This window comes from Actinoallomurus oryzae (assembly GCF_039541955.1).
GTDB classification, from domain to species: domain Bacteria; phylum Actinomycetota; class Actinomycetes; order Streptosporangiales; family Streptosporangiaceae; genus Actinoallomurus; species Actinoallomurus oryzae.
Genome location: NZ_BAABHF010000022.1, coordinates 1 through 55,608, shown reverse-complemented (window position 1 = coordinate 55,608; position 55,608 = coordinate 1). Strand labels below are relative to the sequence as shown.

Annotated in this window: 55 protein-coding genes and 1 pseudogene (1 of these 56 only partly in view); 18 read left to right on the top strand and 38 right to left on the bottom strand. The window is 71.8% G+C overall.

Translation table 11 applies throughout. The features are described from left to right. Positions 1-304: the 5' portion of a DUF2243 domain-containing protein gene (locus ABEA10_RS19100; protein ID WP_345465493.1), read on the bottom strand. The gene continues 278 nt to the left of window position 1, outside the view; the window shows 304 of its 582 coding nt (coding positions 1-304); its start codon is at positions 302-304; its stop codon lies off the left edge, out of view. Between the two features lie 268 nt (positions 305-572). Between ABEA10_RS19100 and ABEA10_RS19095 the strand changes: the two genes are divergently transcribed. Further along, positions 573-1,115, top strand: coding sequence for a DUF4142 domain-containing protein (locus ABEA10_RS19095; protein WP_345465491.1), 543 nt, complete (start codon positions 573-575; stop codon positions 1,113-1,115). A gap of 141 nt (positions 1,116-1,256) precedes the next feature. Here ABEA10_RS19095 and ABEA10_RS19090 read toward each other — a convergent pair whose 3' ends face one another. The 3 genes from ABEA10_RS19090 to ABEA10_RS19080 all read right to left on the bottom strand — a co-directional run bounded on the left by ABEA10_RS19090 (position 1,257) and on the right by ABEA10_RS19080 (position 3,340). Beyond that, positions 1,257-1,673 (bottom strand): CBS domain-containing protein, encoded by a 417-nt coding sequence (locus tag ABEA10_RS19090; protein WP_345465489.1) that lies wholly within the window; start codon positions 1,671-1,673, stop codon positions 1,257-1,259. A gap of 11 nt (positions 1,674-1,684) precedes the next feature. Further along, positions 1,685-1,894, bottom strand: a complete 210-nt coding sequence (locus ABEA10_RS19085) for a hypothetical protein (RefSeq protein ID WP_345465487.1) — start codon at positions 1,892-1,894, stop codon at positions 1,685-1,687. Between the two features lie 195 nt (positions 1,895-2,089). Then, positions 2,090-3,340, bottom strand: coding sequence for a glycosyltransferase 87 family protein (locus ABEA10_RS19080; RefSeq protein WP_345465485.1), 1,251 nt, complete (start codon positions 3,338-3,340; stop codon positions 2,090-2,092). Positions 3,341-3,554: 214 nt separating this feature from the next. Between ABEA10_RS19080 and ABEA10_RS19075 the strand changes: the two genes are divergently transcribed. Next, positions 3,555-4,529: a TAXI family TRAP transporter solute-binding subunit gene (locus ABEA10_RS19075; protein ID WP_345465483.1), complete on the top strand. Its 975-nt coding sequence runs from the start codon at positions 3,555-3,557 to the stop codon at positions 4,527-4,529. On the opposite strand, the gene ABEA10_RS19070 is transcribed toward ABEA10_RS19075, so the two are convergent. From ABEA10_RS19070 to ABEA10_RS19060, 3 genes are all read right to left on the bottom strand, one after another. Further along, entirely contained in the window at positions 4,519-5,907 is a 1,389-nt protein-coding gene (locus ABEA10_RS19070; protein WP_345465481.1) for a sensor histidine kinase, read from the bottom strand. The two genes, ABEA10_RS19075 and ABEA10_RS19070, sit on opposite strands and share 11 nt — an antisense overlap. A 7-nt stretch (positions 5,908-5,914) precedes the next feature. Then, positions 5,915-6,643, bottom strand: coding sequence for a response regulator transcription factor (locus ABEA10_RS19065; RefSeq protein WP_345465479.1), 729 nt, complete (start codon positions 6,641-6,643; stop codon positions 5,915-5,917). Between the two features lie 123 nt (positions 6,644-6,766). Then, positions 6,767-8,410 carry an APC family permease gene (locus ABEA10_RS19060; protein ID WP_345465477.1) on the bottom strand — a complete coding sequence of 548 codons (1,644 nt, stop codon included), beginning with the start codon at positions 8,408-8,410 and terminating at the stop codon, positions 6,767-6,769. A gap of 340 nt (positions 8,411-8,750) precedes the next feature. On the opposite strand from ABEA10_RS19060, the gene ABEA10_RS19055 reads away from it, so the two are divergent. Then, complete coding sequence (locus ABEA10_RS19055; RefSeq protein WP_345465475.1) at positions 8,751-9,908, top strand: RNA-guided endonuclease InsQ/TnpB family protein; 1,158 nt, start codon at positions 8,751-8,753, stop codon at positions 9,906-9,908. Between the two features lie 119 nt (positions 9,909-10,027). On the opposite strand, the gene ABEA10_RS19050 is transcribed toward ABEA10_RS19055, so the two are convergent. Both ABEA10_RS19050 and ABEA10_RS19045 read right to left on the bottom strand, forming a co-directional pair. Next, a complete protein-coding gene (locus ABEA10_RS19050) occupies positions 10,028-11,119 on the bottom strand; it encodes a permease (protein ID WP_345465473.1) in 1,092 nt (363 codons plus the stop codon). After that, positions 11,116-12,057 (bottom strand): EamA family transporter, encoded by a 942-nt coding sequence (locus ABEA10_RS19045; RefSeq protein WP_345465471.1) that lies wholly within the window; start codon positions 12,055-12,057, stop codon positions 11,116-11,118. Before ABEA10_RS19045 ends, ABEA10_RS19050 begins: the two co-directional genes overlap by 4 nt. 73 nt (positions 12,058-12,130) lie before the next feature. On the opposite strand from ABEA10_RS19045, the gene ABEA10_RS19040 reads away from it, so the two are divergent. From ABEA10_RS19040 to ABEA10_RS19025, 4 genes are all read left to right on the top strand, one after another. Further along, positions 12,131-13,039, top strand: a complete 909-nt coding sequence (locus ABEA10_RS19040; protein ID WP_345465469.1) for a LysR family transcriptional regulator — start codon at positions 12,131-12,133, stop codon at positions 13,037-13,039. A gap of 182 nt (positions 13,040-13,221) precedes the next feature. Continuing rightward, positions 13,222-14,238, top strand: a complete 1,017-nt coding sequence (locus ABEA10_RS19035; RefSeq protein WP_345465467.1) for an alpha/beta hydrolase — start codon at positions 13,222-13,224, stop codon at positions 14,236-14,238. A gap of 8 nt (positions 14,239-14,246) precedes the next feature. Next, positions 14,247-15,098, top strand: coding sequence for an SDR family NAD(P)-dependent oxidoreductase (locus ABEA10_RS19030; protein WP_345465465.1), 852 nt, complete (start codon positions 14,247-14,249; stop codon positions 15,096-15,098). After that, positions 15,095-15,763: a carboxymuconolactone decarboxylase family protein gene (locus ABEA10_RS19025; RefSeq protein WP_345465463.1), complete on the top strand. Its 669-nt coding sequence runs from the start codon at positions 15,095-15,097 to the stop codon at positions 15,761-15,763. The genes ABEA10_RS19030 and ABEA10_RS19025 overlap by 4 nt, the downstream gene beginning before the upstream one ends. A 316-nt stretch (positions 15,764-16,079) precedes the next feature. Here the strand turns inward: ABEA10_RS19025 and ABEA10_RS19020 are convergent. Then, positions 16,080-16,190: pseudogene (locus ABEA10_RS19020) on the bottom strand (TetR/AcrR family transcriptional regulator); the annotation flags it as partial. A 327-nt stretch (positions 16,191-16,517) separates the two neighbouring features. Between ABEA10_RS19020 and ABEA10_RS19015 the strand changes: the two are divergent. Beyond that, positions 16,518-17,177 carry a YczE/YyaS/YitT family protein gene (locus tag ABEA10_RS19015; protein WP_345465461.1) on the top strand — a complete coding sequence of 220 codons (660 nt, stop codon included), beginning with the start codon at positions 16,518-16,520 and terminating at the stop codon, positions 17,175-17,177. Here the strand turns inward: ABEA10_RS19015 and ABEA10_RS19010 are convergent. The 10 genes from ABEA10_RS19010 to ABEA10_RS18965 form a co-directional block, all read right to left on the bottom strand. Further along, on the bottom strand, positions 17,174-18,394 hold the full coding sequence (locus ABEA10_RS19010; RefSeq protein ID WP_345465459.1) for an amidohydrolase family protein: 1,221 nt from the start codon (positions 18,392-18,394) through the stop codon (positions 17,174-17,176). The two genes, ABEA10_RS19015 and ABEA10_RS19010, sit on opposite strands and share 4 nt — an antisense overlap. Beyond that, the gene (locus tag ABEA10_RS19005; protein WP_329246788.1) at positions 18,391-19,218 is read right to left on the bottom strand and encodes a carbohydrate ABC transporter permease; all 828 of its coding nucleotides are present in this window, start codon (positions 19,216-19,218) and stop codon (positions 18,391-18,393) included. The genes ABEA10_RS19010 and ABEA10_RS19005 overlap by 4 nt, the downstream gene beginning before the upstream one ends. Next, positions 19,215-20,162 (bottom strand): carbohydrate ABC transporter permease, encoded by a 948-nt coding sequence (locus tag ABEA10_RS19000; protein WP_345465454.1) that lies wholly within the window; start codon positions 20,160-20,162, stop codon positions 19,215-19,217. Before ABEA10_RS19000 ends, ABEA10_RS19005 begins: the two co-directional genes overlap by 4 nt. A 9-nt stretch (positions 20,163-20,171) precedes the next feature. Further along, complete coding sequence (locus ABEA10_RS18995) at positions 20,172-21,482, bottom strand: ABC transporter substrate-binding protein (protein WP_345465452.1); 1,311 nt, start codon at positions 21,480-21,482, stop codon at positions 20,172-20,174. A gap of 76 nt (positions 21,483-21,558) precedes the next feature. Further along, positions 21,559-22,893, bottom strand: a complete 1,335-nt coding sequence (locus ABEA10_RS18990) for an amidohydrolase family protein (protein WP_345465450.1) — start codon at positions 22,891-22,893, stop codon at positions 21,559-21,561. Beyond that, the gene (locus ABEA10_RS18985; RefSeq protein WP_345465448.1) at positions 22,887-23,999 is read right to left on the bottom strand and encodes an NAD/NADP octopine/nopaline dehydrogenase family protein; all 1,113 of its coding nucleotides are present in this window, start codon (positions 23,997-23,999) and stop codon (positions 22,887-22,889) included. The genes ABEA10_RS18990 and ABEA10_RS18985 overlap by 7 nt, the downstream gene beginning before the upstream one ends. After that, on the bottom strand, positions 23,996-24,964 hold the full coding sequence (locus tag ABEA10_RS18980) for an LLM class flavin-dependent oxidoreductase (protein ID WP_345465446.1): 969 nt from the start codon (positions 24,962-24,964) through the stop codon (positions 23,996-23,998). The genes ABEA10_RS18985 and ABEA10_RS18980 overlap by 4 nt, the downstream gene beginning before the upstream one ends. Continuing rightward, on the bottom strand, positions 24,961-25,863 hold the full coding sequence (locus ABEA10_RS18975; RefSeq protein ID WP_345465444.1) for an FAD binding domain-containing protein: 903 nt from the start codon (positions 25,861-25,863) through the stop codon (positions 24,961-24,963). The genes ABEA10_RS18980 and ABEA10_RS18975 overlap by 4 nt, the downstream gene beginning before the upstream one ends. Further along, the gene (locus ABEA10_RS18970) at positions 25,860-26,297 is read right to left on the bottom strand and encodes a (2Fe-2S)-binding protein (RefSeq protein WP_345465442.1); all 438 of its coding nucleotides are present in this window, start codon (positions 26,295-26,297) and stop codon (positions 25,860-25,862) included. Before ABEA10_RS18970 ends, ABEA10_RS18975 begins: the two co-directional genes overlap by 4 nt. Beyond that, positions 26,294-28,534 carry a xanthine dehydrogenase family protein molybdopterin-binding subunit gene (locus tag ABEA10_RS18965; protein WP_345465440.1) on the bottom strand — a complete coding sequence of 747 codons (2,241 nt, stop codon included), beginning with the start codon at positions 28,532-28,534 and terminating at the stop codon, positions 26,294-26,296. The genes ABEA10_RS18970 and ABEA10_RS18965 overlap by 4 nt, the downstream gene beginning before the upstream one ends. Positions 28,535-28,653: 119 nt before the next feature. Between ABEA10_RS18965 and ABEA10_RS18960 the strand changes: the two genes are divergently transcribed. Both ABEA10_RS18960 and ABEA10_RS18955 read left to right on the top strand, forming a co-directional pair. Continuing rightward, positions 28,654-29,844 (top strand): enolase C-terminal domain-like protein, encoded by a 1,191-nt coding sequence (locus ABEA10_RS18960; RefSeq protein ID WP_345465438.1) that lies wholly within the window; start codon positions 28,654-28,656, stop codon positions 29,842-29,844. A 30-nt stretch (positions 29,845-29,874) separates the two neighbouring features. After that, complete coding sequence (locus ABEA10_RS18955) at positions 29,875-30,819, top strand: NAD(P)-dependent oxidoreductase (RefSeq protein ID WP_345465436.1); 945 nt, start codon at positions 29,875-29,877, stop codon at positions 30,817-30,819. Positions 30,820-30,878: 59 nt separating this feature from the next. Here ABEA10_RS18955 and ggh read toward each other — a convergent pair whose 3' ends face one another. Further along, positions 30,879-32,207, bottom strand: coding sequence for a glucosylglycerate hydrolase (ggh, locus tag ABEA10_RS18950; RefSeq protein ID WP_345465434.1), 1,329 nt, complete (start codon positions 32,205-32,207; stop codon positions 30,879-30,881). A gap of 122 nt (positions 32,208-32,329) precedes the next feature. On the opposite strand from ggh, the gene ABEA10_RS18945 reads away from it, so the two are divergent. Together ABEA10_RS18945 and ABEA10_RS18940 are read left to right on the top strand one after the other, a co-directional pair. Next, positions 32,330-33,724, top strand: coding sequence for an ROK family transcriptional regulator (locus ABEA10_RS18945; RefSeq protein WP_345465432.1), 1,395 nt, complete (start codon positions 32,330-32,332; stop codon positions 33,722-33,724). A 208-nt stretch (positions 33,725-33,932) separates the two neighbouring features. Next, positions 33,933-35,000, top strand: a complete 1,068-nt coding sequence (locus ABEA10_RS18940) for a hypothetical protein (RefSeq protein WP_345465430.1) — start codon at positions 33,933-33,935, stop codon at positions 34,998-35,000. Positions 35,001-35,040: 40 nt separating this feature from the next. Here the strand turns inward: ABEA10_RS18940 and ABEA10_RS18935 are convergent, their stop codons facing one another. The 6 genes from ABEA10_RS18935 to ABEA10_RS18910 form a co-directional block, all read right to left on the bottom strand. Further along, a complete protein-coding gene (locus ABEA10_RS18935) occupies positions 35,041-35,676 on the bottom strand; it encodes a DUF6082 family protein (protein WP_345465428.1) in 636 nt (211 codons plus the stop codon). 19 nt (positions 35,677-35,695) lie between these two features. Next, positions 35,696-36,301 carry a DUF6879 family protein gene (locus ABEA10_RS18930; protein ID WP_345465426.1) on the bottom strand — a complete coding sequence of 202 codons (606 nt, stop codon included), beginning with the start codon at positions 36,299-36,301 and terminating at the stop codon, positions 35,696-35,698. Further along, positions 36,294-36,563, bottom strand: coding sequence for a hypothetical protein (locus ABEA10_RS18925; protein ID WP_345465424.1), 270 nt, complete (start codon positions 36,561-36,563; stop codon positions 36,294-36,296). The genes ABEA10_RS18930 and ABEA10_RS18925 overlap by 8 nt, the downstream gene beginning before the upstream one ends. Before the next feature lie 261 nt (positions 36,564-36,824). Next, on the bottom strand, positions 36,825-37,079 hold the full coding sequence (locus ABEA10_RS18920; RefSeq protein WP_345465422.1) for a hypothetical protein: 255 nt from the start codon (positions 37,077-37,079) through the stop codon (positions 36,825-36,827). A gap of 81 nt (positions 37,080-37,160) precedes the next feature. Further along, positions 37,161-37,541, bottom strand: coding sequence for an STAS domain-containing protein (locus ABEA10_RS18915; RefSeq protein WP_345465420.1), 381 nt, complete (start codon positions 37,539-37,541; stop codon positions 37,161-37,163). Positions 37,542-37,922: 381 nt separating this feature from the next. After that, positions 37,923-39,008 (bottom strand): fatty acid desaturase family protein, encoded by a 1,086-nt coding sequence (locus ABEA10_RS18910; RefSeq protein WP_345465418.1) that lies wholly within the window; start codon positions 39,006-39,008, stop codon positions 37,923-37,925. Positions 39,009-39,447: 439 nt separating this feature from the next. Here ABEA10_RS18910 and ABEA10_RS18905 point away from each other — a divergent pair, with 439 nt between their 5' ends. Together ABEA10_RS18905 and ABEA10_RS18900 are read left to right on the top strand one after the other, a co-directional pair. Then, positions 39,448-39,651 (top strand): cold-shock protein, encoded by a 204-nt coding sequence (locus tag ABEA10_RS18905; RefSeq protein WP_329246732.1) that lies wholly within the window; start codon positions 39,448-39,450, stop codon positions 39,649-39,651. Between the two features lie 129 nt (positions 39,652-39,780). After that, entirely contained in the window at positions 39,781-40,692 is a 912-nt protein-coding gene (locus tag ABEA10_RS18900) for an SAM-dependent methyltransferase (RefSeq protein WP_345465412.1), read from the top strand. Here ABEA10_RS18900 and ABEA10_RS18895 read toward each other — a convergent pair. From ABEA10_RS18895 to ABEA10_RS18885, 3 genes are all read right to left on the bottom strand, one after another. Beyond that, positions 40,673-41,896, bottom strand: coding sequence for an NAD(P)/FAD-dependent oxidoreductase (locus tag ABEA10_RS18895; RefSeq protein WP_345465410.1), 1,224 nt, complete (start codon positions 41,894-41,896; stop codon positions 40,673-40,675). The genes ABEA10_RS18900 and ABEA10_RS18895 overlap by 20 nt on opposite strands. 2 nt (positions 41,897-41,898) lie before the next feature. Continuing rightward, positions 41,899-42,825 (bottom strand): RNA polymerase sigma factor SigJ, encoded by a 927-nt coding sequence (sigJ, locus tag ABEA10_RS18890; RefSeq protein WP_345465408.1) that lies wholly within the window; start codon positions 42,823-42,825, stop codon positions 41,899-41,901. A 100-nt stretch (positions 42,826-42,925) separates the two neighbouring features. Beyond that, positions 42,926-43,300: a nuclear transport factor 2 family protein gene (locus ABEA10_RS18885; RefSeq protein WP_345465406.1), complete on the bottom strand. Its 375-nt coding sequence runs from the start codon at positions 43,298-43,300 to the stop codon at positions 42,926-42,928. A 72-nt stretch (positions 43,301-43,372) separates the two neighbouring features. Here ABEA10_RS18885 and ABEA10_RS18880 point away from each other — a divergent pair, with 72 nt between their 5' ends. Beyond that, positions 43,373-43,969: a TetR/AcrR family transcriptional regulator gene (locus ABEA10_RS18880; protein WP_345465404.1), complete on the top strand. Its 597-nt coding sequence runs from the start codon at positions 43,373-43,375 to the stop codon at positions 43,967-43,969. A 75-nt stretch (positions 43,970-44,044) separates the two neighbouring features. Here ABEA10_RS18880 and ABEA10_RS18875 read toward each other — a convergent pair whose 3' ends face one another. From ABEA10_RS18875 to ABEA10_RS18845, 7 genes are all read right to left on the bottom strand, one after another. Further along, positions 44,045-45,007: an NAD(P)H-dependent flavin oxidoreductase gene (locus tag ABEA10_RS18875; RefSeq protein ID WP_345465402.1), complete on the bottom strand. Its 963-nt coding sequence runs from the start codon at positions 45,005-45,007 to the stop codon at positions 44,045-44,047. A gap of 64 nt (positions 45,008-45,071) precedes the next feature. Continuing rightward, the gene (locus ABEA10_RS18870) at positions 45,072-46,691 is read right to left on the bottom strand and encodes an AMP-binding protein (RefSeq protein ID WP_345465400.1); all 1,620 of its coding nucleotides are present in this window, start codon (positions 46,689-46,691) and stop codon (positions 45,072-45,074) included. Next, positions 46,691-47,482, bottom strand: a complete 792-nt coding sequence (locus ABEA10_RS18865; RefSeq protein ID WP_345465398.1) for an enoyl-CoA hydratase/isomerase family protein — start codon at positions 47,480-47,482, stop codon at positions 46,691-46,693. The genes ABEA10_RS18870 and ABEA10_RS18865 overlap by 1 nt, the downstream gene beginning before the upstream one ends. A 2-nt stretch (positions 47,483-47,484) precedes the next feature. Beyond that, the gene (locus ABEA10_RS18860) at positions 47,485-48,681 is read right to left on the bottom strand and encodes a CaiB/BaiF CoA transferase family protein (RefSeq protein WP_345465396.1); all 1,197 of its coding nucleotides are present in this window, start codon (positions 48,679-48,681) and stop codon (positions 47,485-47,487) included. 55 nt (positions 48,682-48,736) lie between these two features. After that, the gene (locus tag ABEA10_RS18855) at positions 48,737-49,507 is read right to left on the bottom strand and encodes an enoyl-CoA hydratase/isomerase family protein (RefSeq protein ID WP_345465394.1); all 771 of its coding nucleotides are present in this window, start codon (positions 49,505-49,507) and stop codon (positions 48,737-48,739) included. A gap of 23 nt (positions 49,508-49,530) precedes the next feature. Continuing rightward, positions 49,531-50,472 carry a hydroxymethylglutaryl-CoA lyase gene (locus tag ABEA10_RS18850; RefSeq protein WP_345465392.1) on the bottom strand — a complete coding sequence of 314 codons (942 nt, stop codon included), beginning with the start codon at positions 50,470-50,472 and terminating at the stop codon, positions 49,531-49,533. Positions 50,473-50,534: 62 nt separating this feature from the next. Further along, positions 50,535-51,020 (bottom strand): MarR family winged helix-turn-helix transcriptional regulator, encoded by a 486-nt coding sequence (locus ABEA10_RS18845; RefSeq protein WP_345465390.1) that lies wholly within the window; start codon positions 51,018-51,020, stop codon positions 50,535-50,537. A 122-nt stretch (positions 51,021-51,142) separates the two neighbouring features. Here ABEA10_RS18845 and ABEA10_RS18840 point away from each other — a divergent pair, with 122 nt between their 5' ends. Both ABEA10_RS18840 and ABEA10_RS18835 read left to right on the top strand, forming a co-directional pair. Continuing rightward, positions 51,143-52,516 carry an MFS transporter gene (locus ABEA10_RS18840; protein ID WP_345465388.1) on the top strand — a complete coding sequence of 458 codons (1,374 nt, stop codon included), beginning with the start codon at positions 51,143-51,145 and terminating at the stop codon, positions 52,514-52,516. 155 nt (positions 52,517-52,671) lie between these two features. Next, on the top strand, positions 52,672-53,652 hold the full coding sequence (locus tag ABEA10_RS18835) for a DUF5954 family protein (protein ID WP_345465386.1): 981 nt from the start codon (positions 52,672-52,674) through the stop codon (positions 53,650-53,652). A 179-nt stretch (positions 53,653-53,831) separates the two neighbouring features. Here the strand turns inward: ABEA10_RS18835 and ABEA10_RS18830 are convergent, their stop codons facing one another. After that, positions 53,832-54,230 carry a VOC family protein gene (locus ABEA10_RS18830; RefSeq protein WP_345465384.1) on the bottom strand — a complete coding sequence of 133 codons (399 nt, stop codon included), beginning with the start codon at positions 54,228-54,230 and terminating at the stop codon, positions 53,832-53,834. Between the two features lie 92 nt (positions 54,231-54,322). On the opposite strand from ABEA10_RS18830, the gene ABEA10_RS18825 reads away from it, so the two are divergent. Then, the gene (locus ABEA10_RS18825; RefSeq protein WP_345465382.1) at positions 54,323-55,333 is read left to right on the top strand and encodes a helix-turn-helix transcriptional regulator; all 1,011 of its coding nucleotides are present in this window, start codon (positions 54,323-54,325) and stop codon (positions 55,331-55,333) included. Positions 55,334-55,608: the final 275 nt, after the last annotated feature.

The window sequence follows — 55,608 nt, the reverse complement described above, 5'->3', positions numbered from 1 at the left end:
AGTAGAGGATGGCCAGTCCGATGAGAACCGACAGCCAGCAGACGACGTGGAACAGGCCGTCCCAGACCGTGTTCATCTGCAGCCCTGAGACGGTGTGGGGGTCGTAGTACTTCACGCCGATGTTGTCGGTATCGGTGCTGCTGAGCATGTGGTGCCACTGCAGCAACTGGTGCAGCAGGATGCCGTCGACGAACCCGCCCAGCCCCACGCCCAGCACGATCCCCGGGAGCTGGAGGCTCGCCGGCGTCGCACCCGCCCTGACCTGGTCGGTAGCGGCGGTCATCATGTCCCTTTCGCCCGGCATTGGGAGAGTAAAGATCAACGCTCTCCCCTGGGCCGCTACCCGGTGAACGAGCGGCCAACCGCCGGACGGGTATAACGCCGAAGAGCCGACGGCGGGGGCCGCGATGGCGTACGGACCGGCCGGTCAGGGGCATGTCGGCCCCGGCCCGCATGGGGCGGAGGGTCACGGGTAGGGCGGGGCGGTGGCAGAGCCCGAACGGCCACGCGGCAGCGCGACGACCCGCCGGAACGGCGACGAGGTCGGCGCCTGCGGGTGAGGAGGCAGACAGATGAAGCGACATTCGGGCCGGCTCACGATCGCGCTTCTGGCGCTGGCGGGCGCCGCGGCGTGCTCGACGGGAGGTGGCGCGGTCCATGCCGCCGACACCGGCACGCCGTCCGCGACCGGCGGCGACCGGACCTGGCTGGCAGCACTCCACCAGGCGAACCTCGCCGAGATCCAGGCCGGCGAACTGGCGAAGAAGAAGGGCACCACCCCGGCGATACGGTCCGTCGGCGCGATGATCGTCACCGACCACGTCGCCTCGGACGACCAGGTGGCGCGGGTCGCCAAGAGTCTGAAGATCACGCTGCCGTCGTCGGCGGCGCCGGCGGACGCCGCGGCGGCGAGCCGGCTCGCCAACGAGTCCGGTGGGACGTTCGACCACGACTTCGTCTCCACCATGATGACCGGCCACCAAAAGATGATCAGCAAGACCCAGACCGAGATCGCCCAGGGCGCCGAGCCGCAGGTGAAGAACCTCGCCCAGAGCACGCTCCCGGTGCTGCGCAAGCACCTGACGGCCCTGCGGAAGGCGGCGCCCACCGGCTGAGCCGAACGCCCGCGTAGGGCGCGTCTCAAAGACAGCGGGGCTTTGAGACGCGTCCTCCAGGGCCCAGATGCCCGCCGCGGGAGCCTGCCCGGGCCGGTGGACGGTCGCGTACCCCGTCGACCGGAGCCCGGGCCGGCCGGTTCAGTCGGTGGACACGGCCTGGAGCAGCTCGCCCACCTGGGGGTCGGGGAGCGCGCGGGCGACGTCGGCCTGGGCGACGATTCCGACGAGGGTGTGCCCGTCGATCACGGGGAGGCGGCGAACCTTGTGGTCGGTCATGGTGCGCAGGATCTCCCTGGCGTCGTCGTCGGCGCCGATGGTGACGGCTTCGCCCTGAGCCAGGTCACCGGCCTTGGTCGCCGCCGGGTCGTGGCCCGCGCCGAGGACCTTCACGACGATGTCGCGGTCGGTCAGCATCCCCTTCAGCCGGTCGTCCCGGCCACAGATGGGCAGGGCGCCCACATCGTGTGCGGCCATCTTCTCCGCCGCGACCAGAACGGACTCGTAGTCGCGTACGCACTCGGCCCCGCCGGTCATGATCTCGCGTGCGGTCGTCACGGTCTCCTCCTTCACGTCTCGCGGACCCGGCGTTCACCGCCGGGGCTGCTCCGCGCTACCCGCGCGACACGCGAACCAACATGGCGGGCGACCGCGTTCCGGGCGGCGGTCGCGGCGAGTGAGACGGCGAACGGCGTCCCGGTGACGGTGCCGCCGGCGGCGACGTCGTAGCGGGTGGAGATGAGCACGCCGGCCAGTCCGCAGCCGGCGCCCACGGCCACCGCGACCGCGGTCGTCGCCGGAATGTCGCGGGTCCACAGGAGGGATGGCGGCGGGTGCGACGAGCACGGCGACGGGCCGGCGCCCCGAGGACGAGCAGCTCCGCCGGCGCCCGGCCCATGAACGGGTAGGCGAACGGCGCGATGAAGATCTGTTCCTTGGCCCGCCTCAGGAGTGGAGGCGATGACCTGGTCGCTTCACTTCGCCGCCTCGGACGTCGTACGCGACGGTGCCGCGTCGGCGAGGGATTCCGGCTCGGCGGTCGCCGGTTCGGTCGGCTCGGCGGGCCGGCGGCGGTTCCAGGGCATGGCGAGGATCAGCAGGGCGATGACGGCGATCGAGCTCCTGGACCACCACTGGTGGTTCTGCCACCAGCCGACGTCGTCGAAGTGGGTCAGGTAGATGTAGCCGAGCCCGGCCCACAGGGCGGCGAGCGCGATCGCGGGGCGGCTGAACCTGGTCGGACGGGCGATCAGGAACGGCACGAACCACAGCAGGTACTGGGCGCCCATGCGCGGCGTGACGATCATGAAGGCGAGCAGGACGGCCGAGGTCATGTCGACGCGGTCGGCGCGTCGCCACAGCCACATCACCGCGAGCAGGGTGGCATACAGGACGACCTGCCCGATGCCGGCGGCGGTCGGGGCCAGCGCCCAGTTGCCGCCGGTCATCCACGCCGTCCAGCCCCATTCGCCCACGACCGGTCGTACGCCGCCGAGATACCGGGCCACGTTCAGCAGGTCCGACCAGCTCACCTTCAGTACGAGGGGCATGGTGAACAGGAAGAACACCGGGACGACGCCGGTCATCACGATGCCGCGGAGGCGTTCGCGCCAGTCGGGCAGCAGCGCCAGCAGGGGCGGAAGCAGGATGACCGGCCACGATCCGGTCGACAGCGCGAAGCCGAACATCGCCCCGGCCCAGCCGCCGCGGCCGCCCCGCGCCAGCACGTACGCCGCGACCAGGAACGCCAGCGCGACCGGCTCGATCTGCCCGTGGATCACCGAGACCATCAGCGCGATCGGGTTGCAGGCGTAGGCGAACCGGGCGGCCGGGGCGTTCCGACCGCCGGCCAGCTTCCCCACCAGGGGGATCAGCGCGATGTCGGCGGCCACGGTGACCAGCCGTCCGGCGATCTCCCAGGGCAGTCCCGCCCCCAGGCCCAGGCCGTACAGGTAGGGGATCATCGGCAGGAAGTGCCACGACCCGTGGGTGGCGACGACCGGATCCTGGTGCGCGAGGACGGCCTGCCCGGCGGCCTTGAAACCGTTCGCGAAGTCGAGCGGCTGCCAGGAGTCGGCCGCGGCGCTGATGAGCAAGAACAGGCGCAGCGCGATTCCGACGGCCAGCGCCCTGCCCAGCGACGGCCGCCAGCCGCGCCACAGGGAGAAGGCGGACAGGAGGAGCCCGGCGACCAGGACGGATGCGGTGATAACGGGGTGGTCCATTACCGGACAGATTGCCACAGCTCAGCGGCCATATCGCCGCTGACCTGCGGATTTACAGCCAACTCTCAGCGTGCCCTCGGGCTTCGCGCAGGCGCGGAGCCGCCGCCCGCCGGATCGGGACGCGCGGTGGGGGTATGCCGAGCGCGGCCACGACATCGGCTCCGCGACACCGACGGTGACCCTCCGGCCACGCGCCGGGGTGAGAACATGTCGCATGCCCTCACTCCCGCGCGTCGCCACGGCCGTGTCCGGCTCTTCTCCGGCCCGCCGGGCGGTGTTGCTCGCGGCGCTGTGCCTGCCGGCGGGATGTGCGCTGGTGGGCGGGGAGCCGTCGTACCGCGAAGGGCCGCTGCCGATCGCCACCGGAGCCGTCGACGGCGTCTACTACCGCTACGCCCGGTCGCTGGCCGCCCGCATCGGCCGCCGCCTGCCGGGCGTCCGCCCGTCCGTGGAGTCCACGACCGGGTCCGTGGACAACCTGCGCCGCCTGGCCTCCGGCCGCGACCGGCTGGCCTTCGTGGCCGCGGACGCCGTGGGAGCGGCGGCCCCGGCCCGTACGCTCCGGTCGCTGGCCCGGCTCTACGACGACTACATCCACCTTGTCGTTGCGGGCTCCGGCCCGATCCGATCGATGGAGGACCTGCGCGGCCGTACGGTCTCGGTGGGCGCGGCCGGCTCGGGCGTGGAGCTCGTGGCCGGGCGGGTGCTGGACGCCGCCGGCCTCACCTCCGGCCGGCGTCCCACCCGGGTGCGCATGGGGCTGGAGGAGTCCGCCGCCGCGTTGCGCGCGCGGCGCATCGACGCCTTCTTCTGGTCCGGAGGACTGCCGACGGCCGGCATCGCGCTGCTCGCCCGTCAGGTGCCGATCCGGCTCCTCGCGCTCGGCGCGCTCGCTGCACCGATCCGCGAGCGCTACGGACCGTACTACCGCGCCGCCGCGATTCCGGACGGCACCTACGACGGCGTCGGCGCGACCCTCACGCTCGCGCTGGCCAACTTCCTGCTGGCCACGACCTCACTGGACGACGGGCTGGCCTACCGGCTGACCGAGATCCTCATCCGCGACCGGGACGCCGTCGCCGCCGAGGTGCCCTCGGCCGAGCACCTGGACGTACGCGACGCCATCCAGACCGAGCCGATCCCGCTCCACCCGGGCGCCCTGCACTATTACCGGTCCGTCAAACCGTGACGGCCGGGGAATGATCCGCCGGCACCGCCATCGTCACGGACAGGCCGCCTCCGTCGGCGGTGGTGATGTCCAGCCGGCCCCCGCAGGCGGCGAGGAGCGTACGCGCCACGGCCAGCCCGAGCCCGGAGCCGTGCACGTTCTGGTGGCGCGGGCTGCGCCAGAACCGGTCGCCGATGCGGGCCAGCTCCTCCTGGGGCAGCCCGGGCCCGTCGTCGGTCACCTCGATCTCGACGGGGTCACCGGTGCCGGTGACCGTCACGCTCACGACCGAGCCCGCCGGGGAGAACTTCAGCGCGTTGTCGATCACCGCGTCGAAGGCGCTGCCGAGCGCGGTCGGATCCGCGACCGTCCAGACCGGCCCGCCCCAGACGCGCATCACGGCGATGTCCCGCTGGTCAGCGACGACCTGCCAGGCGGTGATCCGCTCCTCGACGAGCGCGACCACGTCGAAGCGTTCGACGGCGCCCTCGCGCTGTTCGGCCAGGGCGAGTTCGAGGAGGTCGTCGAGGACGGCGGTCAGGCGGCGTGCCTCGCTCCGGAGGTTCTGGATCTCCTCCTCCCGGCCCGGCGGCAGCGTCAGGGCCAGGTCCTCCAGCCGGAGCATGACCGCGGACAGCGGATTGCGGAGCTGGTGGGACGCGTCGGCGACGAACGCGCGCTGGCGTTCCATCGTGTCCTCCACCTTCTGCGCCATCCCGTTGAACGAGGCGGTGAGACGGCGCAGCTCGGGCGGGCCGGACGCGGCCGTCACGCGGGCGTCCAGGTGACCGATGGCGATGGTGTGGGTGGCCGCGTCGAGAGCCCGCACCGGGCGCAGCATCCAGGTCGCCAGGCGGTGGGCGAGCAGCAGGAACAGCAGGACCGCGACGGCGGCCGCACCGCAGAGCACCAGCCACCGGTCCAGGACGGCGGCGCGCATCCGCCGGGTCGGTGAGACGGTCACCACGGCGCCCACGACGTCCCCGGACTGCATCACGGGGGCGGCCACCGTGAGCGAGCGGTCGCTCCAGGGCCAGATCACGGCCGGGTCGGCGCTGTGCCGTCCGGCGTACGCCTGGCGGAGGAACGCCGAGACGTCGCCGGCGTCGCCGCCCGGGTAGCCGGGCGTGGCGACCAGTCGGCGGCCACCCCGGTCCAGCACCGCGGCCGCGATGCCGTACACCTGCTGGTAGCGCGTGAGTTCGGTGTTCAGCGTGGAGGTGGGCATGCCCGGGGCCGCGTTTCCGGCCAGCGCCGCGAACCGCACGGTGTCATCCAGGCGGTCCTGGAACAGCGCGTCCTGGTGCTGACGGACGATGCTCGTGCCCAGCGGAACGCCGAGGGCGAGCAGGATGCAGACCATGAGGGTGATCAGGGTCCCGATGAGTCGCGCGCGCACGGTGGGCTCAGCGGAGGGGGAGAGGGCGTCCGGCGGGCCGCTCGGGCGCCGCGACGATGCGGTAGCCGACCCCGCGTACGGTCTCGATCACGCCGGTCAGTGCCAGCTTCGACCGCAGTGACCCGACGTGTACCTCCAGGGTGCGGTGGTTGCCCTGCCAGCTGGTGTTCCAGATCTCGCTGATGAGCTGTTCGCGGCGGAAGACCACGCCGGGCTCGCGGGCGAGCGCCGCGAGCAGGTCGAACTCCTTGCGGGTGAGCGCCACCGGCGCGCCGTCGACGCTGACGGAACGGCGCAGCCGGTCGAGTTCGATCCGGCCGCCGCACAGCGCCTGCGCCGGACGCGGGCCCGGCGGGGTCTGGCCGCCGGCGCCGTTGCCCGGGGAGCGCCGCCGGCTGACGACGTGAATGCGGGCGATGAGCTCACCGACGTCGTACGGCTTCACGAGGTAGTCGTCGGCGCCCAGGTCGAGCCCGTGGATCCGCGAGCGCACGTCCGCGCGCGCGGTCACCATGATCACCGGGACGTCGCGGAGGGCGCGGATGCGGCCGCACAGGTCGAAGCCGTCGCGGTCGGGCAGGCCGAGGTCGAGCAGCACCACGTCGGGGCCGCCGTCGAGCCGCTCCAGCGCGTCGGCCGCGGAGTGCGCCAGGTCGACCTCGAAGCCGTGCCGCCGGAGCACCGACGCCAGCGCCGCCGCGACGTGTACGTCGTCCTCCACCACGAGCAGCCGCATGGCCCTCCTTCCGGACCGACTCTAGTGAGACCGGCGGTCCGTCCGCCCGCCCTTCGGGGACGCGTCGCCCGTTCTGCGCCGTGCAAGGCGCCCCTCTCCGGGGGGAAAGGGGCGCCTCGTCCGTTATGCCACTGGCGCGAACTCCTCGCCCTCGGCGGTGTTCGCCCGAGTGGACTCCCCGGCCACCTCGCGCGACGGGCCGGCCCAGCCGCTGCGGACGCCCCAGACGTAGAACGCCAGCGAACCGACCGCGACCACCGCCATGTCCACGCCGTACGGGATGAGGTCGTGCCCGCCGAACCGGTCGCTGCCCAGGGCCGACAGCAGCGCCATCCAGGCCAGGTAGGCGATCAGCCAGACGCCGGCCTTCAGGTGCGGGCCCCATCCCACGAACCGCTGCCGCAAGCCGTAGTAGAGGTAGATCGGCAGGCCGATCGCCATGATGCCGATGACCTCACCGGTCAGCGGCCACCTCGACCAGTACATCAGCAGCGACGCGAACGCGAAGCCCGCCGGTGCGATCACCCGAAGGGCCGGCGTCCGCGTCGGCCGGGGCAGGTCCGGACAGGTCCGGCGCAGCACCGCCACGGACACCGGGCCGGTGACGTACGAGATGACGGTGGCGACCGAGATCACCGCCGACAGGGTGCCCCAGCCACGGAAGAGGCACAGGAAGACGAAGGCGATGACCAGGTTGAACCACATGGCCGGCTGGGGGATGCCGTACTTCGGGTGGACCCGGCCGAGGATCCGCGGGAAGTACCCGTTCTCGTGCATGCCCTGGATCATCCGGGCGGTGGTCGCCGTGTAGGTCATGCCGGTGCCGGAGGGGGAGATGAAGGCGTCGGCGTACAGGGTGACCGCGAGCCAGTTGAGGTTCACCGCGATCGCCAGGTCCGCGAACGGTGAGTTCAGGTCGACGCCGGACCAGCCGTGGCCGAGCAGGTGGCCGGGGACCGCGCCGACGAACGCCGTCTGCAGGCCGACGTACACGAGCGCGGCGAGGAGAAGCGAGCCGATGAGGGCGAGCGGCACGGAGCGGCCGGGGTTGCGCGCCTCACCGGCCATGTTGAGCGGGCTCTGGAACCCGTTGAACGCGAAGACCACGCCCGAGGTCGCGATCGCGGTCAGCACCGCCGCCCAGCCGTACGGCGCGAAGCCGCCGTGGTCGGAGAAGTTGCCGCCGTGGAACCCCGACGCGATCAGCCCCACGATCGTCAGCGCCGGGACGACGAACTTGACGACCATGATGAAGCCGTTGGCCATCGCGTACAGCCGTACGGTCCAGTAGTTGATGAGGAAGTAGACGACGACCAGGAGCGCCGCGATCGCCAGTCCCGTGGGGTGGAGTTCCTTGCCGTCGTAGAGGCCCTTCGCCCAGTGCCACTTCCACGAGCTCATGTACTGGACGGACGCCTCGGCCTCGATCGGGATGACCGAGACGATGGCCACCCAGTTCGACCAGCCGCCGATGTAGCCGACCAGCGAGCCGTGGGAGTACTGCGCGTAGCGGACCATTCCGCCGGACTTGGGGAACAGGGAGCCGAGCTCCATGTACGCCAGGCCGATGAGGATCATGATGCCGGCGCCGATCACCCAGGCCAGGATGGCCGCCGGCCCCGCGACCTTGGCGGCCTTCCAGGATCCGAAGAGCCAGCCGGAGCCGATGATCGAGCTGAGCCCGACCATGAGAAGCGAGAACGTACCGAGCCGCCGGTGATAATCGCCGCCGACTCCCGCCCGCTCCGGGCGTGCCACATTCGGCATGCGGGTTACCTCCCTCTCGTCGGGTGCGGTCGGGACCGCAGGAGCCTCGCGCGCGATTTGAGAGAAGGGTGCTCCCGGCCACGGAGACGGGCCAAGGTCTTTGAGCTAGATCTGAGGTTCGTGCTCGCCCGGCTTCAGCATGGTCTAGCGAGGAACCCCGGTCCTTTAGGGCCGGGAGGAATCACTTCCCTCGCGTGCGGCACGCTAGCGCCGCCTGGACCGGTGCTCGGGGCCTGAAGACCAAGTGTGGGTATGCGAGGTGTAGGCGATGCTGTTACCCCTGTGGTTATCGGGAGATTCTCCCCCTGTGTGACACAGAAGAACGTTACAGTCACCTTCTGTGAAGGTCGTGGTGCAGGTGAAACTCATGCCGGATGCCGGGCAGGCGCTGGCGCTTGAGCGGACCCTGCACGTGGTGAACGAGGCGGCGAACTGGGTCTCGGCCGTGGCGTTCGAGCGTGGTGTGCCGCACGTGTACGAGCTGCGCAAGCACACCTATGGCGAGCTGAAGTCGCGGGACCTGGGCGCACAGGCCGCCCAGCATGTCATCAAGAAGGTCCGTGACGCCTACACCACGTTGAATGCGAACATCCGCGCCGGGAACCTCGGCAGGCCCGGCTCTCGCCGTCGCGTCAAGGCCGAGACCAAGCCGATCGTGTTCCGCCCGGAGGCGGCGCAACCCTACGATGACCGGTGTTTGTCGTGGCAGTACGACGCCGGGACCGTGTCGGTGTGGACCACCGGCGGCCGGATGAAGAACGTCCGGTTCGCTTGCTCGGCGGGTGCGCTCAAGACGTTGCAGGCCCATCGGCAGGGTGAGTCGGATCTGGTTCGGCGTGATGGGGTGTTCTATCTGATCGCCACGTGTGAGGTGCCCGAGGCCGAGCGGTTCGAGCCTGGGCGGTTCATCGGCGTGGACCTGGGCATCGTCGCCATCGCGACCACTTCGACCGGTTACCAGGCCGCTGGGCGGGGACTCAACCGGCATCGCAGGCGGCAGCTCGAACTACGCCGCAAGCTCCAAAAGAAGCGCACCAGGTCCGCCAAGCGGCTGCTGAAGAAACGCAGCCGTAGGGAAAAGCGTCACGCGGCGAACCAGAACCACATCATCGCCAAGACGATCGTGACCGAGGCTGAACGCACCTCATCCGGAATCGCCCTGGAAAACCTCACAGGGATCCGGCAGAGGGTACGGCTCCGCAAGCCCCAACGGGTCACGCTGCACTCCTGGGCCTTCGCCCAGCTCGCAGACTTCATCACCTACAAAGCCCAGCGGGCCGGCGTGCCCGTGGTCTTCGTCGATCCGGCCTACACCTCACAGCAATGCTGTGAGTGCGGCCACATCGACAGTAAGAACCGGGTCAGCCAATCGGTTTTCTGCTGCCAAAACTGCGGGGTCGTTGCCCACGCAGACCGGAACGCCTCCCGCAACATCGCCCGCAAGGGCGAGGCTGTGTGGATTGCGGGGCGTGAGTCACGCGTCCCCGCCACCCCATAGAGGGGTGCTGGACGGAGGAGCCCACCCAGCAGCCAGCCGGGAGCTACCTCCAAGCCCGGTCCTTCAGGACCCTTAAGGACCGGGTCAAGTTGACAAGGTGACGGCCACGTGCCGCCAGTTCACCACAGCGCCCAGAGCAGTGCCGCGGAGACCAGGCCCGCGACCACGACGGCGCCCGCCATCGCCGCGGTGACACGCCACGACAGCGCTCGTCCCACCATCACCATCGACGGGACGCTCAACGCCGGCAGGGTGATCAGCAGCGCGCCCGCCGTACCGGCGCCCAGGCCCGCCGCGGCCAGGGCCAGTACGACGGGGATCTCGCCGGCCGTCGGAATCACCAGCATGGTGCCGATCACCGCGCAGACCACCACCGCGAGAACGCCCAGCCGGGCGCCCAGACCGGAGAAGTCCGACAGCCAGCCGCTGAGCGCGCCGACCGCCAGGACCACGATGACGTACTCCGGAATCAGGACCAGCGCGAACCGGACCAGCGACCGCAGATAGCGCAGCGGGAGGTCACGCAGCCGCACCGGATCCGGCGGCGCCGGCGACTCCACCGGCAGCGCCCGCCCGGCGGGCGCGCCGGTCAGCCGGCCCACCAACGCGGTCACCCCGAACACCAGCGCCGCTCCGACGACGATGCGCACGACACCGAACTGCCACGGTGCGACCAGGAACAGGAACACCAGCACCGCGGGGTTCAGCACCGGGTTCCCCACCCAGTAGGCGAGGCTCGCCGGCACCGTCGCCCCGCGCCTGCGCAGGCCCACCACGACCGGAGCCGTGCAACAGGTGCACATCAGGCTCGGCAACGACGCCACACCGCCCGCGAGCGCCTGACCGAGCCGGGAGCGGCGGTTCATCACCGCGAGCAGCCACGTCCGCGGCACCAGGGCGTCGATCGCGGCCGCCGCCAGCAGGGCCACCACCGCCGCACGCCACACGGCCTGGAAGTACGTCGTCGTGAACTCCCACGCCCCCGACCACGACGGCGCCGCTCCCGGATCGCCCGACGACGCGAAGATGGCGCCGCCCGGCCACGCGCGCGTCCGGCCGAGACCGCGGGCCTTGTCCGTGTACGGCAGCCACTTCGCCCAGAGCAGACCGCCCACGAGCACGACCGCGAGCACGCAGACCCCGGCCACGCCGACCCTCACGTCACGGCGGGAACCTCCACGGACCTGATCCGGCGAGCCGAGTGTGGTCATGTCAGGGATCTTCCCTCGCACGCGGGCGATCGGCCAGTGTCGCCCGGCACCTTCCGCGCGCCGCCCCCGGCCGCACCCGGCGCGGGTGAAGAACGGTCGCGCGCCGTCACGACCACGCCGGCCGAGGCGGCGCTGACGCAGGCGACGGCGAACCACTGCGGTGAGCTCAGGTGTTCGCCCAGTACGAGCAGTCCCGCCACGGCCCCCGCGGCCGGCTCCAGGCTCACCATCACCGCCACGACCCGTTCCGGGAGGCGGCGCAGCGCGGCCTGGTCGAGCGACCACGGGACCACGGCCGAGACCAGAGCGGTTCCGGCACCGGCGAGCAGCACGTCACCGCGGAACAGGGCCGTGCCGTCGAACGCCGGACCGAGCGGCAGCACCAGGAGGGCGGCGAACCCCACCGCCCACGTCAGGTCGGACCCGTCCGCCCGGCGGGCGCCCACCCGCTTGTTCAGCACGAGGTAGGCCGCCATGAACGCGCCGGAGGTCAGCGCGAGAGCGACGCCCGCCGGTGAGAGTGGGACCGGGCCGCCTCCGGGCCGGTAGATCATCGCCACCCCCACCGCGGCGAGGCCGGCCCACAGCACGTCGGCGGGGCGCCGCGAGCCGGCGAGTGCCAGCACGAGCGGCCCGAGGAACTGGACGGTGGAGGCGATTCCCACCGGCAGGCGCTCCATCGCCGGATAGATGAACTGCATGCCCGCGATGGCCGTTCCCAAAGCGGCGATCAGGGGCAGGGCGTCGCGGCGCGGCGGACGCGGGCGCCACAGCGCGAACAGGATCAGGGCGGCGAACCCGAGCCGCAGCGTGATGACCCCCGGCGCGCCCACCTGCCCGAACATGCCCTTCCCCAGGGACTGGCCGGTCTGGACGGCGATGACGCTGCCGAGGACGAGAACGGGCGCGGGCACGCCCGGAAGCCGCTGACGTCTCATGGCGGCAGTCTGTGAAGGCCCCACCATTCGCGTCCATCGACAGATATCGCAGGGATTCGTGTTGAATGGCCACATGATCGACCCTCGCCTGCGAACACTGCGCGTCCTGCGCGAGGAGGGCACCGTCACCGCGACCGCCGAGATCCTCCACCTCACGCCGTCGACGGTCTCCCAGCAGCTCCGCGGGCTCGCCAAGGACCTCGGCGTGCGACTGCTGGAGGCGGAGGGCCGGCGCGTCCGCCTCACACCGGCCGCGTACACGGTGCTCGACCACGCCGACACCCTGTTCTCGCAGTGGGAGCACGCCCGGGCGGACCTCGCCGCGCACCGCCGGGGCGTCTCCGGCGAGGTGCGGTTCGCCGCCGTCTCCAGCGCGCTGGCCGCCCTCGTCGCCCCGGCGGCGGCACGGCTGCGCGCCGAGCATCCCGGGCTGGAAGTGTGGATGGCCGAGCAGGAGAGCGAGAAGGTGTTCGCGCTGCTGCTGGCGCACCGTACGGACATCGCCGTGGTGATCCCGACCGCGGACGGCCCGCCGCCGGACGACCCGCGCTTCGACCAGCGGCCCCTGCTGGACGAGCCGCAGGACCTGCTCGTTCCGCCGGCGCACCCGCTGGCCGCCGGCTCCACGGCGGAACTGGCCGCGGCGGCGGGCGAGTCCTGGATCGGCTCTCCCGACCGCCCCGACCAGCACCACCTGATGCTCACCGCGTGCGCCGCGGCCGGATTCACGCCCCGCATCGTCCATCGCGCCAACGAGTGGTTCGCCGTCTCGGCCCTGGTCGCGGCCGGGTTCGGGGTGGCACTGGTGCCGCGGCTCGCGCCGTTGCCGCCCGGCGACGAGGTCGTCCGTGTGCCGCTGCGAGGACGGCCGGTACCGTCGCGCCGGATCATCACCTGCGTCCGCCGGGGCAGCGACCGTCAGCCCCCCATCGCCCACGGCCTGGAGGCCCTCCGCGAAGTCGCCGCCCACCGCGCCGCCTGACCCCGGCGCCGTACGGCCGCGGCACCGGCCGATCGTTCACGTGGGACCCGACCGCGCGCACGTGTTGACGCGGATACGGCCGAGGTTATATGAACATAACTGTTCGTGGTGAACACTGATGTTCATAGAACGCGGAGCGATCTGGTGTCGCCGCGAGCCACCCACCCGCGAGGAGCCGTCCCATGCGCAGGAGATCGCTGATCGGGGCCGTTCTCGCCCTTGCCGGACTCGGCGCCGTCTCCGCTCCGGTCCGTGCCGCCGCCTCCGTGCCCGCGATGCGGAGCGGTCACGGCATCACCGTCACCGCCGAGCACCGGGTGGACGCCCGCCGCATCGACCTGACGGTCACCAGCACCGCCGTCGCCGGAGCCCACAGCGTCCATGTCCTGTTACCCACGCATTACCGTCCGGCCGAACGCTACCCCGTGCTCTACCTCCTGCACGGCGCGCTGGACGGACCCGACTCGTGGCTGACCGACGGAGACGCGGAGAAGCTCACCGCCGGCCGGCCGCTGATCACCGTCATCCCGGACGGCGGGCTCAAGGGCTGGTACACCGACTGGGCGCACTCGCGCGGCTCCGCGCCGCAGCGGTGGGAGACCTTCCACGTCGGCCAGCTCATCCCGTTCGTGGACGACAACCTGTCCACGATCGCGAGCCGCAGGGGGCGTGCGATCGCCGGGCTGTCGATGGGCGGCTTCGGCGCGATGCACTACGCGGCCCGGCACCCGCGCCTGTTCGCGTACGCGGCCAGCTTCTCCGGGGCCCTGGACCTGCTCCACCCGGCGGTACGCGTCACGATCGTGGGCGAGGAGCTCGGCGTCGTGCCGAACTCCGGACCACCGGTCGCGGCCGACGCGATCTTCGGCTCGCCACTTGCCGGGTTCGACGGCGGGTGGCGGGCGGCCAGCCCGGTGCGGCACGTCGCGTCGCTGCGCGGCATGGGCCTGGCGATCTACACCGGCGGCGGTTCGATCGCCGACCCCTTCAGCGGATTCGTGGAGAGCAACCTCCGTGACACGGCCTGGGCGATGCACCGATCGCTGAACGCCGCCGGCATCCCGCACTTCTTCGACGACTACGGCGACGGCCACGGCTACGGGCCGGAACGCTGCGACGGGGGCCACGACTTCGGTTGTTGGAAGAACGACCTGGTCAATGTGCTGCCGCGTCTCATGGCCGTCGTCTCTCACCCTTGAGGAGCCCAGTGAACGACCCGACCACGCACCGCCTGTCCGACCGCCGGATCCTGATCACCGGTGCGGCCCGGGGCATCGGTGCCGCGCTGGCCCGCCGCCTGCACGAGCGCGGCGCACGCCTCGCTCTGGCCGGGCTCGAACCGGAGTTGCTGGAGAGCGTCGCCGCGTCCTGTGGCGACGCTCCCTGGCGGCACTGCGACATCGCCGACCGGGCGGGGGTCGAGGCGACGGTCGATGACCTGGCCGCCGAGCTCGGCGGGCTCGACGTCGTCGTGGCGAACGCCGGCATCGCCGCCCAGTGGCCGGTCCTCGACGGCGACCCGGAGGTGCTGGAGACGACGCTGCGCGTCAATGTGCTCGGCACGTACCACACGCTGCGCGCCGCCGGCCGGCACATCTCCCACCCCCACGGGTACGCCCTGGCGATCGCCTCGCTCGCCGCGGCCGTCCACGCGCCGCTGCTCGGCGCGTACAGCGCGTCGAAGGCGGCGGTCGAGGCGCTCGGGGACACGCTGCGGATCGAGCTGCGGCACACCGGCGCGAAGGTCGGCGTCGCCTACTTCGCCGAGCTGGACACCGAGATGACGCGGCGCGGCTTCGGCACGCGCGCCGCCGCCGCGATGGGCGGGCACCAGGGCACCTTCACCGGGGTGACGCCCCTGCGGGCGGGCGTCGACGCGCTGGAGCGCGGGATCACCCGCCGGTCCCGCCGCGTGTACGCGCCCCGCTGGGTCGGGCCGGTGCTGGTCGCGCCCGGCGTCGCCCAGCGCGTCGTGGAGAAGGTCGTACGCTCCCGCCTCCCGACCGCGCTGGAGATCGCCCGCAGCGAGCACCCGCCGTTCACCACCGAACAGCCATGAGGGTCCGGACCGGCCGGGATCCGTCCTCCGGCGGGAAAAGACTCACGGCACGGGTCGCGGCGGGCGGGGTGAGTCCGCTGGCCAGGGTCGTCGCGTACGGGGCCGGCCGGCGGGCGGGCACCGCTCCGGTGCGGCTCTTCCTCGTTCTCGGCCGGCACCGCCGGCTGTTCACCGGGTGGCTGCACTTCGCCGGCCGGCTGATGCCGGGCGGGATCCTGCCACGTCGCGAGACCGAGCTGGTCATCCTGCGCGTCGCTCACCTGTGCGGCTCGGCGTACGAGGTCGCGCACCACACGCGGCTGGGCCGCGCGGCCGGCCTGGGCGAGGCGGACCTGCGCCGGGTGGCCGACGGTCCCTCCGCGGACGGGTGGACGGCGCGAGAGCGCGCCCTCCTGGGCGCGGTGGACGCGCTGCACGCCGAGCAAGACCTGGACGAGGCGGCCTGGGCTGAGCTGAGCCGCCACCTGAACGAGCGGGAGAGGATCGAGCTGTGCCTGCTCGCCGGGCACTACGAGATGCTGGCCACGGTCATCCGGACGCTGCGGATCGAGCCGGATCCGCCCCGTCGCCGACCAGCCCGCGCAGCAGCCGCATCACTGGTTCGCGCAAGGTGGGCAGCTCGCGGTCGCGGCCGTGGACCAGCTCGGAGGCCACCAGCTGGCTGACCGCCCCGACCATCATCCGCGCGGCGAACCCGGGGTCCGGCAGCCGCTTCCAGGCGGGATCGTCGGCGAAGTTGTCCAGCAGGCTCTGGACGAAGCGCTCCTGCACGGCGAACCGCTTGCGCTGCGCCTCCGGGCCCGCGGCGTACGACTCCAGGAAGAACACCCGGGCGAACGTCGGCTCGGCGGCGAGTGTGCCGAGGTAGATCTCCAGCGCGTGGTCGAAGCACGACCACGCCCCCTCGTCGCGGGACAGCTCCTCCTCGAAGAACCGCTCCAGCACGAGCGAGCTCCGGTCCAGCACGGTCAAGAAGCAGTCTTGCTTGCCGGAGAAGTGCTGGTAGAACGTCTCGCGCGAGACCCGGCTCCGCTTGAGCACGTCCGCGACCGAGGTCTGGGCGTAGCCCTTCTCGGCGACGGACTCGGCCATCGCCAGCAGCATCCGCCCGCGCTGCGAGGTGCGCACGGCGTCGCGGGACAGATGGTGCCGTCCCCGGGGGAGCGTCGCGTACGGACCACGTTCGTCCACATTGCCAGCCTAGTGCCGCGTTAGGCCCCAGAAAACGTCACCGCGTCGGTCACTCCGCCCGGAGCCACGACCGACGGAGCGCCCGGTCAATATACGTCACTCGTTGACAGGAGCATAGCCGACAATGGAACTATAAGTCAGCCGTCGAGTTAAGGTGTCCGTATTGTTCTTCCTTGTGATACTTATTTGCTATGTCTTACTGCATGTATCACGGCTCCGGGAGTTCGCGTGGCGCGGCGTGATTCCGCCGAGCTGAATATCGTCGTCCGCCTGTCGATGGTCGTCGTCGGGCTGGCGCTCAACGGCGTCGGAATCGGTGCGCTCATCCAGGCCGGGCTGGGGCTCGGTGCCTGGGACGTCCTGCATCAGGGGCTGTCGGATCACACCGGCCTGAGCTTCGGTGTCGTGGTCATCCTGGTGACCGTCGCCGCGCTGATCCCCTGGTGGCCGCTCCGCGAGCGCCCGGGCGTCGGGACGATCCTCAATGTCTTCATCGCCGGAATCGTGATCGACTGGGTACTCGACTGGACCTCGTCGGCGCACGCGCTGTGGCTGCGCATTTCGCTGATGATCGCCGGAGTGGCGATATTCGCCCTGGGGCAGGGAATGTACCTGGCTCCGCGATTGGGGGCCGGTGCGCGTGAGGGTCTCATGACCGGAATAAATCGTAAATTCGGCATTTCCATCCGGCTCTCGCGCTTTCTGATCGAGGCGAGTGTGCTCGTCCTCGGCATCATTCTCGGTGGATCGATAGGACTGGGAACAGTGGTCTTCACCGTGGCCATCGGCCCGTCCGTGCAACTGGCCATGCGGATCTGCGGCTACCGGGAGCGGACCACCGGCGACGAGGTCACCGGGCCGGTCGCCGCCGGCGCGCCGGGACGCTAGAGCGCGACCTCGCCGGCCACCTCCGTACGCGCCACCACTCGGCCATGACGCCACACGATGCGGTCGGTCGGAGCACGGGCGACCGCATCGCCGGGGCCGTCGGCCCGCAGCGCCACCAGGTCCGCGACCGCGCCCGGCACCGGTCCCGCCGGCGGCAGGCCGAGCAGAGCGCGTGCCCGCGGTCCGACCATCGCCGTGGCCACGGACACCGGCTGGTGTCCCGCGGTCACCAGCAGGGAGGCGGTCTCGAGGGGGTCGCACCGGCCCATCGGGTTGAAGGGATCCTGGACGTTGTCGGATCCGGCCGCGACGGTGACCCCCGCCGTACGCAGGACGTCGATCGCGGTCAGACCGCGAACGCCGCGCCGCGCGCCCGACCGGCCCTGCAGGTACAGGTTCGTGGACGGCAGCGCGACGACGCCGACTCCGGCCGCCGCGACCTGCCCGGCGACCTCGCGCGCCCGCCCGGCGGGCAGGCTGCCCAGCGACACGCAGTGCGCCGCCGTCACCGGCACTTCATGCTCGCGCGCGTGGCGGGCGACCTCGGGCAGCGTCAGTACGGAAGGGTCGGTGGACTCGTCCACGTGCAGGTCCACGCCGCATCCGCGTTCGGCCGCGACCTCGAAGCAGGTCGCGAGGGCCTGGGCGGGGTCGGCCTCGATGCAGGGGTTCCCCCCGATCAGGTCGGCGCCCGCGTCCACCGCCCGACGCAGCAGGGCCCGATGGGCGGCCGCGCCGCCGTCCGGCACGGCCGCGTGCGCGACGACCTCCAGGCGGACCACGCCGGCGACGTCGTCCCGCAGGGCGGCGAGCACCTCGACGGCGGTGACGCCGGAGAGCGGTCCGCAGCCGGTCTGGCAGCGCACGACGGTGGTCCCGGCGGCGACGAATCGCCGCAGCGCCGACAGTGCCCGCGCGCGGATGTCGCCGGGCCGCAGGTCCGCGAAGACGCTCGAGTACCCGTCCATCGCGCCCGCGAGGTCGCCCGCGCGGTTGACCGTACGGTCGGCGGTGAACGCCTTGTCGAGATGGATGTGGGGCTCGGCGAAGGCGGGGAGCAGCAACCGGCCGTCGAGTTCCACGACCGGCTCACCGGGCAGCGGGGTGAGCGCGCCGACGGCCTGGACGACCCCGTCGCCGACACGCACGTCCGCCTTGCCGCCGTCGGCGAGGTACCCGCCGCGCAACAGCTCCGTCGCCGGGCGGTCCGGCGTCATCCCTTCACCCCGCCACCGGCGATCTGCGTGAGGTAACGCTGCAGGAACGCGAAGATGAGCACCACCGGAAGCGTCATCAGGACGCCGCCGGCGAGGAGCTGCCCCCAATCCGTGGTGTACTCACCGATGAGGGAGTCGAGGCCGACCGAGAGCGTCCGCTTCTGGTCGGTGTTGATGAAGGTGTTCGCATAGAGGAACTCATCCCACACCAGGATGATGCAGAAGGCGCCGGCCGCGGTGACGCCGGGCAGCGCCGGCGGCAGGAGCACGCGCCACAGTGCCCTGAAGTGACCGCAGCCGTCGATGAGGGCGGCCTCCTCGATCTCCACCGGCACGGTCAGGAAGTAGTTCCGCATCATCCAGACGCAGAACGGCAGCGCGAACGTCACGTACACGAGCACGAGCCCGTTGCGCGCGTCGAGCAGGCCGATGCTGCGCAGGATCTTGTACAGCGGAACCGCCATGAGGACGGCGGGGAACATCTGCATGCTGACGATCGACAGCAGCAGCAGGCGCTTCCCGGCGAACTTGAACCGCGCCAGGGCGTAGCCCGCGAGGATGGCGACGAACAGGGCGAGCACGGTGGTCACCACGGCGATGACCGCGCTGTTGACGAAGTACAGCAGGAAGTTGCCGCTCTCGAACAGGCTCGTGTAGTTCGTGAGGTAGAACTTCTTCGGCAGGACGTCGTTGACGACGCCGTTCAGCTCCTGCGGCTGTTTGAAGCTGGCCAGGAGCATGTAGAGGAACGGACCGGCGAAGACGAGCACGGCCACCACGGCGCTGACGTACGTCAGGATGCGGGATGCACGGAAGGCCTTCACGACTTGCTCCCCTTGCGTCCTTCGACGACATAGAAGTAGACGGAGCTGGTGATCAGCAGGAAGGCGAACAGGATCATCGCGATCGAGGCCGCGCGACCGAGATCGAACTCGGTGAACGCATAGCGGTAGGCGAGCGTCGTCAGCGTCTCGGTCGAACCGGCCGGCCCGCCCTTGGTGAACATCCAGATTCCGTTGAAGTTGTTGATCGAGTAGCCCACCGTCAGCAGGCCGGCCAGCGCGATCGAGGTACGGATGCCGGGGATCACGACGTAGCGGAGGCGCTGGATGCGGCCCGCGCCGTCCAGCATCGCCGCCTCGTGCAGCTCCTTCGGCACCGTCTGCAGGCCGGCCAGCAGGATCACCGCGACGAAGGGCGTCCACTTCCAGGTGCTCAGCAGGATCAGGACGGGCATCGCGGTCGACTGGTCGGCCAGCCACTGGGGTGAGGTCGACACGATCCCGAGGCCGGTCAGGAGCTGGTTGAGCGGCCCGGAGGTCGGGTCGAGCAGGTAGCGCCAGACCAGGGCCACCACGATGGACGGCACGACCCAGGGGATGATCACCACGCTGCGGAACACCGCGCGGCCCGCCAGCCGCTGATGCATCAGCAGGGCGAGCGCGAATCCCAGCACGAGCTGGAGCACGAGGTTCGCGGCGCCCCACACCACGGTGTGCCAGACGGCGGACAGCAGCGCGCCGTCGGTGAGGACGGATCGGTAGTTGTCCAGGCCGGCGAAGTGGTCGGCGTCCGGATGCGTCAGGACGTTGTGCTGGAAGCTGGTCCAGATCGCGTCGACGACCGGATAGCCGAGCACGCCGGCCATCAGGATGAGCGCCGGGGCCAGGTACCACCAGTGCGGCCGGACCCGCCGACGCCGGCGACGCACCGTCGCGGGCCGTTCCGCCCGGTTCGTCGCCGGCCTCTTGACGTGAGTCACTGCCATCTGACGCCTCTACTTGCCCGACAGCTTCTTGGTCGCCGCCGCCGCCGCGTCGGCCAGGGCCTTCTCGGGTGCCTTCTTCTTCTGGATCACCAGGTCCCAGGCGTCGGCCATGACGCCCCACTCGATGTCGCCCCAGGTCGGCACGGAGGGCCGCGACTTGGCCGTCGTGGCCTGCTCGGCGAAGACCTTGCGGGCCGGGTCGCCGGTGACGAACGCGGACCCGGTGACGTCGGTACGGGCCGGAATGCGCTTGTACCCGTCCTGGAGCACCTTCTCCTGCGCCGCTCCGGTGAGCCACGAGATGAAGCCCCACGCCAGGTCGGGGTCCTTGGCCGCGCTCGTGATGCCGACCGAGTTGCCGCCGAGCAGCGTGGCGCTCTGCTTGTGCTTCGGCAGCGGCACGACGCCGTACTCCAGACCCGGGTTGCCCTTGGCGAGCGGCGCGATCCCCCAGTCCCCGATGGCCATCATCGCGACCCGCTCGGTCATGAACGGCTGGATGTACTGGTCCCAGGAGTCGGTGACGCCGAGGAACGTGGGCGGCACGACCTTCTGGGTCAGGTACAGGTTCGCGTAGAAGTTCCAGGCCTCGACGCCCTCGGGGCTGTTGAAGGCGGCCTTGGTGCCCGAGGAGTCGAGGATCTGGCCGCCGTTCTGGAGCAGCCACGGCCAGAAGAGGAAGGACCCGTATCCCTTGGCTCCCAGCATGTAGCCGTACTGCTTGCCGCCTGTGAGCCGCCGGGCCGCCGCGAGCAGGTCGTCCCAGGTGGTGGGGGGCGCCGTGATGCCGGCCTTGCCGAACATCTTCTTGTTCCACAACAGCGCCACGTTGTTGGTGTCGTACGGCACCGCGTACGTCGCGCCGTTCACCGTCGCCGCGGCGATGTTGCCCGCGAAGAACTGCGAGGAGATCGGCTTGATCCGGCTCGTGAGGTCGACCAGCATCTTCGACGCACCGAGCTGCGGAACCTGCGACACGTCGACGAGGACGATGTCCGGCCCACCGCCGCCGGTGAGCGCCGTGGTGACCTTGTCGATCAGGTCGTTGGCCGGGAACCCCTGAACGGTCACCGACACGCCGTTCTTGGCCGCGTAGTCGCCGGCCGCCTTGCGCAGCGCGGAGCTCCCCGCGCCCGCGAACGTGGTCGACGCCCACAGCGTCAGGCTGCCCTTCTTACCCGCGCCCATGCCGCCGTTGTCGCCGCACGCGGCGAGGACGGCGGTCGCCGCGATCCCGCCCGCGGCGAACAGCACTCCGCGTCGGCTGAGCCGTCCCTGCGTGAAGCCGGAGCCCTGGGCCCCGGTGTCCTGCTCTTGCACTGCTCTGCCCTCCTGATGAGGCGCCGCTTGCCGCGACGGATCGGTTCCCCACCGCCATCAGTAGGACCGGGTCGCACTAGGACTCGGTCGAGATGAGCGGTCTCCATTGCCAGTCGTCGCTGTTCTCCCGGCCCGATCGGCGGGCCAGACCACGCGTCACCTCCCAGGCACGGTCCGCCAGCTCGGTCGCGTCGGCGCCCTCGAGCCGCCCGTCGCGTACGACGAGGCGGCCGTCGATCAGGACGTCGGCGACGTCGGTGCCGTGCGCCCGCTGGACGCAGGCCTGGAGCGGATCCGCGAGCGGCTGGAGCGCCGGCCGGTCGGTCCGCAGCGTGATGACGTCGGCGCGGTCGCCGGCGCGCAGCCGCCCGCTCACGGACTCGCCGATCGCCGCCGATCCGTCTCCGGTCGCCATCCGCAGCGTCGCCGCCGACGGGAGCGCGCCGGGGCGCCCGGCGGCCGATCCCTGCGCGTACACGGCCTGACGCATCTCGGTGAACAGGTCGTCCATGCCGTCGATGCCGAGGCACACGTTCACCCCGGCCTCGCGCAGGGCGAGCACCGGAGCGAAGCCCTTGGCCAGCCGGAGATGGTTGGACGGGCAGTACGCCACGGCGACCGAGTTCTCGGCGAGCAGCTCGATCTCGCGGTCCGACAGGTGCACGCAGTGGACCAGCACCGTTCCCGGCCGCAGGAAGCCGATCCGGTGCAGCAGCTCCACCGGCCGTACACCGTGCTCGGTCTGACAGCCCTCCACCTCGTCGAGCGACTCGGCGATGTGGGTGTAGAGCCGCAGGCCGGTGCGGTCGGCCGCCCGTACGGCGGCCTGATAGCCCTCGACCGAGGTCTGGCGCAGCGAGACGGGAGCGAGGTACAGGCGGTCGGCCGGCACCTCGTCGTCGGCCGCGGCGACCGCCCTCGCCACCTGGTCGTCGATGTCGTCGACCAGCGCCGCCGGACCGTTGGTCATCAGGCCGTAGGCGAGATGGGCGCGCAGGCCGACGTCGGCGTGGCCCGCGGCCACCGCGCCGAGCAGGCCCGGCCGGTGGAGCGGGTAGACGTGGTCGACGGCGGTCGTGACCCCGGACAGCACCATCCGCGCCGCGGCCAGCGCGGTCAGCCTCCGGTAGTCCTCAGGCGTCGCGACCTCGGACGCGAGCTGCGACGACCGGATCATCTCCGCCAGGCCGTTGGTGTCGCCGCGACGGGTCACCGGCAGCATCGAGCGCAGGTGATCGTGGGCGTTGACCAGCCCCGGCAGCACCAGGCGGCCCCGGGCGTCCAGCTCCGCCCCCGCCGCCGGGCCGGGGGAGCCGGCGATCACGCCGTCGCGAACCACGAGGTCGCCGGCGGCCGGGGCGTCGTACCCCGTCACCAGGGTGCCGCCGGTGATCAGCACGTCGTCTACCACTGTCCCTCCCGCACCGCGGCGATCAGACCGTCCCGGCCGGCGCCCGCGAGGTCGAAGTCGGCGAGCGTACGGCCGTCCGCCGCGAAGTCGGTCTCCGCGGCGATGCCGGCCAGGTGGATCAGACTGTCGATCGTCGGCGTCGCCACACCGAGCTCGTCGCCGAGAGACGCCATGAGCACGAGCGCGTACGGCACGTCCTCGGTGAGGTACCGGCTGGACAGCGCGCCGGGTCCGCAGGGGAACGTGCTGCCGCTGAAGGAGGAGGCTTGCAGCGTGGCGTGCAGCGTCGCCTCGCGCTTCGGCGCGAAGCCCTGTTCGACGAGGTAGTCGGCGTAGCCCGCGGTGTCGGTCAGGCCCAGCGCGCCGCGCAGCGCGAGGATCTCGTCGTCGACCTTCTCGATGACACGGGAGACCGCCGGGGTGGCGCCCTCGCCCCACAGCAGGAACGCGCCGGTACGGCCCTCGATGGCGCCGAGGTTGCAGATGATCGGCGGGACGTGGTCGATCGCGTTGAAGTTCAGCAGCGTCGTCTCCCACACGTTCTCCGCGGGACTCAGCCACGGCCAGATCTCGCAGGCGACGTCGACCAGCTTGTTGTTCACCGGCAGGCCGGCGACGCGCGTGCCGCCCGCCTTGCGGGACGCGGTGATCAGGGCGGGCCCGCGGACCCGGGCGCCGTAGGGCAGGCTGTTGGTCTCCGCGATGTCGACCGAGGGCCGCCGTCCCGCCCGGCGCAGCGTCGCGGCGAGGGTGAGCGCTCCGCCTCCTTCGCCCACCCACAGCACGGACTGCCCGTCGGTGAGCGTCCCGGTCAGCAGGTCGGCGAAGATCTGATGGCCGAAGGCCGGCACCGACACGACGATCAACGGTGCGCCCGCGACGGCGGACTTGGGGTCGGTGGTGGCGCCGGCGACGGGGGCCCGCGTCTCGCCGTGCCACGGACAGCGCAGCCGGATCCCGCCCTCGTGCGCGACCGCCTGCACGCCGGCGGCGAACTTCGGGAAGTCGGCGAGTGTCACCGACACGCCCGCCAGGGACAGCTCGACCGCGCAGGACAGCGCGCCGGCTCCGGAACCGAGGACGACGGCGGACTGGGGGATGCTCATCGGACTACCGCTTTCGCTAGGTCGGTCAGGTGCCGGGTGGCGGTGGGCAGGTCGCCGCCGTCGACGGAGAGGATCACCTCGTCCACGCCCGAGGCGGCCAGCTCCTCCAGCCGGTCGCCGAGGTGTCCCGAGGACCCGGCGATGCAGAAGGCGTCGACCATCTCGTCGGTGACGAGGCCCTGCGCGGCGGCGCGGTCGCCCGAGCGCAGCGCGGCGCGCAACCGGGCCACGGCGCCGGCGTCGAGCCCGTACACGTCGATGAGCTCGTCGGCGTACGAACCGCCGGCCATGGTCATGCAGCGGGGACGGAGCGCGTCGCGCGCTCGCGCCTGGTCCTCATCGATCTGCACGTCGAGCATGAGGACGACGGCGGGGCGCCGGTCGGCCTCGGCGACGCCCATCCGGTCGATGACGTAGGAGATGTGCCGCGAGGACAGGCCGTGTGTGATCACGCCGTCCGCGACGCGACCGGCCAGCCCCAGCATCTTCGGTCCGCGCGCGGCCAGGTAGACGGGCGTGGCGCGGGGCTCGAAGCGCAGGGCGGCGCCGTGCGCGCGGAAGGTCTCGCCCTCGACGTCGGCCCGGCCGGCGAAGACGCCGCGCACGATCTCCACCGCCTCGGCGGTGAGCCCGAGCGGGCGGCGGGACCGGATGCCCAGCTCGCTGGCGAACTCATATCCTCCGGCGCCGAGGCCGAGGATGAAACGGCCGTCACTGATCTCGGCCAGCGACGCCGCGCTGCTCGCGAGCAGCGCCGGGTGGCGGAGCAACGGGCTGACCACGGCGGTTCCCATGGTGATCCGGCTGGTCGCCGTCGCCATCAGCGCCAGGGCGCCGGTCGCGTCCCGGTGGAAGTAGTGGTCGGCGACCCAGACGCCGTCGAATCCCAGGTCCTCGGCGCGGTGTGCCAGCTCGGCCGCTTCGGTGATCGGTCGGTCCAGCCGTACGGTGGCTGTCCGTCTCATTCGGTGCCCTTCTCACTCACTCCGGGCTCTCCCGCCCGGTCGTTCTCGGTTTCCTCGTCCACTCCGAGCAGGAGCGCCTCGGCCAGCGCCCCGGCGAGCGCCGCTCGCCGGTAGCCGGCCGACGCGCGCAGGTCGCTGATCGGCCGGATGTCGTCGTTGATCGCCTCGGTGGCCTCGGCGATGACGTCGCGGGTGGGGACGCGCCCCTCGATCGCCCGTTCGGCGTTCGGGCAGCGGACCACTACCGGGGCCACCGCTCCGGCGGCCAGCCGGACGCCGGTGAGGGCGCCGTCGGACCGCCGTGACCAGCACCAGGCGAGGTTGACGATGGAGATCGCCAGCGCCCGGCGTCCCGCCACCTTCCGGAACCCCGCCACCTCCCCGGGCCGCCAGGGCACGTCGACCGAGACGATCCACTCGCCGGGGCGCAGGCCCGTACGGCGCGGCGCCGTCGCCAGGTCGGCCACCGGGACCCGCCGGTCTCCGCCGGGCCCGCGCAGCGCGGCGATGCCGCCGACCGCGACCAGCGGCGGCACGGTGTCGGCGGCCGGCGAGGCGTTGGAGATGTTGCCGCCCAGGGTCGCCCGGTTGCGGATCTGCCCCGACGCGAAGCAGGCGATCGCCGCGCGCAGTCCCGGCAGCCGGTCGCCGAGCCCGGCCGCGACGGCGGACAGCGGCGCCAGTGCCGACAGGCGCAGAGCCTCACCGGTGTCGTGCACGGGCGGCGGTGCGTCGGCGAGCCGGGAGATGTCGGCCATCGGCCCGGTACGGGCGCCGGCGCGCCGCTGCACCAGCAGGTCGGTGCCGCCGGCCAGCAGCGTCACCTCCGGGTCGATCCGATCGACCTCGGCCATGGTGCGGGGCTGCAACAGCACGGTCGCGGCTCCCGGCGCGGTCATCGGGTCGCCTCGCGTACGGCTCGGGCGATCGCGCCATAGCCGGTACACCGGCACAGGTTGCCCTCCAGACCGGCGCGCATCTGCTCGTCGGTCGGCGCGGGATGCTCGGCCACCAGGGCGGACGCCGACACCACCATCCCGGCGACGCAGAAACCGCACTGCACCGCCTGGCGCCGTACGAACGCCTCCTGCACGGCACGGCCGGTGGCGCCCGACGCGACGCCCTCCACGGTGGTCACCTCGCCGTCGCCGACCTGGCCGACCAGCACCAGGCAGGAGCACACGGGGGAGCCGTTCATCAGCACCGTGCAGCTGCCGCACTCGCCCATGCCGCAGCCCTCCTTGGCGCCGATCAGGCCGAGGTCGTCGCGGAGGTAGTCGATCAGCCGCGCCGCGGCGTCGGGCGGGTCGACCGGAACACCGTTGACCTTCACTGCGGCCCCCTTTCTTGCGCGCGCAGGGCGGTGAGCAGCCGTTCGGGGGTGATGGGGAGCCGGTCGGACCGTACGCCGACCGCGTCGGCCACGGCCGCCGCGACCGCGGGGCCGGTCGGCACGATCACCACCTCGGCCATGCCCTTGGCTCCCATCGGACCGGTCGGTTCGTCACCGCCGACGAGACGGGTACGGATCGGTGGAACGTCGCGGATCGTGGGGATCAGGTAGTTCTCCAGGCTCTGCGTCACCGGCCGGCCGTCCACGAGCCGGTACTCCTCCATCAGCGCCAGGCCGAGGCCCTGCGCCACGCCGCCCTCCGCCTGCCCCACCACGGCACCGGGGTTGATCGCGCGGCCGCAGTCGACGGCGCAGACGACTCCGGCCACCCGGATCTCGCCGGTGAGCTCGTTGACCTCCAGGCGGACGACCTGGGCGGAGCATCCGTAGACCCGATGGGGCGCGTAGTTGCCGAGCCGTTCGGGGTCGATCATCCCGGGGTCCGCGACGTCCGGCAGCGTGAAGGTGGCCTCGAACTCGGCCCGGCCCTCGGACACCAGCCGGCCGGCGCCGAGTGCCAGGTCGGACGCGCCGACGTCCTCCAGCGCCTCCAGGAGCCGCCGGCACACCGCCGCGACCGCGGAGCCGCCGGCGTACATGCTGCGCGACGCCGCGGTCGCGCCGGACTCGGGCACGAGCTGGGTGTCGTCGACGACGACGTCGATGCGGCCGGGGTCGACGCCGAGCACGTCGGCGGCGATCTGCCGGTAGGCGACGTCGATGGCCTGACCGGTGTGGTTGGGGCCGGCCCAGATCCGTACCCGCCCGTCGACGGAGACGATCAGGCGGGCCCGGGCGGCGTCGCCGCGCCCGCTCCCGAGCCCGACGCCCTTGATGGCGAGCGCGATCCCGGTGCCGCGGCGCCACGGCGGCCGGGCCCGCCGCCGCCACTCCGCGCGGGTGACCCACCAGTCGTCGGTGGCCGCCGCGGTCAGTGTCTCGGCGACGCGCAGCCCGGGGGTGACGGGATGGCCGTACAGGCCGTGCCGGTCACCGCCGCGCAGCACGTTGCGCAGCCTGAGGTCGACCGGGTCGATGCCGAGCTCGGCGGCGGCCTGGTCGATCGCGGTCTCCAGCGCGAACGCCACCTGCGGCACGCCGTAGCCGCGGAACGCGCCGGCGTTGGCGTTGTTGGTGTAGACGACCTGCCCGTCGAAGCGAGCGACGGGCACGCGGTAGGGGCCCACCGACATCTCGGCGGAGGTCTTGAGCACGTTGGGCCCCGAGGTGACGTACGGCCCGGTGTCGGCGATCGCCGTCATGTCGCTCGCCGCGATGCGGCCGTCGCGGCCGAACCCGATCCGCACCGAGGTGTGGAACGGATGCCGTTTCGGCCCCGCGACCATCACCTCCTCGCGGCTCATCCGCAGGTGCACGGGTGCGCCCGCGGCGCGGGCGAGCAGGGCGAGGAACACCGGCATCGGGTCGTCGTTGCGGGCGCCGAACGCCCCGCCGACCGGCCCGGACACGAGGCGGACATCCTCCAGCCCGATCCCGAGCGCCCGCGCCACCTTGCGCCGGTGCAGCCCCGGGTTCTGCGAACCGCACCAGATGGTCACCTGGCCGGCCTCCCAGAGCGCGACGCCGCCCGGCGGCTCGATGGCGACGTGCTCCTGAGCCGGGGTGGACACCACCCGTTCCACCACGGTGTCGGCGTCCGACAGTGCGCGTTCGACGTCGCCCGAGGCGAATCCGATGCGGCCGGCGACGTTGCCGCCGTCGTGCAGCCGGGGAGCGTCCGGGGCCAGCGCCGCGTGGGCGTCGCCGACGACCGGCAGCGGCTCCACGTCGACCACGATGGCGTCGGCGGCGCGCCGGGCGGTGCCCGCGTCCACCGCCGCCACCAGTGCGATGGCCTCGCCGACCTGCCGGACCTGCTCGTCCGCGAGGACCGGGCCGTCCGCCTCGGTCGGGCCGAGGAGGTTGAACGGCACGTCGGCGCCGACGAGCACGCACCGCACGCCGGCCATCTTCGCCGCGACCGTCGTGTCGATTCCGGCGATGCGGCCGTGTGGGACCGCCGACCGGGTCACGGCGCCGTGCAGCATTCCGGGCAGCCGCCGGTCCGTGACGTACTCAAGGCGTCCCGACACGACCTCGTGGGCGTACGCGCCGGGAATCGAGCGGCCTACCTGCGAATTCTCGGTCGTGGTCGAGGCGGGAGACGTGGCGGTCATCAGGGCTCCTCGTCAGTGCGGTGACCGGAACCGGGATTACATACACGTGAGGTGACGCGGTACGGTGCAGCCGCAGCCGACTTTCGTTCGCTCGGCTGACAAATGTGGAGGAGCGCGCCGTGAAGATCACCGACGTCCGCTGTGTCGAGTACACCGGCTCGATGCCCCACCCCGGGCCGCTGTGGGAACAGCGCCTGCGCCGGCCCGCCGACATCTACCCCGACGTCGCCGCGATCGGCCCGCGGCAGCTTCCCGAGCGGGAGGACGGCGGTCTCGAAGTGCGCTCGATCTTCCTGCACGTCGACACCGACGAGCAGGTCACCGGGACGACGGCCGTGCTCTCGGCGGACCAGGCGCAGTGCGTCATGGGCACGCTGCGCCCGCTGCTCATCGGGGCCGATCCGCTGGCCACCGAGAAGCTCTGGGACCTCGGATACCGGTCGATGATCCACGGCCGCGCCGGCACCGGCATGCTCGCCCTGTCGGCGGTGGACTGCGCGCTGTGGGACGTTCGCGGGCAGTACTTCGGCGTCCCGAGCCATGTCCTGCTCGGCGGGCCGACCCGTGACGACGTGCCCGCGTACGTCTCGACCCTCGGCGACTCGCTGGCCGTCGACGACGTCGCGCGCCGTACGAGAGAGCTGGTCGAGGCGGGGTTCCGCGGCATCAAGTGGTTTCCGCGCTGGGGACCCGACCACGGCCACGCCGGTGTCGGCAAGGTGGTCGAGCTCGTCGCGACGGTACGCGAGGCGGCGGGGCCCGACGTCGAGATCATGCTGGACGCCTGGAGTTCGTGGGACATCCCCTTCACGGTGGCGGTCGCGCGGGAGACCGAGGCCCTGCGGCTGCGCTGGATCGAGGAACCGTTGCCCGCCGACGACACCGCGGGCTACGCCTCGCTGCGCCGCCTGCTCGGCGGCCGGGTGCAGATCGCCGGTGGCGAGCACGAGTACACGCGCTGGGGCATCGGTCGCCTGCTGCGCGAGGACCTGCTCGACCTCTACCAGGCCGACCCGCACTGGGGCGGCGGGATCAGCGAGATGACGCGGATCGGGGCGCTCGTCTCGGCCGCCGGCCGGCCGTTCATCCCGCACGGTCAGTCGTTGCAGTGCAACGCGGCGCTGACCTTCGCCGCGAGCCCGGGACTGATCCCCGAGATGGAGTACCTCCGCCGGCTCGCGCCGCTCTACCAGCACTTCCTGGCGCACCCGATCCGTCCCGAGGGCGGTCGCATCGCCGCGCCGACCGCGTCCGGCCTCGGGATGAGCCTCGCCGCCGACCGCATTCTCGACGCCCGTCCGCTCGGCTGACCCCTCATACCCCCAAGGAGAGAGAACACCGTGACCGAGATCATCGCCTGCCTGTCCGCCTACGACGAGCAGCTCGTGCGCGAGCTCGCCGGAACCGACCGCGTCGAGGTCCGTACGGCGTCCGGTTCGGGCGACCCCGCCGAGCTGGCCGCGCTGGTCAAGGGCGCGGACATCGTGATCGCCGACGCGGCCCGCCGGTACGTCCTGGACGCCGCCGCGATCGACGCGATGGATCGCTGCCGGTTCATCCAGCAGCCCTCCGTCGGCTACGACACCGTCGACGTCGGCCGGGCCGCCGAGCGCGGGATCCCGGTCGCCAACGCGCCCGGCTACAACGCCGCCGCGGTCGCCGACTGGGTGATCATGGCCACGCTCGTCGTCCTGCGGAACGGCCTGGCCGCCGACGGCATCATGCGTGGGGGCGGGTTCGACGCCATGCCGCTCGGCAACGAGCTCGGCGACCGCACGGTCGGCCTGGTCGGCATGGGCGCCGTGGGCCGCGCCGTGTTCGAGCGGCTGCGCGGCTTCGGCTCCACCGTCGTGTTCACCGATCCGGCTCCCCGCCAGGTCGACGGGGCGCGCCAGATCGGACTGGACGAGCTGCTCGAGGTCGCGGACGTCGTCAGCCTGCACCTGCCGCTGAGCGACGACACCCGGGGCATCATCGGGGCCGGCGAGCTCGCCCGCATGCGCGACGGGGCCGTGCTGGTGAACGCGGCCCGCGGCGGTCTGGTCGACCACGACGCGCTCGCCGACGGCCTGCGCGCCGGGCGCCCGGCGGCCGCCGCGCTCGACGTCTTCGAGCCCGAACCACTCGGGGCGGACTCCCCGCTGCGGTCGTTGCCGAACGTCTACCTGTCCCCGCACATCGCCGCCGGGACCTGGCAGGCCCGCCGGCGGGTCCGGGGCATGGTGGGCGAGAACCTGCGGCGTGTGCTGGCCGGCGAGCCCCCGCGGTACGTCGTCAACACCTGACCGCACGCTCCGAGGGGGCGCCCCGGCAGCCGTACGACGGTGGCCGTCGGCCGAGGTCGTCATGACGCCAGCCAGTCCAGCGCCACGGCCGCGGTCCACGACTGCGAACGGCTGCCGAGCGCCTCTCCGGTGAAGGGCTCGTAGTACTCGGCGAAACGCAGGTCGCCGAGCTGGCGCAGCGACTCCTCGCGCAACTGCCCTTCCAGCGCCTCGTCTCCGCGCCGTCGCGCCGCCCAGCCGAACAGCCAGGTGATCACCGGCCACTGCGGCCCCCGCCAGTACTGGCGCGGGCGGAACTCCGGGGAGGTGGGGGACGTGCTCGGCGGCACCGCGTGCCGCAGGTCGGGGTGCCCGCACCACTCGGGGCCGAGCAGCAGCTCCCGCTGGCGCCGCACCACGGCGACGTCGCCGCCGCACAGCAGCGGCGCGAACCCCCCGATGGTCGCGGTCGGCAGCCAGGCGCCGGTTCGCAGGTCACGGTCCTGGGCCAGCCCGCTCCGCGGTGACACGGCCGCGATGACGCCGGAGCGGAACCGGGCGGCGATCTCCTCCATGTCCCGCGCGTCGCGATGGCGGCCGGCGCCCGCGGCGAGCTCGGCCAGGATCTCGCTGGACAGCGCGAGCAGCGCCGAGGCGAAGACGTCGGCCACCCGGAAGTCGATGGTGCGCCGGATCGCCTCCTCGTCGTAGCGGGCGGCGACCATCTGGTCGACCAGCCAGATGTAACGCCGGTACTCCGCGTCCGTGGGCCGCTCGGCCGCATCGGTGACGTGAGTGGTGTCGTTCCGGGTGAACGGCTCCATCTCGCCGGCGTCCACCCGTGAGTACGGCGCGTCCCAGCGTGGCGAGTTGTCCATCCCGGACTCCCAGCTGTGGTGGATCTCGACCAGGCCGGAGCCCTCCGGGTCGCGCGACGTCGCCAGCCACCGGTGCCAGGCCAGCCAGCCGTCGAGGCTCTCGGTCAGGAACTCCTCGGCGGCGCGCCGGTCGGCCCCACCACGCCGCCGCGCCTGGTCGAGAATGCGGGCGACCGCGACGCTATGCACGGGCGGTTGACAAATTCCGGAGGTCTGCACGCCCGCCGGCGCGTCGCTCGCGACCGCGGTGCGCCAGCGTTCGGGGCCGGGGAAGTAGCCGGGCGCGGTGTCGAACACGATGTGCGGGATCATCCCGCGGCGCCACTGCGCGGTCAGCAGTGACGACATCTCGGTGATGGCGCGGGAAACCGACAGGTGAGAGAGGCCGATCGCGATGAATGCCGTGTCCCAGCTCCACTGGTGCGGGTAGAGCTCCGGAGCGGCGACCGTCAGATGACCCAGATCGTTGCGGCGGAGGACATCGGCGGCGGCATCGCCGAGGCGAGCCGTCCCGGCCGTGTCGTCTTCCAACGGCTCCTGCGCGGTTCGATGCACTAAGGCTCCCAAATGCCCCGGCGGTTCTGTATGATCGCCGAACATAATGACCCGCCATCTCGCCGGTCAAGAGTGCAATGGGGAGGAAATGTCCGTCTGTGGCAGTCGTAGGTAGCACCGATGACCCGACCGGCTCACCGTCCCATCCGCCGGCTCCGCCGCAGGACACCCCTGCCGAGCCGGCCGCCTCGGCACCCGAGCCGACCACCTCAGCAGACGGGCCGACCGCTTCAGCAGGCGGGCCGGGCGCCTCAGGAGGCGGGCCGGGCGCCTCAGGAGGCGGGCCGGGCGCCTCGGCAGGCGGGGCGGCGACGAGACCGCCTGGCGGCGAAGGGGCGACCAGGCCCGACCTGGCCGGTGCCGCCTCGCCCGGCCACCTGCTCGCCCTGATCCGTACCCGGCCGGGCTGGACCCGTCAGCAGTTGCTCACCGCCACCGGGATGTCGCGGACCACCCTCTTCGAACGCCTCGATCAGCTGTTCCGCGCCGGGTTGGTCTATGAGTCCGGATCGACCGGAGCGACGGTGGGCCGCCCGGCCCGCCTGGTGCGTTTCGACGACCGCAACCGGGTCGCGCTGATCTTCGACCTCGGTCAGACGCACGGGCGCATCGCCGTCGCCGACCTGTTCGGACGCACGCTGCGGATGGCGACGCTGCGGCTGAACATCGCCCAGCCCCCGGACCGGTTGCTGCCCGACCTGCTGGACCGCGCCGACAAGCTCCTGCGAGTGGATGAGAACGCGCAGGTCGTCGGCGTCGGCATGGGCATTCCCGGGCCGGTCGACGTCGCCACGGGCCGACTCGGCGCGAGTACGACGATGCCGGGCTGGGAGGACTACGCGATCAAGGACGTGGTGCGTTCTCGCTGGGACGTGCCCCTGCTGATCGAGAATGACGCACGCGCCTTCGCCCGGGGAGAGGCGTCGGCGAGCGGCGGACGGGGCATCCTGCTCGCGGTCAAGTACGCCAGCGGCATCGGCGCCGGCATCGTCGTCAACGGCGAGGTGATCGGGGGTGCCGACGGCGCGGCCGGCGACATCGGCCACATCCGCGTGTCGGACGAGGGGCCGGTGTGCCGGTGCGGACGCCAGGGCTGCCTGGCCGCCTGGGCCTCGGGCTGGTCGTTGCTGGACCAGCTCGCCGACCAGGGTGTGCACACGCTCGACGACGTCGTTCAGATGCACACCCACAACCCCGCGGTGATCGCCGCTCTGCGCGCCGGCGCCGAACGCCTCGGCCGGGTTCTCGCCGCCGTCGTCGCGACGGTCAACCCCGACACGCTGGTGCTCGGCGGCATCCTCGGGCAGCTTCCCCTCGTGGCCGAGGAAGTGGAGCGATGGGTACGGGCCGACGCGGTCGAGCGGACGATGCAGAAACTGCGGGTGATCACGTCCCGCAGCGGCGACGACAGCGCGACCGTGGGACTCACCCTGATGGTGGCCCAGCACGTGCTGGCCGCATCGGCGATCGACGCGGCCCTCGGCGTCGGCTGACCCCGGCGTCTGCTTGAACCGGGCGTCGGCTGACCCTGACCTGGCTGAACCCGGCGTCGGGTGAACTCGGTCAGCCCGGCGTTCGTCTCCCGTACCTCGTCCTCGGCGACGGCGATGAACTCGTGCGGACACGCAGTCCGTTCGGTCCCAAGAAATGGCGGCGATTCCCTTATCCGGGTGGACGTTGCGGATTGCTAGGCTCCGCGCCATGTTTTCGGACGATGTGGGTGCCGACCTGCGGCGGTTGGCCGACGACCCCGGCTTTCCGCACCGTGATGCGGCGCGGCACGCGGTGCGGTTCCGCACGGCCGGCGATGTCGCGGACCTGGTCGCGCTCCATGATGATCCGCACCCGTGCGGGATGACCGAGGTGATGTTCGCCATGGCCGGATCGCAGCGGCCGTGGCTCAACTGGGTGCCGATGCCGAGCGAGGCGATCTGCAATCTCGCCAACGAGGTCGGAAGCCGCCGGGCGCAGGGCGAGCGGCTCGAGCTCACCGGTCTCGGGCTCTCCGCGGCGGAGCCGGCCAGTGCCATGACCGCCTTCCGCCGGGTCGCGGGCCCGGTCGACATCGGCATCGCCGAGTTCCCGGCCCCCGACATCCGGATGACCGTACGGCCCGGCCGGTACGCCGTCTGGCGGTACGACGGCACCGAGCCGCTGCCCGCCGCGCCGCCGCCGTCGGCCGCCGCGGTGCAGGTACTGCACGAGGTCGCCGGAGAGCCGTGGCCGTCGCCGTTGTCCGGCTACCTGCAGGCCGAACCCCTCGGCGGCCTGCCGTTGGACGACCTGCTCGGGCTGCTCGCACACCTGCCCGAGCCGCCGGACACGCCACGCTGGCAGCACCTGGCCAAGTCGACCCCGACGTACTGGTACCGGCTCATGCAGCCGTGGGTGTGCCTGGGCATCCTGCACCATGCCAAGGACGAGCCGTGGCCGACCTCGACCCGGCGAAGCGTCCTGGTGGATCTCGCCTTCGGCGTCGAGGACTGGGTCGCCGACGCGGCGCTGTTCGCCCTTGTCACGTCCGCGTACCGCGAACCGCACCTGCGGGAGGAGGTACGGGGGATGGTCCGAGCCCGGCTCGACGCGGCCGTGGCCGCGAACCGCCTGGTCACGATCGAGGAATCGCTGGCCCAGCTGATGATCGTCACCCCCGGATGCCGTGCGGACGACCGCGCCGTGGCAACGGCGGCGCTGGCCCGCGCGGCGCAGAACGACGAGGAGGAGCCGGCGCCGCCCCAGAAGCGTCGCCGGTGGCGGCGCCGCGGATAGGGCCGGAGCCGGATGGACTCCGTGGGGATCACGTCGAGCTCTAGGAGGTGTCTGTAGCGGGGGAGGGGCCTGGGGTAAGAGCTCTCAGGTACTCCTCGTCGAGGATCTGATGGAACATCCGCGCTCTGCGGCTTTCGGAGGTGTCGATCCGCAACGCGCGGTTGTCGGCCCAGAAGTTTCGGCCTGGTGTCGCCCGGAACATGTGGGCGGCAGCCTCCCGGAGGTGCACTTCGGAGAACTGTCCCAATTCCCACCTGCTCTCCCAATAGGAGAGGATCAGATTCACGTACATGGCCTGCCGCTGCGTGACGGGATCGGTGGCCGACGAGTACGGCCCCCAGCATTCCAAGTAGGCCGGATCATCCATCGCCATCTTCAGCAGATCGGTGTGGATCAACCGGGACGCGTGTTCCCGGTTCGCCTTCGACTCACGAGCCTGTAGGACGAGGGACACGGCCACCCCACCGAGCGCGAGTACGGACAGCAGAGCGGCCGCCGCCCCATAGGTCTGTCCGATGTTGCCGCGCCGAGCCCAGGAGTTCGCGCTGCCGCCGAAGAGGTCGAGTGCGATCGGCGAGACGGCGACCATGAAGACTGAGACTGACACCAGTGAGATGACGAGCAGCCTGCCGTACAGCGGGCCGGTCGATCTTGATCCGCGCGAACGGCCTGTCACGAGACACCTCACCAGCCCGTTAAGAGGGCTTTCCTGTGTCCGCCAGCACGCCCGTACGCGTGAGGAAACTCGCCAGGTCCTCGCCTTTCGCCCACAGCGCCGCCATCTCGGCGCGGCACGCAACGGCGACCCGGGGATCTGTCAGCAGCTTCGCTCCCATGACGGTGCCGTCGTCGTCGTACCGCACCTGGTACGTGTTCTGCTCACCGAGCAGAATGATCTCCGGCAGCGAACCGGATGTCTCCCACGAGGCCACGTCCGACGGGGGCAATACACGGATCCGCTCTCCCAGGTCGGCGCGGATGCGCAGGACATACAACTCCCACCACAGGTAGTCGGAGAGCGGAAGCTCCACGACGCGTATCCGCCGCTGGACGATGCCGTGCGCATCGAGTCGCCGCTGGTGCTCGGCGATGCCTGTGCGCATCTCGTCGGCGAGCGCCAGTGAACGTTTCCGATCGCCTGCGGCCATCGCCGCCCAACTGGGCACATCGGGTTCTTGGAAGACCTGGCGGCGCTCCAGCTTCCAGGACGAGTCCACTTGCCAGAAGCGGGCGTCGAAGTCCTCGAAATACTCGTCGAGTTTCAGCTCCTGGCCGGTGAGCTCTGCGACGCGCTCAAGCATCAGGAATGTCGGGTTTCGCGGCGATGATCATGTTGCGCGGAATGACCACCAGGCGCTCGTCGGACACGACGCTGACTCCGGTGGGCAGCCGACCCGCGTACTGCTCGGTCATGTCCCGGCCGATCACCGCGATGTCTCCGTTGTCCAGCTCCCAGATATCCGGGCATGAGGGAGTGGCGTTAGTGCCGCCGAGCTCTAAGGCGGACTTGCCCAGCCGTCGCTGGAAGCTCGCTGCCGGGTCGGCTTCCCAGGGGCGTTCCATTCCGGCCTCCCGCTGCTCGTTCGCTGAGTGGCTTCTTGAGCATCGCACGGTGGTGGAGGCTGGACAACGACCTCGCGTCGCTTCGGAGGCGCACGGATGGGGGACCGAGCCACGGCATGGTCACCTCGCTGTACGGCTCGCCTCGCGTGTAGGTAGGTGAGTTCCGGCCCACTCAGTGCGGAATGCTCGACCAGCCGGTCGACGCAGTCTTCGGCATCGCAGTCCAACACCCAGTGAACCCCGGCAGCCGCGCCCGGGTGGTCAGAACTGGACGCCTCGGTCGCCGCGGGACGCCGGGAGGAGGCGGGCGGCCACGACGAGGGAGAAGTTCACCAGCAACGTGTGCGGCTCGTTGCTGCCCTGCTCGGTGACCCGGATCCGGGCCACCATCCCTTCCTGCATCCAGGACGCCACCTCGTCCTCGGTGGGTGGTTCGTCGACGAGAAGGAGTTTCCAGTCGGTCGTGTGGCCGGCCATGCGAAGGTGGAGTTCGCCCGTGGGGCCGCTGTCGCTCATCGCGGTCGTCCTTCCGCGGCGACGCTCGTTACGGCGTGCCGGCGTCGCCCGGCGGCCGTCGGCCGTTCGCGCCCTTGAGTCTCATGCGACGGCGGGGTCATAGGCGTTAACCCGGCCGGGGACGGCCTGGCCGAGGGTCGAGTAGATCGGGAAGGCTTGGTCGAGGCCGGTGATGCGCAGCAGTTTCCGCACGTGGGGACGCGGTCCGGCCAGGGCGACGGCGCATCCGTACGCGTCCGCCTTCCGTCGTACGGCGACGAGCATCCTCAGTCCGGAGGCGTCGCAGAACGAGACACGGGACAGGTCGATGACCACCAGCTTGGCCCCGTCCTCCAGGACGGCGGCGATCCGGTCGCGGAGGCCGGCGGTGGTGGAGATGTCCAGCTCGCCGGAGATCGCCAGCACGGTATGGCCGCGTATCGAGTGGCCGAACAGGTCGGCCCGGATGGTGTCGTGGTACATCAATTGGTCTCCGAATCGAAGGCCGGGTCACAGCGGGACTTACCGGCCGGGGCTCGAGTGAGACCGTGCCGCACGTGTCGCCCGCGGGTTGAGAACGCGGGTCGCACCACGGGCCCGGCGGGCAAGGACGGCGTCGGGCGGTGGAGCCGGAACGATCGGTGAGGCGTGTCGCCCCTCGACGATCATCCGTGAGTCCGCTGCGGCGGCGTGTTCGCCGACCCGTCTTGACCTACTGTGAAGAGGCCGAAGTAGTGGGTGCCGGGGACGGCGCCGACTCGGTTGTGAGCGCACGAAAAACCCTCGACTGACCTCAACCCTACCCCACCGAGGCGGCCCCGGGGACGACGGGCCGTGGTCGTACGGCGTCCGGCGGGAATCCGGTCATCCGGCGTCCGGCACGCGGCGCAAGGGCGCGCCGACCGCGTGCAGATGGCGGAGAACCTGGCCGTACGAACCGACGATGCTGCTCTCGTGGTACGTCAGGCCGTGTTTCCCGCAGTGGGCGCGGACGAGTTCCTGGGCCCGGCGCAGGCTGGGCCGCGGCATGCTGGGGAACAGATGGTGCTCGATCTGGTAGTTCAGCCCGCCCAGCACGAAGTCGGCGAACCGGCCACCGCGGATGTTCCGCGAGGTGAGGACTTGCCGGCGCAGGTAGTCCAGCTTGTCGGCCTCGCGTACGGTCGGCATGCCCTTGTGGTTGGGCGCGAACGTACATCCCATGTAGAGACCGAACACGCACTGGTGGACGACGACGAAGACCAGCGCCTGCAACGGGGTGAGCACGACCAGGAGAGCGGTGAGGTAGCCGGCCAGGTGCACCCCCAGCATCAGCGCTTCCACCGGCTTGGACCTGGTCCTGCCCATGTCGTCGCCGAACAGGGCCCGCACGCTCGCGACGTGGAGGTTGACTCCTTCGAGCAGGAGCAGCGGGAAGAACAGGTACGCCTGGTGGCGCGCCAGCGTCCGGGTCGCCCACCTGCGGCGGGACCGTACGTGATCCGTGGTGAAGGCGATCGCGCCGTTCGCGACGTCGGGGTCCCGGTCCTCGTGGTTGGGGTTGGCGTGATGGCGGTTGTGCTTGGTCACCCACCAGCCGTAGCTCAGCCCGATCAGCAGGTTTCCGTGGACCAGCCCGAGCAGGTCGTTGACCCGCCTCGAGCCGGCGATCTGGCGGTGACCGGCGTCGTGCCCGACGAACGCGATCTGGGTGAAGACGATCCCGAGGAAGGCGGCGACGAGCATCTGCCACCACGAGCGCCCGAGGAGCACGAACGCCGTGCCGGCGAGTGCGAACAGGCCCAGGTTGGCCGCGATCTTCAGCGAGTAGTAGCCGGGCCGGCGGTCCAGCATCCCGGCGTTCTTCACCTGCCGGGCCAGGACCGCGTAGTCGCTGCCACGGGCAGCGATGCACTCCTCGCCACCGGCACCGGCAGCAATGCCGGCCGATCGCAGGGCGTTGGACGTCATCGACACTCCTTCGGGGAAGCAGGTGCGGACCGCAGCGCCATCGCGCGCTGCTGCGACCATCCGCCGCCGAAGGCAGACCTCAACCCTGGGAGAACGAACAATCCGGCGACCGGAGCCGGCACGCTCGTACCAGGACTCGGCCTCCGCCAACGGGCACAACGGCACACCGCGTCCCCGAGTTCCCGCCCGGATCAGGTCCGATGTCCGCAGGTCGATCCGGTGGGGGCGCATACTCCGTGTGATAGCGTGCCTGCTAGTTGCAGTTGTGGTTCCCTAGACATTGGTGCGCCTGCAGGCTCTGACCTTCAGGCGCATTTTCGTTTTTCCGGGCCTTCCCGGACCTTCCCGGACGTTTCCGGACCTTCCCGGATCCGGGTCATCGCAGCGACAGGAGCCCGTAAGGCGCGCGCTCCGTCATCACCCCAGAAAGAAGAAGATCATGAGCACTGGCACCGTGAAGTGGTTCAACGCGACGAAGGGCTTCGGCTTCATCGAGCCCGACGACGGCGGCGCCGACGTTTTCGCCCACCAGTCGAACATCATGACGCAGGGCTACCGCGAGCTCCACGAGGGGCAGAAGGTCACGTTCGACATCACGCAGGGTCAGAAGGGCCCCCAGGCGGAGAACATCGTCCCCGCCTGACCTCCAGCCGCGAGCCGCCGGTCCGCACCCCCCAGGGGCGCGGACCCGCAGGCTTCCGGGCCCCGGACAGCGGTAGCATTCGCGCGATACGGCGAATGCGTCCCGCTATGGGGAAGTGAGTGGGTTCTGGTGACGGAAGCGGATCCCGGATCGGAGCAGCCGCCGGCGAGCGCGGCGCCCGGGAGCTCATCGGCGGCGTGGGCGGACGTACGAGGGGATCAGCACCGGCCGTCACTCGACCTGCGAACCGATGTGCCGCACGCGGCGCGCCTGTACGACTACTTCCTGGGCGGCAAGGACAACTTCGCGGCCGACCGGGAGGCCGCCGCCAAGATGCTGGAGATCTTTCCCGGTCTGGCCGTCGGCGCCCAGGCCAACCGCCGTTTCCTGGGGCGCGCGGTGCGGTTCGCGGCGAACCTGGGCATCCGCCAGTACCTGGACATCGGCACGGGCATCCCGGCGGCCGACAACACCCACGAGGTCGCCCAGTCGGTGGCCGCCGACTCGCGCGTCGTCTACGTGGACAACGATCCGATCGTGCTGGCGCACGCGCGTGCCCTGCTCCAGGGCACTCCCGAGGGCCGTACCGCCTACCTGGACGCCGACTTCCGGGACCACCGGCGGATCCTGTCCGCGCCCGAGACGGCCGGCCTCATCGACTTCACCCGTCCGGTGGCCCTGCTCACCGTCGCACTGCTGCACTTCATCCCCGACGAGGACGGGCCCGGGGAGATCCTCGAACGCTACAAGGCCGCCCTGCCGCCCGGCAGCGTGATGATCCTGTCGCACGCCACCGCCGACCTGGTGGACGACCCGGAGACGTCCCGGGCCGTGGTGGGCGGCTACACCGGCGCCGGCGTGAGCCTGACCGCCCGTCCGCGGGAACGCACCGAGGAGTTCTTCGCCGGCTGGGACCTGGTCGAGCCGGGCGTCGTCCCGGTCTCGGAGTGGCGCCCGGACGGGAACCTCCACGACGCCGCCCTGGCGCCCGCCCAGGCGGGCGCCTTCGCCGGCGTGGCGATCAAGCCGGTCCGGCCTTGACGGGACGGCGGGTCGAGACCCGGTAGTCGGCGCGGCGCAGGATCTCGTCGGCGTCATTGGTCGGCGGGTAGATCCAGTCCTCGTTCACCGTACGCTTGCGGGCCTTGGCCGTCTCACCGGTCCACTGGACCCGGCGATCCCAGCCGGTGGTGAAGACCGCGCCGGCGGAGCCGAGGTCGAGGCAGGTGACGTACGGGTCGGGGGCGAAGGGAACCGGCGGCAGGCCCAGCAGGTCGGCGGCCACGTTGTGACCGGCGAAGCGTCCGAGCGGGAGCGCGTGCTGGCAGCTGGGCATCGTCCGGTGGTCGCCCTCGGTCTCGGCGGCGGCGGTGTCCCCGGCCGCGTAGACACCGGGCACGCCGGGCACCCGCAGGAAACGGTCGGTGAGCAGGCGGCCGAGATCGTCGCGTTCGGCGGGCACGTCTTCGGTGAGCCGGCTGGCGCGCACGCCGGCCGTCCACACGACCGTCCGGGCGGGGATGGTGACGCCGTCGCTCAGCTCGGCGCCCTGCTCGGTGACGGCGGAGAGAGACGTGCCGAGCCGGCGTTCGACGCCCAGTTCGTCCAGGGCGGCGGTGATGGCGGGGCGCGGGCCGGGGCCGAGTTCGGGGCCCAGAGCGTCGGCGCGTTCCACCAGGACGACGCGGACCTGGTCCTCGGCGCCGTGGGGCGCCGCGACCGCGCGCAGGCGGCCCACGAGCTCGGTCGCGATCTCCAGGCCGGTGAACCCGGCGCCGACGACCACCGCGGTGAAGCGGCCGTCGGCCGGTCCCGCGGGAAGAGCGTGCAGGTGTTCGTCCAGCGCCGCGGCGGCCTCGATGGTGTCGACGTCGTGCAGGCGCTCGGCCCCGGGCAGCCGGTCCGGCCGGACGAGGTGGCTGCCGGTCGCCAGAACGAGCCGTTCGTACGACCGCTCGGAGACGTCGCCGTCGCGGCCCTGGACGGTCACCCGCCGCCGCTCGGTGTCGACGGCGGTGGCCGTGCCCGCCGAACGCTCCACTCCGATGGGCTTCAGGACGTCGTCGAGCGGGACCCGCATCGTCGCGGGGTCGGCCTCGTAGAGGCGAGGGCGGATCACCAGGTCGTCGCCCGGGGCGATGAGGGTGACCGTACGGTCCGCACCCTGCTGCCGCAGCAGCCGGGCCGCGGCGGCGGCGCTCCAGACGGCGGCGAACCCACCGCCCAGGATCACGATGTCAGACATGATCATTCCTCTCGGTTCCGGCTCCGCGTGGGGGGAGCGGTCTGGCGGCGCACCCGGGCGAGCTTGCCGGGGTTGCGGACGATGTCGACCGCGGTGACGCGTCCGTTCGCCACGGTGATCGTCACCACGGCGTCCAGCGCGCCGTCGAGCAGCCAGAGCAGGCCCGGCTCACCGTTGACGGTCGTGGGGATCATCGTGCGGACACCTCTGCGGCGGATGACGCCCGCCAGGTAGCGGGCGACCCGGTCCGCGCCGCGAACGGGCCTGCGCGCGGCCCGGACGACTCCGCCGCCGTCGCTGCGCAGGACGACACCGCCGTCCAGCACGTCCAGCAGGGCGCGGACGTTCCCGTTTCCGCAGGCGTCGGCGAACGCGTCGGTCACCCGACGCCGCTCGCCCGGCGACACCGCGAACCGCGGCGCACCCGCCTCGACTCGCCGCCGGGCCCGCGCCGCGAGCTGGCGGCAGGCCGCGGGGCTGCGGCCCACGACCCGTCCGACGTCGGCGAACGGCATCCCGAACACCTCGTGCAACACGAACGCGGTCCGTTCGGCCGGGCTGAGCGCCTCCAGCACCACCATCAGGGCCATGCTGAGCGACTCGTCCAGCGTGACGCGGTCGGCCGGGTCGGCGGCACCGGCCCGAGGGTCGCCGACGCCGACCAGGGGTTCGGGCAGCCAGGGCCCGACGTACTCCTCGCGGCGGTGACGCGCCGACCGCAGCGCGTCGCGCGCGATGCGGGCCACGGTGACGATCAGCCAGCCGGTCAGGTCGTCGATCTCGCTCCGGTCGACGCGGCAGAGCCGCAGCCAGCTCTCCTGGACGGCGTCCTCGGCCTCGTCGACGCTGCCCAGCAGCCCGTAGGCCACCGCGACCAACCGGCCGCGCAGAGCCTCGAACTCCCTCGCCGCGTCGTCATCGTCGTTCACGAAAAGGGGACGATAGAGGATCCGCGAATGTGACAACGCCATCGTGGCAGGTCAGGCGGCCCTGCGGACGGACGCCCTCACGTTCGATGGACCGGCGGAACTACTCGGGCCGGATCGTCCGGGTGGCCTGGACGGCGCGGCGCAGCCTGCCGTCGGCGGCCAGCTCTCCAAACATGTAGATCTCCGTGGTGATGGTGCCGCCCTTGCGCAGCTCGGCGACGAGCCGGTACCGGGCCGCGACCTGGTCGCCGTCCACCAACGCCTGCTCGACCTCGACACGGAGACCGGCGGCCCGTTTGCGGGCCGGGCGGATGTGATCCAGCAGCCGCCTCCGGTCCAACAGCACACCGTCGTTGACCAGCTCATAGTCCGATGTGTGGTAGCGGTCGAGCACAGCCGCCGGATCCTCGTCGCCCAGCCCTGCCTCCCGGGGATAGCGGACCAGATAGCCGGTCAGATCGGTACGGGGCGTCATCTGTTCCCCCTGAGTTCGAGTTATCTCTGACACCTGTGTCCAAGTTAGCGCCCAGCGGTAGATTGGACAACCGTGTCAGAGGTAACAGGAGGCCGGCGCCGCCGGCGGCGTTCGGACGCCGAGCGCAGCGCCGCCGCCGTGCTCGACGCCGCCGTCCAGGTGCTCGGCCGGCATCCGGACGCGAAGGTGGAACAGATCGCCGCCGCGGCCGGCGTCGCCCGCCAGACCGTGTACGCCCACTACCCGTCCCGGCCGTTGCTGGTCGCCGCGGTCCTCGACCGCATCACGGCCGAAGCCGTCGCCGCCCTCGAGGCCGCCGACGTCGACGGCGGCACCGCCACCGAGGCGCTCCTGCGCTGGCTCGACGTCGCCTGGCGGCTCTTCGACCGGTACGCGCTGCTCCTGCACCCGTCGGTGACCGCCATCGACAAGGCGGACTCCGACCGTCAGCACGCCGGGGTCATCGCGCCGCTGGAGCGCCTGATCAGACGAGGCCAGGCCGCCGGTGAGTTCGACGGCGCCCTCAGCCCGGCCTGGCTGGTCTCGGCGACCATCGCGCTCGGCCACGCGGCCGGCGGCGAGGTCGCCGCCGGCCGCATGACCACCGCACAGGCGGCGGAAGCGCTGCGCCACGGCATCCTGCGCGTGTACGGCGCCCGCGAGTCCTGACCGGCGACGGTTTCCTGCCACTCGCGAGTCCGCGAGGCGGGCGATCGACAGGCCGCCGGGAGCCCCGGCGCTCCGTCAGGTCGCCGGTGGGAGGAGCCGCTCACGCGCGTCGGCGTACTCGGCGACGATCCGCTCGACGATCCGGGCCGCCGGGAGGATCGCGTCGATGAGCCCGGCGGACTGTCCGGCCTCGACCTTGCCGCCGGTGACGTCGCCGTGCAGGGCGGCGTCTTTCAGCGTCGAGGCCTGGAACGCCTTGCGGCGGACGTCGAGGTCGGCGGCGGAGGTCTCCAGCGCGGTCATGCGGGCGGTGAAGTCGTTCGCGATCGCGCGGATGACACCGAGGCCGTGTCCGACGGTCCGAGTGTCGTCGACGCCGGCGGCGAGGACGGCCGCCTTGTAGTCCGGATGGACGGTGGCCTCCTCGCTGGCGAGGAACCGGGTGCCGAACTGGGCGCCGCCCGCGCCGAGGGCCAGCATCGCGGCCAGGCCCGCGCCGTCCGCGATGCCGCCGGAGGCGACGACGGGCGTGCCCGGAACGGCCGTCACGACGGCGCGCACCAGCACCTGCGTGGTCACCATGGCCGGCGGCGGGTGACCTCCCGCCTCGGCGCCGACGACGACGAGCCCGTCCACGCCGGCGTCGACGGCCTTGCGGGCGTGCTCGGCGCCGGCGACCACGTGCAGGCAGGTCGTGCCGGCGTCCTGGAAACGCCGCAGGTAGCGGCGTGGTCCGCCTTGCGACGCGATGAGCACCGGAGGCCTGCGCTCGAGCAGCAGCTCGATCACCTCGTCGGCATCCGCCCGGTAGAGCGGCAGGTTCACCGCCCAGGGCCGGTCGGTGCCGGCGGCCATCTCGTCCAGCGTACGGGCGAGGTCGGCCGGCCGCATCGGACCGGCCGCGACGACGCCGAGCCCGCCGGCCCGGCTGACGGCGAGCGGGAGCGCGGAACAGGACGAGGCCCAGGACATGCCCGCCTGCACGATCGGCAGGTCGATGCCGAGCAGCCGGGTGATGGGCGTGGGGATGACGGTCATGAGTCCCCCTTCACCGGAGGGCGTGACCACTGGGGCGTGTCTTCGGCTCCCCCGTTCGGCCCGGTCATGTCCCGGCCCCGGGGCGCGGCTGTTCGAGCAGCGTGCGAGCGTGGGAGGCCAGCCGGGTCTTCTGCACCTTCGAGCTCGCGGTCATGCCGATGTGCTCGAACCCCTCGACGATGCGCAGGTGGCGCGGGACCTTGAAACCGGCCATGTGGTCGCGGGCCCAGCCGAGCAGCTCCGGCTCCGTCGCCGCTCCGGGCTCGGTGAGCACGACGAACGCGAAGGGCACCTCGATCAGCCGCTCGTCGGGTACGCCGACGACGGCGGCCTGGCGGACGCGCGGATGGCGGTGCAGGGTGTCCTCGACGTCGGCGGGCGCGACGTTCTCCCCGCCCACTCTGATGATGTCCTTCGTACGTCCGACGAAGTGCAGGCGCCCGGTCGTGTCAAGGGTGCCGATGTCGCCGGTGGACAGCCAGCCGTCACCATCAATGGCGGCGGCGGTCTGCTCGGGGGCGTCGAGGTAGCCGCGCATCACGTTCCAGCCGCGGACGAGGATGGAGCCGGGCTCGCCGGGCCCGCAGTCGTGGCCGTCGTCCAGGGCCCGGATGCGCACCTCGACGCCGGGTTCGACGCGCATCGCGCCCGAGGCCCGCACCTCCTCGGGTTCCCACCAGCACGACTGGGCGACGTTCGGCGAGGCCTCCGACAGGCCGTAGCCCGCGACGCACTCCTTGGCCCCGAGCTCGTCGATGACACGTCGGATGACCGTGGGGGAGGCCGCGACCCAGGCACCGCGCAGGTGCAGCGTACGCCGCGTGCGGTCGGGGTGGTTGAGCAGCATCAGTGCGATGGTGTCGTTGCCGGAGAAGTGCGTACAGCGCTCGGCCTCCAGCAGGCGCAGGGCCTCCGCGGGCTCGAAGCGGGGCATCGTCACCAGCGTCGCGGCGTGCTGGATCGACGCGAGGATCGACAAGGTGGTCGCGGCGACGTGGAAGAACGGGCGCGCGCTGTGGAAGCGGTCGCCCGTCCGCAGGCCGAGACGCGCGCCGGAGAAGAAGGCGTCGGCGCACATCCCGCGGTGGGTGAGCAGCACGCCCTTGGGCCGGGACGTGGTGCCGGAGGTGTACTGCACCAGCAGGACGTCGTCCGGCGTCCCGCTGGGTGGCACGTCGGCGTCCGCGGCGCCGAGGAAGTCCGGCCACGACGTGGCCCAGCCGGGGGCGTCGTCGCCGAGCACGACGACCGACGTGAGGTCGGGCAGCGCCGCGCAGACCGACGCGTCGCCGCCGAAACCGAGCGTGCGCAGCATGGCGATGAAGTCGACGCGAAGGACGCGGTCGGCGACGAAGAGCGTGGAGACGCGGGCGTGGGCCAGGGTGTAGTGCACCTCGTCGGCCGTGAACCGGGTGTTGACCGGCACCGCGACGGCGCCGACCGAGCCGATCGCGACGAAGAGCGCGACCCAGCGAGGTCCGTTGCCGGCGCAGATGCCGACCCGGTCTCCCCGCCCGATCCCGGCCCTGGCCAGCGCCGCCCGTACGCGGGCCACCTCGCGGGCCAGGTCGCGGTAGGTCATCCGCTCCTCCGCGGTGACCACGGCCTCGACGTCCGGCGCGAGCATCGCGGCACGGTCGAGGGCCTCGTGGGCGGTGAGCGGACATGCGGTCCTGAGATCCATCAGCCCTCCTCGGCCGGGTTGTCGGTGCCTCGCTCCCGCCGCGTGAACCGGTCGACGCCGTCGCGCCAGCCATCGTCGGCGAGGCACTGCTCGATGGCCGCCATCTCGATCCGGATGCCGCGGTCGAGATCGGTCTCGCCACCCAGGTCGACGGCGCGTTTGGTCAGGGCGATCGCGAGCGGCGGCGCCTCACCGATCGTCCGCGCGATCTCCGCCCCGGTCTCCCGGAGCCGCTCCGAGGGAACCAGGCGCGAGACGAGGCCGAGGTCGAGCGCCTCGGTGGCGTGCAGCGGGCGGTTCGTGAACAGCAGCTCCTTCGCCCGCCGCTTGCCGATCACGCGCTGCAACCGCTGCGTCGCGCCCACGGTGCCCCAGTGCGGCTCGGGGAAGCGAAACGTCGTGCCCTCGGCCGCGACGGCGAAGTCGGCGGCCATCGTGATCTCACACCCCGAGCCGACGACCGCGCCGTGCACGAGGGCGACGACCGGGCGGCGGCACTGCTCGATGGCGGCGTACGCGGCGAAGGAGGCGACGCGCCTGCGACGGACCCATCCGGCGTCCTTGCCGGTGCGTTCCTTGAGGTCGGCTCCGGCGCAGAACGACGGACCCCGGGCGGAGAGCAGTACGATGCGTACATCGTCGTCGGCGTCGACCTCCTCGAAGGCGGCCCGTAGCTGCCGGCACATGGGGAGGTCGACGGCGTTGCGGGCCTCGGGCCGGCTCAGCTCGACGTATGCGACGCCGTCGGACACCTCCCAGCGGACCCGGACCGGATCGGACTCGCCGGTCATCGTCAGATCACCCCTTCGGTGCGCAGGTCGGCGACCTCGGCGGGCGTGAGCCCGAGCAGGTCGGTCAGGACGGCGTCGGTGTCGGCACCCAGCAGCGGCGGCGGGGCCGGATCGGGCGGGGGAGACGCGGTCTCCCGCAACGGGGTGCGCAGGGCGGGGAAGGTGCCCTCGGTGGGGTGCTCGAAGGCGGTGACCATGGCCCGCGCCGCCGTGTGCGGATCCGCCAGCGCCTCCCGTACGCCCCGTACCTCGCCGACCGGCACGTCGGCGGCGCGCAGTTCCTTGACCAGCGGCTCGCGGTCGCGGGTGGCGATCGCCTCGGTGAGCGCCCGCATGACGCGTTCGCGCTCGGCGACCCGGCCGGCGTTGTTCCGCAGGGCGGGGTCGGCGGCGAGGTCGTGCAGCCCGAGGATGGTGCACAGGGGCACCCAGTGCTGGTCGCTGCCGCTGATGTGCAGCCACCCGCCGTCGGCGGCGCGGAACGCGGCCGACGGGACGCGTCCAGGATGTTCGGTGCCGGTACGCACGGGGTCCTCGTCGAGGGCGAACAGCCGCGCCGCGTTGAGGGCGTGCAGGCTGAGCTGGACGTCCATCATCGCGACGTCGAGATGGCGGCCGCGGCCGCCCGTCGCCCGGCCCATGAGCCCGGTGAGTACGGCGATCGCCACCCACAGGCCGGAGGTCATGTCGGCCACCGGGACCCCGGCCTTGGCCGGCGGGCCGTCCGGGGAGCCGGTCATCGCCATCACCCCGGACAGCGCCTGGAAGACGGTGTCATAACCCTTGCGGTCGCGGTTCGGGCCGGTCTGGCCGAAGCCCGTCGCCGAGACGTAGACGAGGCGGGGGTTGTCCGCGGACAGCTCCGCGTAGCCGAGTCCGAGCCGATCCATCGTCCCGGGCAGGAAGTTCTCCACGACGACGTCGACGCGGGAGGCCAGGCGGCGGGCGAGGTCGCGGCCGTCCGGGTGCTTGAGGTCGAGGGTGATCGAGCGCTTCCCGCGGTTGAACGCGAAGAAGTAGGCGCTCTCCCCGTGGGGCAGCCGTGGCTCGAACCCGCGCGTCTCGTCCCCGCTGCGCGGCCGTTCGACCTTCACCACGGTCGCGCCGAGCTCGGCGAGGATCTGGGTGGCCATCGGCGCGGCGAGCACCCGGGAGAAGTCGAGGACGGTGACGCCGGCCAGCGGCGGTCGCTCGCTCATGAGTCCTCCTGCGTCGGCGGAGAGACCAGGCGCGCGTGTTCGTTGATTCGCTCGCTCATCGGCGGAACCCGCGCATCAGCGCGTTGACGTCCTGACCGGCGCGCATCGCCGCCTCGGTGGGCAGGTCGGCGACACGGTAGAACAGGTCCTTCGCGGCCCGGATCGCGCGGGGCTCCACGGCGGCCCACTGCCGCGCGACCTCCATCGCCGCCGGCACCACCTCATCCGGCTCGACGACGCGGTTGACCAGGCCCTGCTCGGCGGCTTCGGCGGCCGTGAGCAGCCGTCCCGTGCTGATCATCTCGAACGCGAGCTTGCGGCCGAGCTGGCGCTGGAGGCCGGTCATCACGAGCGCGGGAACGATGGAGTGCCGCAACTCGGGATAGCCCAACTTCAGGTCGGTGCCGGCGACGGTCATGTCCGCGCCGATGGCGAGCCCCGCTCCACCGCCGACGGCGGCGCCGCGCACGGCGGCCACCACCGGGACGCCCATCCGCTGCATCCGGGTCTGCAGGCGGGCGGTGAGATCCGCGCGCTCGAGGACGGCTTCGGGGTTGTCGGGGGTCAGCGCGGAGAACTCCGACAGGTCGGCGCCCGCGCAGAAGCCGCGCCCGTTGCCGGTGAGCACGACGGCGCGCACGCCCGGGTCGCGGTCGGCCGTGGTCAGCGCGTCGTTCAGGGCCCGGGTCAGCGCGGTGTTCAGCGCGTTGCGCTTGTGGGGGCGGTTGAGGGTGAGAACGCGGACGGCGTCGCGGTCCTCGACGAGCAGCACCTGCTCGGACTGGGCACCGGTGCCGGCCCTGTTCTCGCCGGTGGTGGCGGTCACGAAGTCTCCTCGGTAGTGCGGCGTCAGGCGCGGGAGCGGGCGAAGCCGGTACGGGCGAAGCCGGCGCGGGCGACCATGCTGTAGAGCGGCCTGCCCAGCGCCTCCTCGCAGGCCCGTGACGCGGTGGCCAACGCGTCGATGTCGAGCCCGGTGTCGACGCCCATCGCCTCGAACAGGCTCACCAGGTCCTCAGTGCAGACATTGCCCGTGAGCCCGGCGCCGTAGGTGATGGCCGAAGGGTGGCCGCCGACTCCGCCGAGCGCGCTGTCGAAGTGCCGGCAGCCGGCGTCGAGGGCGGCGACCGCGTTCGCGATACCCGTGCCACGGGTGTTGTGGAAGTGCGCGATCACCGGGAGCCCGGGATGCTCGCGTTCCAGCCGCCGGAACATCGCCGCGACCGCGCCCGGGGTCGCCACGCCGGTCGTGTCCCCCAGCGTGACCGCGTCCGCGCCCAGGTCGGCGAAGCGCGCCACGTCCTCGGCGACCCGGCCCGGGTCGACGTCTCCCTCGAACGGGCAGCCGAACGCGACGGAGACCACGCCGATCAGCCGGAACCGCCCCGCGGCCAGCCGGATCATCTCTGCGACCCGCTCCCACTGCCCGGCTCGTGTCGTGCCGAGGTTGCGCTCGGTGTGGCTCTCGCTGGCGGAGACGAGCAGGCTGAGTTCCTCGGCGCCCACGCCGTGGTCCAGGTCGTCGATCGCCCGGCGGACGGCCCGCGGGTTCGGGCAGGTCGCCTTGAAGGCCACGCCCGGACGGCGTGTGACCTCGGTCAGCACCCGGCTCGCGTCGGCGAACGCGGGGACGCGTTCCGGATGGCTGTAGCTGGTCGCCTCGATCCGGGTGAACCCGGCGGCGACGAACGCCTCCAGCAGAGCGACCTTGGTCTCCGTGGGGACGAACGCCGGTTCGTGCTGGAGCCCGTCGCGTGCGAAGCACTCACAGATCGTGACCGCGTCGGTCATCGAGTCACCTCCTCATCAACGCCCAAGAACTATGCCAAAGCGTTGATGAAGTCAACACGAAGTCAGTCGCCGCCGACGTGCTCCCGCTCCTGGCGTTCGAGGGACAGTGCGAGCTCGGCGAGCTTGTCGATCGCGCGCAGCAGCGCCTCGCTCTCTTCGGGGGAGAGGGCGCCGAGGAACATCGCGTCGCGTTCGTTCGCCGCGGTGATCAGGCCGCGGTAGACGCCGATCCCCGTCTCGGTGAGGGCCAGCTGCGAGGTGCGCCCCGACCCTGTGGTGCGGTAGACGAACCCTCGCTCGGTAAGCTTGCTGACCACCCGGCTCATCTGCGCCTTGTCGAGGCCGGCGCGCCGGGCGAGCCGGCCCAGCGTCAGCGTCGGGTCCGATGCGATGAGGGCGATCGCGCGCCACTCGCCCAGGCTGACGTCGAACTCGCGCCGGTAGCGCAGCGCGGCGCTGCGGGACAGCGCCGATGACGTACGCGACAGGCGGTAGGACAGCAGCTCGGAGATGGGGACGAGGTCCTTGCCGTCGGCGCGCTCGACCATGGGCCCGATCCTATCGGCCTCGGTCGACTATTGACAAAGTCAACACCTGGCCCACACACTCACGTCCCAGCCGCTTCGGCGACCCAGCCCTCACCGCCCCATTGCTGAAGGAGTCGCAGCTCGTGGCCGAACCTCCAGCCGTTACCGGACCCCGCGACCAGGCGGCCTTCGACGAGCCCGCCGTGGACCGTACCGCCACGTATCGCCTGATCGCGCTGCGCCTCATGCCGTTGCTCGTCATCTGCTACATCGTCAGCTTCGTCGACCGCACCAACATCGGGATCGCTCAGCAGGGCCTGAAGCGGGACCTGGGCTTCGGGCCCGCCGTGTACGGCCTCGGGGTGACCCTGTTCTTCGTCGGCTTCATCCTCTTCGAGGTGCCGAGCAACGCGCTCCTCGCCCGGATCGGCGCGCGTAAGACGCTGGTGCGGATCATGGGCTCGTGGGGAGTCGTGACCGTCGCGACCCTGTTCGTACGGGACGAGATCACCTTCTGCGTCGCCCGCTTCCTGCTCGGCGTCGCCGAGGCCGGGTTCTTCCCCGGCGCGCTGTACTTCCTGTCCCGCTGGTTCCCCTCGGCCCGCCGTACGCGGATGACCGCGGTCTTCTTCATGGGCGTACCGGTCTCCGGGGTGCTCGGCTCCCTCGTGTCCGGCGGCGTCATGCACACCTTCGGCGGCGCGGCCGGGCTCGCCGACTGGCAGTGGCTCTTCCTGATCGAGGGCATCCCGCCGATCCTGCTGGCGATCCTGGTGCTCTTCTGGCTGGTCGACGGGCCCGAACAGGCGAAATGGCTCACTCCCGCGCAGAAGGCGGCGGTCCGCGCGGACCTGGAGGCCGACCAGGGGCGCAAGGGCGGCGAGATCCGCAAGGGTGGCGGGGTCCGCGACGGCCGCCACCAGGGCCTGCTGCCGGCGTTGCGCGACGGCAAGGTCTGGATCCTCGGCCTGTGCGCCTGCGGCGCCTACACCCTCGCGAACGCCGTGTCCTTCTGGACGCCTCGCATCATCGCCGACGCCGGCGTCGGGGATGTCCTCAACCTCGGCCTGTTCTCCGCGCTGCCGCCGCTGCTCGGCATCGTGGTCATGGTGGTCGTCGGACGGCACTCCGACCGTACGCTCGAACGACGCTGGCACGCCGCCGCCAGTTGGCTCGTGGCCGTGCTCGCGATGGTCGCGATCTCGTTGGTCCACGACAGCGTCGTCCTCGTCGTCGTCCTCCTGGCGATCCTCGCGGCGGCCCACTACTCGGGGCTGACGGTCTTCTACTCGATCCCCTCGATCTACCTCTCCGACCGTACGGCGGCCACGGGCATCGCCGTCGTGACCTCCATGGGGTCGTTCGCCGCCGCGGCATCGCCGTCACTGCTCGGTTTCATCCAGGCCAGTACCGGGAGTCTCTCCCTCGGTCTCCAGATCAGCGGGGGCATCGTGCTCCTCGCCGTCGCGCTGCTCCTGCTGGGCGTGAAGGCGTCCGACCTCAGGGAGGAGCGGTGAGCGCCGTCCCCGCGACCGGGACCGCGACCTGTACGGGCCCGTGACCGGTACCGGCGCCGAGACCGCCACCGCGTCCGCGCCGCTCGTCCGAGCGGGGCCGCGCCAAAATCGCGATAAGCGATGCGTGATCGGGCGGTTGCGGACAGTATGGGGCCATGGCCTTTCCTCTGATGCCCGGGTACGACCACATCAACGTGGTCGCCGATCTCGACCCGGTCGCGGCGATGCGGGACAAGGATCTCGGTGATCGGATGCGGGAGTACCCCCGGTTCATCACCGGAGGCGGGCCCGACTTCGGGTTCGCGATCCAGTCTGGGACCACCTGGCGCATCGGCACCGTCGGTGGAGACGACCCGTACGGGGCCCGGATCGGCTTGGCGAGTCACCTGCGCGTCGAGGCGAGAGAGCGCGAGACCGACCGGGAGGTCCGGCGCGCGATGCTGGCGGCGGCCGGCAAGCTCGACCCCGAGTCCGGCGAGCAGCTCGCCAAGGACGAGTGGGAGATCGGCGACAAGCGCTACCGGCTCGTGCGGGCCGAGAAGTTCATCCTGATCGGTGACCGGGTGATGGAGCCGCCCCGGCCGACCGACGTCGACCCGCCCTCCTCCGGCGCCTCTCTCCTGGAAGGCCACCCCATCGACCCGCTGGCGCCGGCCGGGGTGTGGGAGGCGCGCATGCGGATGAACCTGGTCGGCTGGGTGCCTCCGCTCCCCGAGCCGGTCCCGGAGGCGGTCATGACCGAGGCGCGGCACGCGATCCGCACCCACCCCGGTGTGATCCTGCTCCCGCCGGAGTTCAACGTGGTGGAGTTCGACGGCGACTCCGTCAGCCAGATCACCGGCGCGGACGGCCCCGAGAGGGCCCGCACCAACCTGGCCTTCCACTTCGTCGAGGCGCTGCCCCGCATCCGTGCGTGGGAAGGCGCCCCCGCGACGCCCGGCGAACTCGCCGAGTGGAAGAAGGCCGCCGAGCAGGTCGAAGCCTCGCCCGGCCCCGTGTTCGAGGTGCTGGGGCGGCGTTACTGCATCGTCCGGATCTCACGCATGATGCGAGTCGGCCGCGACGGCCCCGAAGGTCCACGCCCGTCGGACCAGGAGCGCTACGGCTGGCCCCGGAACCCCCAGCCCCAGGCCTGACGCGGAGCGGGTGGCCGGACGGACACGGTACGGCCGGCGCCCCCGGCCGTACCGCGTCCCGTTCCCGGGCGATGCCGCAGTCTTCCCGCGTCCGTCCCCAGGCGGTGGCCCGGTCTTACCGCGTCGCCCCGGCGACCCGCGCACCCCGGAGGGAGCCGGCCGGCGCGCGGCCGGACGGACTACCGCTCGTAGCGCTTGAGAGCGTCCGGGGTGACGGGGGTGAAGAAGTTGACCAGGTTGCCGTCCGGGTCCCTGAACAGCAATGATCGGTTTCCCCAGGGCTGCGTCGTGGGCTCGTTCACAAACTCGGGGTCGAACCGCCTGAGGTTCTCGTACTCGCGGTCGACGTCCTCGACGCGGAACTCGATGATCACGCTCTGGTTGGCCGCCGGCCGGGGCGCGTGCGGGCCGAGCGCCCGGACCGTACGGGCGCTCGCGAGGGCGATGGTCCCGGTGGGGGTGATGACCTCGGCGAAGTCGTCCGTGGACCGCTTCGCCGTCTGGCCCGTGGCCTTCTCGTAGAACTCGATCATTCGGTCGACGTCGTCGGTGATGATGCGGATCGAAGCGAAGTGCATTGCCGCGTAGCTCCTCTGTCGGGTGATGACGGCCCGACTGTAGGCCGGATACTGGACAGAAACCGTCCACTATTCGCGAGAGACTTGCTGCCATGAGTCGTCCTACCGCTCGGGTACTCGCCCTCCTGGAGATCCTCCAGGCGGGCGGCGTCCATCCCCTCGCGAGCCTCGCCGAGCGGCTGGGCGTCGACGCGCGTACGGTCCGGCGCTATATCGACCACCTGGTCGACCTCGACGTGCCGGTCGAGTCGGTACGGGGCCGGTACGGGGGCTACCGGCTCGCTCCGGGGTACCGGATGCCTCCGCTGATGCTGACCGACGACGAAGCGCTGGCCGCGCTGCTCGGCCTGATGACCGTACGGCGGACGGGGCTCGGGGCGACCTCGGCCGCGGCCGCCGACACGGCCACCGCCAAGATCCGGCGCGTGCTGCCCCGGCCGCTCGGCCGCCGGTTGACCGCGCTGCTCGCGACGGCGCGCTTCACCGCGCCGGCCGACGACGCCGTCACCGGTCCGGGCGGGCGGGTCCTGCTGAGCCTCGCCGAGGCCGCCTGGGACCGGCGCCCGGTCGAGATGCGGTACCACGCCCGCGACGAGCGGCGCAGCCGGCGGGTCGTTCACCCGTACGGCCTCGTCGCCCACTCCGGCCGGTGGTACGTCGCCGGCGCGGACTCGATCAGCGGGCAGGTGCGGACGTTCCGGGTCGATCGGATCGAACACGTCGAGGTGCTGTCCGGCTCGTTCGACCAGCCCGAGGACTTCGACGCCGCGGCCCACGTGCTGACCGGCCTCGCGCGGACGCCGTGGGCGCACGAGGTCACGTTTCGGGCGCAGGCCACTGTCGACCGCATCCGTTCGCAGTTCCCGGAGGGAGTCGCGATCGTCGACGAAGTCCCGTCGGCGCCTCCGCGGTCGAAGGACGAGGCGGTTCGGAGCGAGGGCTGGTGCCGCGTCCGGCTCCGCGCCGAGCGGCTGGAGTGGATCCCGCCCCGGCTCGCCGCGCTGGACCGACCGTTCGTGATCGAGCAGCCGGGCGAGCTGCGCGGTCTCGTGAACGATCTGGCGCGACGTCTCACCCGGTACGCGGACACCGGGCCGGGCTGATGATCCGGGGCCCGCTGTCCGAGGTCATCGTGGTGGGCATCACACCTGCTCAAACTAGGTGTAGACAGGATATTAACCGGGTCCGACCAGCGGGGGGAGGTGCCGGATGGGGGCGGACGACGTGTTCCCGGGCCGGGATCCGCCCGACCGGGTGGAGATACTCCACGAGAGCGAACGAACGCGCGTTACGCGCCTTTTCTGCGCCGAACGTTCTGTTGTGGTGAAGGAGCCGTTGGGGCCGGATGCTCAGCGGCGGTTGTCGCATGAGCTGGCGG

What these genes read in the sequence shown, in the direction of transcription:
- ABEA10_RS19095 (WP_345465491.1), top strand. Translation starts at nt 573, where the DNA reads ATGAAGCGACATTCGGGCCGGCTCACGATCGCGCTTCTGGCGCTGGCG.
- ABEA10_RS19080 (WP_345465485.1), bottom strand. Translation starts at nt 3,340, where the DNA reads ATGGACCACCCCGTTATCACCGCATCCGTCCTGGTCGCCGGGCTCCTC.
- ABEA10_RS19075 (WP_345465483.1), top strand. Translation starts at nt 3,555, where the DNA reads ATGCCCTCACTCCCGCGCGTCGCCACGGCCGTGTCCGGCTCTTCTCCG.
- ABEA10_RS19065 (WP_345465479.1), bottom strand. Translation starts at nt 6,643, where the DNA reads ATGCGGCTGCTCGTGGTGGAGGACGACGTACACGTCGCGGCGGCGCTG.
- ABEA10_RS19060 (WP_345465477.1), bottom strand. Translation starts at nt 8,410, where the DNA reads ATGCCGAATGTGGCACGCCCGGAGCGGGCGGGAGTCGGCGGCGATTAT.
- ABEA10_RS19050 (WP_345465473.1), bottom strand. Translation starts at nt 11,119, where the DNA reads ATGACCACACTCGGCTCGCCGGATCAGGTCCGTGGAGGTTCCCGCCGT.
- ABEA10_RS19045 (WP_345465471.1), bottom strand. Translation starts at nt 12,057, where the DNA reads ATGAGACGTCAGCGGCTTCCGGGCGTGCCCGCGCCCGTTCTCGTCCTC.
- ABEA10_RS19040 (WP_345465469.1), top strand. Translation starts at nt 12,131, where the DNA reads ATGATCGACCCTCGCCTGCGAACACTGCGCGTCCTGCGCGAGGAGGGC.
- ABEA10_RS19035 (WP_345465467.1), top strand. Translation starts at nt 13,222, where the DNA reads ATGCGCAGGAGATCGCTGATCGGGGCCGTTCTCGCCCTTGCCGGACTC.
- ABEA10_RS19025 (WP_345465463.1), top strand. Translation starts at nt 15,095, where the DNA reads ATGAGGGTCCGGACCGGCCGGGATCCGTCCTCCGGCGGGAAAAGACTC.
- ABEA10_RS19010 (WP_345465459.1), bottom strand. Translation starts at nt 18,394, where the DNA reads ATGACGCCGGACCGCCCGGCGACGGAGCTGTTGCGCGGCGGGTACCTC.
- ABEA10_RS19000 (WP_345465454.1), bottom strand. Translation starts at nt 20,162, where the DNA reads ATGGCAGTGACTCACGTCAAGAGGCCGGCGACGAACCGGGCGGAACGG.
- ABEA10_RS18985 (WP_345465448.1), bottom strand. Translation starts at nt 23,999, where the DNA reads ATGAGCATCCCCCAGTCCGCCGTCGTCCTCGGTTCCGGAGCCGGCGCG.
- ABEA10_RS18980 (WP_345465446.1), bottom strand. Translation starts at nt 24,964, where the DNA reads ATGAGACGGACAGCCACCGTACGGCTGGACCGACCGATCACCGAAGCG.
- ABEA10_RS18975 (WP_345465444.1), bottom strand. Translation starts at nt 25,863, where the DNA reads ATGACCGCGCCGGGAGCCGCGACCGTGCTGTTGCAGCCCCGCACCATG.
- ABEA10_RS18965 (WP_345465440.1), bottom strand. Translation starts at nt 28,534, where the DNA reads ATGACCGCCACGTCTCCCGCCTCGACCACGACCGAGAATTCGCAGGTA.
- ABEA10_RS18940 (WP_345465430.1), top strand. Translation starts at nt 33,933, where the DNA reads ATGTTTTCGGACGATGTGGGTGCCGACCTGCGGCGGTTGGCCGACGAC.
- ABEA10_RS18930 (WP_345465426.1), bottom strand. Translation starts at nt 36,301, where the DNA reads ATGCTTGAGCGCGTCGCAGAGCTCACCGGCCAGGAGCTGAAACTCGAC.
- ABEA10_RS18925 (WP_345465424.1), bottom strand. Translation starts at nt 36,563, where the DNA reads ATGGAACGCCCCTGGGAAGCCGACCCGGCAGCGAGCTTCCAGCGACGG.
- ABEA10_RS18920 (WP_345465422.1), bottom strand. Translation starts at nt 37,079, where the DNA reads ATGAGCGACAGCGGCCCCACGGGCGAACTCCACCTTCGCATGGCCGGC.
- ABEA10_RS18915 (WP_345465420.1), bottom strand. Translation starts at nt 37,541, where the DNA reads ATGTACCACGACACCATCCGGGCCGACCTGTTCGGCCACTCGATACGC.
- ABEA10_RS18910 (WP_345465418.1), bottom strand. Translation starts at nt 39,008, where the DNA reads ATGACGTCCAACGCCCTGCGATCGGCCGGCATTGCTGCCGGTGCCGGT.
- ABEA10_RS18905 (WP_329246732.1), top strand. Translation starts at nt 39,448, where the DNA reads ATGAGCACTGGCACCGTGAAGTGGTTCAACGCGACGAAGGGCTTCGGC.
- ABEA10_RS18895 (WP_345465410.1), bottom strand. Translation starts at nt 41,896, where the DNA reads ATGTCTGACATCGTGATCCTGGGCGGTGGGTTCGCCGCCGTCTGGAGC.
- ABEA10_RS18885 (WP_345465406.1), bottom strand. Translation starts at nt 43,300, where the DNA reads ATGACGCCCCGTACCGATCTGACCGGCTATCTGGTCCGCTATCCCCGG.
- ABEA10_RS18875 (WP_345465402.1), bottom strand. Translation starts at nt 45,007, where the DNA reads ATGACCGTCATCCCCACGCCCATCACCCGGCTGCTCGGCATCGACCTG.
- ABEA10_RS18870 (WP_345465400.1), bottom strand. Translation starts at nt 46,691, where the DNA reads ATGGATCTCAGGACCGCATGTCCGCTCACCGCCCACGAGGCCCTCGAC.
- ABEA10_RS18865 (WP_345465398.1), bottom strand. Translation starts at nt 47,482, where the DNA reads ATGACCGGCGAGTCCGATCCGGTCCGGGTCCGCTGGGAGGTGTCCGAC.
- ABEA10_RS18860 (WP_345465396.1), bottom strand. Translation starts at nt 48,681, where the DNA reads ATGAGCGAGCGACCGCCGCTGGCCGGCGTCACCGTCCTCGACTTCTCC.
- ABEA10_RS18850 (WP_345465392.1), bottom strand. Translation starts at nt 50,472, where the DNA reads ATGACCGACGCGGTCACGATCTGTGAGTGCTTCGCACGCGACGGGCTC.
- ABEA10_RS18845 (WP_345465390.1), bottom strand. Translation starts at nt 51,020, where the DNA reads ATGGTCGAGCGCGCCGACGGCAAGGACCTCGTCCCCATCTCCGAGCTG.
- ABEA10_RS18835 (WP_345465386.1), top strand. Translation starts at nt 52,672, where the DNA reads ATGGCCTTTCCTCTGATGCCCGGGTACGACCACATCAACGTGGTCGCC.
- ABEA10_RS18830 (WP_345465384.1), bottom strand. Translation starts at nt 54,230, where the DNA reads ATGCACTTCGCTTCGATCCGCATCATCACCGACGACGTCGACCGAATG.
- ABEA10_RS18825 (WP_345465382.1), top strand. Translation starts at nt 54,323, where the DNA reads ATGAGTCGTCCTACCGCTCGGGTACTCGCCCTCCTGGAGATCCTCCAG.